This window comes from Bartonella sp. AP7XZML, from assembly GCF_042195745.1.
Classification (GTDB): domain Bacteria; phylum Pseudomonadota; class Alphaproteobacteria; order Rhizobiales; family Rhizobiaceae; genus Bartonella.
The window spans coordinates 8,867-49,564 of record NZ_JBHIOT010000003.1 but is presented as its reverse complement, the minus strand read 5'-3'; the positions used below and the strand labels follow the sequence as shown (position 1 = coordinate 49,564).

Genomic DNA, 40,698 nt, shown 5'->3' with positions numbered 1-40,698 from the left:
GGATTTTTGGTTTGCACTTCAAGCCCCCCTCCGGTTGCGAGCGCCCTCGCATTGGTATTCCGGGAGTCTAAAAGTACTGAACCCTAGTCAGCTTTTTTGCTTTTAGTGCGGAAACGCACCTGGACATAGCAAAAACTCCCGGAATTCCGGGATACCCACAAGAGTGGGTTCAATTGTACGCTAGGGTTTAGGGCTTTTAGTTCCCTGTTGATCGTTGCGTGGACGATCAAAATTACACTTTAAGTGATAAAGTAATTTCAGAAGATTGGCAAGAAAAATCAAAATAATCTCAAAGACTATAAGATTGGGTACTTTTTAAAAAAGTGCGAAATATGGATTATAAATCGCGCTTTTACCTATCAGAATGTCGATAAAATATGGATTTTTAGTTTGCACTTCAAGTCCCCCTCCGGTTGCGAGCGCCCTCGCATTGGTATTCCGGGAGTTTGAAAGCACTGAACTCGATCAGCCTTTTGCTTTTAGTATTTATAATACTTGGACATAGCAAAAGCCCCCGGAATTCCGGGGATACCATTAAAGTGGTATCGATTTTTGTTTAGCGAGTTTTCAGGCTTTCAAATTCCTATTGGTCGTTGCGTATACGACCAAAATCACATGCCAATTAATAAAACAATTTCAGGAGATTGGCAAATAAAAATAGTTTTTATTTATAAACTTTATTTTTTAATGAGAGGCTTTCCGCCTCTTAAACTCTCCGGAACGCTCACCAAAATCATGACATCAGATCCGCTTTTAATGAGAGGACTAACAAGTCTTGGTTCTTAGTGTCAAGGAGACCATTACATGGCGCCTAACGGCGTCCTTGACCCCCAGAACTTAACGGCTTGTTTTGTCCCTCTCACGCGGCTCCGAAATCATGATTAGAAGGGGAGCTTATAGGGGGAGTGATATCAGGCATATCAATTTATCAAGGTGTTTTTAGAGTGTATGATGAGTATTTTAGGCTGGATTTTTTTGTCGCGTTTGATGAAATAATCTCGTTTGAGGGGTGATCTGAAGTGCTTGGGGGAGATTGGCTAGGCAAGAAGCTGGGGTAATACTATTGTTTATAGAGTGGTGCGGTGTGGAAGTTTCATTTGGCTTTATTCTGTAAATATGTAAAAGCGTAAAAACGGAAATGTGTAAAAAAGGAAGCTGGGACTTTATGTGGGGTGTATGCTTTTGGCATGGCATGGAATGTGGTGAGATAAATGGGGGAAAGAGTTTTTGTGAATGGAGTGGTAAGCTGGGATGAAGCCTGCTGGAGATTGAAGGGAGAAGAGAATGTGGGGGCGGAATAGGAATGAACAGACTAGAGGGGGTAAGAGGCGGTGGTGCGAAGGGATGCGTGAAGGATGGTGTGAGGAGATAGCGCTTTGCTTTTATGGTACTTGATGAAGTGGTGTCATTTGAGGGGGGGCTGAAGTCCGTGGATGTGGGGTGATCTGAAGTGCTTGGGGGAGATTGGCTAGGCAAGAAGCTGGGGTAATACTATTGTTTATAGAGTGGTGCGGTGTGGAAGTTTCATTTGGCTTTATTCTGTAAATATGTAAAAGCGTAAAAACGGAAATGTGTAAAAAAGGAAAAGGCTTTATGTCGTTAGAGGCGTTGTGGTTAATGATACGCAATGTATAGGGATCGTGTTTTCAAAGGTAGGAAGAACAACATAAATGGAAGGAGTGGCTTAGAGGAAGCGTGTGAAGAGAGAGAAAATGGGGAAGGCTGTATGGGAAATGCATAGAGTATGAAGTGTGGGGCAGTGAAGCATGTTGTGAATGGTGAGTGAAGAATGGAGAAGGTTTTTGAGAAAAGGAAGGGCTTCTGGCGTGAGGGGGAGTGGTGTTTATCTGAAGGGCACATGTTTAAGGTGTGGAAGGTGAGGAAAAGTTGGAGGGAGGATGATTGTTCGTAAGTTGTGGAGGGATTAGTCAGAGGTGTTGGGAAAATGCTTTAGGGGAAAAAATTAGCGTAATTTCTTGTCACACTGAAACCAAAATCATCATAAAAATTGAAGGAAATTAGCGGGTAAAATTGGTGAAAAAAAAGTTTTGATTCTTAAGGTGTGGGATGACGTTTTTTGAGAGCATGGAAGAGTAAACTTGAAAAACCTTTCCCTTTTTGTGGAATTTTTATTCACAAACTTAAGAAAATAGGATATGAACGCTGGAAATAACGCGCAGCTTAACAAAATATGTGCACTGTAAAGGAAATGTTTGTTTATGTCAAAAGAAGAAGTTTTAGAATTTTCTGGTATCGTTACTGAACTCTTACCTAACGCGATGTTTCGTGTGAAACTGGAAAATGATCATGAAATTATTGCCCATACCGCTGGTAGAATGCGGAAAAATCGTATACGGGTGTTGGCCGGTGATAAAATCATGGTGGAAATGACACCTTATGATTTGACAAAAGGGCGTATTACATATCGCTATAAGTAGCCTCGTGGGTGGCTTGCACTTTTTTCTAAAAGCTATCATATTATTTCTATTATTTTTTAACAGTTTTTTAGTTTGCTTTTCATGAGTGAAAAAAGAGGAGTGTTTGAAGAGCCTTGAAAAACTGTAAAATCGATGCGGAAAAAGGATAAGGAGATCAATAGCGCTTAAAAGGAGGCGCTTAAAAGGAGGCGCTTAAGGGGGTGAGAGAGAAGTCGATTGTGAAGGGGTGGAAATGAGAAATATAAGAGAGTGGGGGGAAAAACGTTTGGCAGATACTCTTACAGAAGAAATTCATTTGGTGCTTGCCTCCGCTTCGCCAAGGCGTTTAGCGCTCTTGGCACAAATAGGGATTGATCCCCAGCAGGTTTATGCAAGCGATATCGATGAAACGCCAAAATTAAAAGAACATCCTGCAAACCTTGCCAAACGTTTGGCAAAAGAAAAAGCACTGAAAGCCCAAAAAATTTTGCGCTGGTACAGTCAGAATGGTCAAGACGAGTTGCAGAATAGTCAAGAAAAATTACCTGGACAGAAAATGATTATCTTGGCGGCTGATACGGTGGTGGCTGTTGGGCGGACCATTTTCCCCAAACCAGAAAGCGAGGATGAGGCTTATGAATGTTTACGATACCTTTCTGGGCGTTCGCATAAGGTCTATGGTGCCATTTGTGCGCTTAATGAACGTGGAAAAATAACCGTAAAATTGGTTGAAAGTCGTGTTCGCTTTAGACGCTTAACCTCTGCCATGATGAAGGCTTACCTTGCTTCAGGAGAATGGCGAGGGAAAGCGGGTGGCTACGCTATCCAAGGAAAAGCAGGGGCTTTTGTTGTCCATATCACGGGTTCTTATTCTAATGTTGTGGGATTGCCTTTGGCTGAAACAGCCGATCTCTTGACCGCTTATCACTATCCACTTTTCACTCACTGGGCTGAACAAACGCATTAGAAAAACTTTAAGGTAAGATCAATGCAAGGTGAAAAGCAACAAAAAGAGAAAAGCAAAAATGAAAAAAAAGCAATAGAAGAAAAGTTAATGAAGAAGCCAATGACAAAGGTGTGCCAAGAACAAAAAGAGCTAAATTTGCAAAAAGAGACCCGTCCTCCGCATCCTTGTCCTATTTGTGGTCAGATGTCACAAAAATCTTCTTATCCTTTTTGTTCCACACGGTGCCGAGCTATTGATCTTAATCGTTGGCTTTCAGGCTCTTATATTTTACCACCCCCACCACAAGTAAGTGATGAAGAAGAATAAAGGATAGAAGAGGGAGGTGAGGCTTTTATTAAAGGGTGTTGTGGTTTTGAAAGGGGGTGAGAATGGAGAAAATGCCCTGGAAAGTCTGGTGACGAGGGAAGTTAAAGGGGATGAGAGCAGGGCTCGAAAAAATAACTGGGAAAGGGAGCCGTGGTGGGGAAATGAAAAAAAACTTTCTCACCCCCAGTTGTTTTCAAAGGGGAGTGAGGGGCTTATCAAGAAGAAAAAAGCTAGTTTCTTTTCATAATCTTCCAAGTTTTTCCATCAGACATATACATAATCTTTTGACCTGTGGTTATCTTTTGTGTGCCGTGAGTGGTGTGAAGCGTAGAACTGAAAGCCGCTAGATGATCTATAAAGATTGATTTCCACTTAAATGAATCAGGAGATGGCAAAAAGATATTGGGTGCCCAAGAACGATTTTTTGAACGAATAACGACAAGCTCTTTTTGTTTCAAAACGTTAGAAATTGTTTCTGCAGACAGATCTTTCTCATTGGAAATGGGTATTTCTGGTTTAGTAGTAGGCGAGGCTAAACCTCCAAAGTCGCTTATACTTGTCATGCAAAAGTTGGATGTACATGATGTTTGGATGAAGTCAGAATCTCGACACTTTCCTTGATTAGAAACTCTCAGACTTCCTTCGTGTAGCTTGTTTTGTTTTATGCCTTGAGGCTCAAAAAAAATCGAACTTTGTGGACTTAAATCATAACAGGAGGAGAGATGTCTCTTCCAACGAGAATGGTCTTCAACAAAACTTGAAGATTTACGGAGTTGTCCAAATGTATTTGGTACTTCTATGGTCCCAATATTCACTTTTTTACCCGTTATAAAATCGACTACTGTCGCTGTAACTAGATTTTCATTTTTTTCAACATATAATCGATATCTGCGTCCCATCTCCCATGGAAAGTTAATTTCACATCGTACTCCTGAACCTTCCTGAGTAAAATGCTTACATGTATTACCCTTCCATCCCGTTGCATTCCAGATAGAAAAATGAATGGTACGGCTGCTCCTGTTGAAAAAACCAATTTGTCCACTTTTTCCATTTTGGAATTCAAATTTATTTCCCCAGAAATAGATGGAGTTAGGCCCACCATCGTAATTTACTTGCTGGGTGAAAACAAATAGATCAAATGATGCATTTTTAAGCCATTCATGCTCTATTGTAATAACTTTGCCGGCAAAAATGGCATAGCTTGGTTTACTTATCAGAAGGAATAAAAGTATTAAAATAACCTTTTTTACAGTATGGTACATACTCAAATCCTCTATCTTAATAAAAATAGTGTAACTTTATAAGTATTAAAGCATAAATGCAATGATTTGTTAAGTAAAATTAGAGAAAATACTTTAATGTTTACTCTAAACTATATGCTGTAAAGACTACTTTGTTTAAAGTGTTTTTGCATGCTCCTTTTCTGCTGTTCAAATTTAAGTTTAATGGTGGAATTTAGGGGTGATGGTTTAAAAAGGGGAGTGATGATGGGGGGTATAAGAAAAGTTGCGGTTTTTATTTAAAATGATAGCGTATTTTTTTCTCCCTCTTGCTATGAGGCTTGTAGAAACCCATATTCTTTTTAGCACTATGGTTCTTCTTCTTGCTGCTTTTTTCGCGGTGTTTTTTAGAGGCTGGAAAATCCTTTCTGGATGTTTCTTTTGTGGAATATTGGAGAGGTTAAAGTGTGGTGATGGCTTGAGATTTAAGGAAAAAAAATGAACTTGGAAAAATATAGCGAACGCGTGCAGGGTTTTTTACAATCAGCACAAAATAGCGCTCTTGCTTCTGATCATCAGCAGTTTATGCCGGAGCATTTCCTGAAAGTGTTGTTAGACGATTCTCAAGGATTGGCTGCATCGCTTATCCAAAACGCTGGTGGTGATCTTACTCTTATTCAAAAGGCGCTAAAAGAAGCACTTGATGCTTTGCCTAAAGTGCAGGGGGGAAATGGACAGCTCTATCTTTCGCAGCCATTGGCAAAAGTTTTCGCGCTGGCTGAGGATATTGCGAAAAAAGCCGGTGATCAGTTTGTGACCGTGGAGCGCATGTTGCAAGCGCTGATCATGGAAAAGACCGCAAAAACAGCCGATATTTTAACAAGTGGAGGATTGACCCCGCAAGCGCTTAATCGGGCAATTAATGCGCTGCGGAAAGGAAAAACAGCAACAAGCCCCCATGCTGAAGGACAATATGATGCCTTGCAAAAATATGCCCGGGATCTCACAAAAGATGCCCGTGAAGGAAAACTCGACCCTGTGATTGGGCGGGAAGAGGAAATCCGCCGCACTATTCAGGTGCTTTCACGGCGTACCAAAAATAATCCCGTGTTGATTGGTGAGCCTGGGGTGGGGAAAACAGCTATCGTGGAAGGGTTGGCATTGCGCATTATCAATGGCGATGTGCCTGAAACTTTGCGGGATAAACAGCTTCATGCGTTGGATATGGGAGCGCTTATCGCTGGTGCAAAGTATCGTGGGGAATTCGAAGAGCGCCTTAAAGCGGTGCTGGCAGAGGTGCAAGCTGAAAATGGTCAGATCATTTTGTTTATCGATGAATTGCATAATCTCGTTGGCGCTGGAAAATCTGATGGTCCTATGGATGCTTCTAACTTGTTAAAACCTGCTCTTGCACGCGGAGAACTCCATTGTGTGGGCGCTACTACGCTCGATGAATATCGAAAATATGTCGAAAAAGATGCTGCTTTGGCACGCCGCTTTCAACCTGTCTTTGTACCTGAACCCTCTTTGGAAGATACTATTTCTATTTTGCGCGGTATTAAGGAAAAATATGAACAACATCACAAAGTGCGCTTGGCTGATAGTGCTTTGATTGCGGCGGCGCGTTTGTCTAACCGCTATATTACGGATCGCTTCTTGCCGGATAAAGCTATTGACCTTATCGATGAAGCGGCGGCGCGGTTGCGCATGCAGGTCGATTCAAAGCCGGAAGAACTCGATGCTGTTGATCGGCGTATTTTACAGTTGAAGATCGAACGGGAAGCTTTGAAAACAGATGTCGAGCCAACAGCAAAAGAACGTTTGAAAAATGTGCAGGAGGAACTGAAAACATTGGAACAGCAGTCCGCTGAGATGACAAGTGCTTGGCAGGCTGAGAAACAAAAATTAGGGCATGCTGCTGATTTGAAAAAACAACTCGAAGAAGCCCGTAATGCTTTGGCTATTGCACAACGTGATGGACAATTCCAACGCGCTGGAGAGCTCGCTTATAGCGTTATCCCTGAACTCGAAAAACAATTGAGTATTGCGGAAAATGATGACCAACAAAATCATCTCGTTGAAGAGACGGTTACTGCTGAACATGTGGCGCGGATTGTTTCACGCTGGACCGGTATTCCTGTTGATCGAATGCTGGAGGCAGAACGGGAGGCGCTGTTGCGGATGGAAGATGAAATTAGCAAACGTGTGATTGGTCAGGGAGAGGCTGTTCAAGCTGTTTCTCGTGCTGTACGCCGCGCGCGTGCAGGGTTGCAAGATCCCAATCGTCCGCTTGGCTCTTTCATGTTTTTGGGTCCTACTGGTGTGGGGAAAACCGAATTAACCAAAGCTCTTGCCGCTTTTCTTTTCCAAGACTCCAATGCCATGTTGCGCATCGATATGTCGGAATATATGGAAAAGCATGCTGGGGCGCGGCTGATTGGGGCGCCACCTGGATATGTTGGATATGAAGAGGGTGGGGTGCTGACGGAGGCTGTACGTAGAAGACCTTACCAGGTCATTCTATTCGACGAAATTGAAAAAGCACACCCTGATATTTTTAATCTCTTGTTGCAAGTGTTGGATGAGGGACGTTTGACCGATAGTCAAGGACGTACCGTCGATTTTCGCAATACCTTGCTGATTATGACTTCTAATCTTGGTGCTGAATTTTTAACTGCTTTGCCTGAAGGGCAAACCGTTGAGCAGGCAAAAAATGATGTTATGAATGTCGTTAAAGCGGCTTTCCGTCCTGAATTTTTAAACCGTATTGATGAGATTATTCTCTTTCAAAGGCTGCAACGTCACGATATGGAAGCGATCGTCGATATTCAGATAGAACATTTGCAAAATTTGCTCAATGAACGCAAAATAACTTTGCAAATCGAGCCAGAGGTGAGAAAATTTCTTGCCGATAAAGGCTATGATCCCCTTTATGGTGCGCGTCCGCTTAAACGGATTATTCAAAAAGAAATTCAAGACCCACTGGCGGAAAATATCTTATTTGGAAAAATTCACGATGAGACAACGGTGAAAATTACAAAACAAGGAGATCGATTGGAATTTTTGCCTGAAGATTAAGTTTGGAAAAATTCATGGTATAAAGGGCGGTGATAATCCTATTATGTGATAAACACCGCTCTTTGAAGCGTGCTGATTTAGAAAAATTCACGATGAGACAGCGGTATTTTATTGCAAAGCAAAGGGAGTGGTCGGTGTTTTTGCATGTTAAATGAGTGTTCTCGAATATCGTAGGATTCTTTTACTTCTGGTTGTAGTGAAAGCTATTTTCTTGCAATGTTATAAGTGAAGTCACAAGCGGGATTGCTTTATTGCTTTGTGCGTAAAAGCGTTAAAGAGAAATGCCGTTTATCCGCCGTAAAACATTGCTCTTTGAAGGGGTGTGCTGGTTTGAATTCGACTTAAGGGAATATGAATGGAATGATGTTGATCGTTGCGCTTTTGCTTAATCAGAAATCAACCACAAGATTGCTTTTTGTTTTTTCGGCTGAAGTTCTCTAAAGTTTTTTAAAAGTGCCTGTTCTTTTTCGCTATAGGTTTCTTGATCGTGGTGTAAGAGAGTTTCTTTTGTTGAAAGATCTTATTTTGTGGCAAGGTCTGCATAAAAGAAGTGTATGGGGACATCTAGTTTTTTGGCTATTTCTAGTAAACATTTGGCACTTACACGGTTTGAGCCTTTTTCGTATTTTTGGATTTGTTGGAAACTGACACCTAAATGGCTTCCTAATTCTTTTTGGGAAAGCCCTATTGCAATGCGTCTATGACGGATTCTTTTGCCTATCAAAATGTCGATAAAATGTGGATTTTTAGTTGGCACTTCAAGCCCCCCTCCGGTTGCGAGCGCCCTCGCATTGGTATTCCGGGAGCCTGAAAGCACTGACCTCGAATCAGCATTTTGCTTTTAGTGCTCATCGCACCTGGACATAGCAAAATCTCCCGGAATCCCGGGACACCCACAAGAGTGGGTTCATTCTTATGTATCGAGGTTTCGGGCTTTCAGTTCCCTATTGATCGTCGCGTATACGACCAAACTCACCCTTTAAGTAATAAAGTAGTTTCAGAAAATTGGCAAGAAAAATCAAGAATTTTCTATTCTATTATGCCGTAAAACAGGGGGATGGTGTGTTGGTTTGAATTTGATTTAAGGATGTTTTGTTGTTTGATATATTATTGAATAATGTTGATCGTTGTGCTTTTGCCTAATCAGAAATCAACCACAAGATTGCTTTTTGTTTTTTCGGCTGGAGCTCTCTAAAGTTTCTCAACAGAGTGTATTCTTTTTCGCTATAGGTTTCTTGATTGTGGTGTAAGAGGGTTTCTTTTGTTGGAAGATCTTCTTTTGTGGCAATGTCTGCATAAAAAAAGTTCATAGGAACTTCTAGTTTTTGAGCAATTTCCAGTAAACATTTGGCACTTACACGATTGAAGCCTTTTTCGTATTTTTGGATTTGTTGGAAACTGACACCTAAATGGCTTCCTAATTCTTTTTGGGAAAGTCCCATGGAAATGCGTCTATGACGGATTCTTTTGCCTATCAAAATGTCGATAAAATGTGGATTTTTAGTTGGCACTTCAAGCCCCCCTCCGGTTGCGAGCGCCCTCGCATTGGTATTCCGGGAGTTAAAAACACTGACTTGACTCAGCTTTTTGCTTTTAGTGCCAAAGCACCTGGACATAGCAAAATCTCCCGGAATCCCGGGATACCCGCAAAGCGGGATAAATTTATGTGTCAAGTCTTCGGGTTTTTAATCCCTATTGATCGTTGCGTAGACGACCAAAATTACACTTTAAGTGATAAAGTAATTTCAGAAGATTGGCAAGAACAATCAAGAATTTTCTATTCTATTATGCCGTAAAACACTGCTCTTTTAGGGGGAGTGAAGAGCTAGAATATTTGAGGGCAGGGCTTGATTTGTTGAGCCTGATGAAGTGTTGTCGTTTGAGGGGGGGGTCTGAAGATTGTAAGGGGTACTAGGCAAAAAGCTGGGTTCGTTTATAGACTATTGTTTATAGAGCGGTGCGGGGTGGTGAACCTTTCGTTGGCTTCGTTCTGTAATGATGTAAAAACGTATATCCGTAAAAGTGAAGTGGGGGATTTGTGGATTATATATTGTGCGTGTTTTTGGTCACTTTGGGCTTTTGGGGGCGTGGAATGTGGTGCGAGGATTGGGGGGAAGTGTTTTCGTGAATGGAGGGGGAAGCTGGGAGGAAGAGGGGTGTTCAGTTGTTAAGTGTGTGATGGGAGAGAAAAGGGGGAATGGAGGATGAAGAGAGTGCGCATGGATAAGAGGAGAGTGTGGGTAAGGCGGGTGTTGCAAAGAGATGCGTGAAGGATGGCGGTTTTTAAGGAGATAGGGCTTGATTTGTCGAGCCTGATGACGTGCTGTCGTTTGAGAAGTGGTTGGGTGTAAGCTTTATTTTGTGGGGAAAGTTGCTTTTTATTATGGGATTGTAGACTAGTGCTGGTTGGGAATTTTCATTCTTTGAGACGTGGGGTGGAGGTCAATGTAATAATATGGAAGATTGTGATCTCATAATTTTTACATTCTTTCTTTTTTTTAAGCAAATAAGCAAGAAAAATTAATATATTACTTGATATTAGAGTAAATGCTTATATCAAGAGGAGTATTTCTTTAAAAATTTTTACTAAACTTATTAAGCGATTTATTAGAATAAAAGACTCTTCTGAAGTTCATATCACCAATTGTATCGAAGGAAGTGTAACTTTAAGTGTAGAAAAGTTTAATATCGGATGGTTGATATGAATTTGTTTTTAAAAAAGAGTCCATTAGCTCTTTTTTGCTCTCTCTTTATTTCCAAAGTTGGTGATTATGCTTATGAAGTTGTTTTTATTTTACTGGTCTTAGAATTAACAGATAACACCTTTTTTACAGGTCTTGTGTATTTTTTTCGATTTATCCCTTTTCTCTTTTTTGGCCCTATAGGAGGTTGGTTAGCGGATAATTTTTCTTTGAAGAAAAATATGATCTTAAGTGAAGTTGTTAGATTATTAGCTTCATTGTTTGTTTTTATAACTTATATAACAGGTACGGCACATATCATTGTTCTTATTTTTGCAGCAATATGTACAACGATAGGAAGAAGTATTTTCCAACCAAGTTTTCAAGCTGCTATTCCCAGAATGTTTTCAATAAAAGATCTTACAAAGGCCAATAGCATTGCTCAAATTATCATGGAAACGGCAGCCGTCATTGGCCCTTTGGTTTGTTCCATACTGCTTTTTTTAGCAAATAAATCGGCAGTACTCATTTTTGATTTTTTTACCTATTTTATATCTATTATCGTGTTATTTAATCTCATGAATTTAAATTCAAGCGAGAATAAATCATTCAATTTTATAAAAATTTATCGAGACACAGCTTCATATCTTAAATATATTTCTACAGAAAATAATAATTTATTTATTACGCTCGTTGGCTCGTCGTTTGCTATTCTCTTTACGGGTGCAATTTTAAGATTTTTAATTCCAGCTTTTGTTCTTTTTGTGGGGGGAGAGGAGAGTCTTGTGAGTTATATTTTTTCTCTCATGGCTGTTGGAACTATTGTTGGTGGTTTGTTATATAGTAAAATTATATTAAATATTACTTCGTTGAAGCTCATGATATTTTGGCTTCTTTATGGGGTTATTCTGTTTGTTATGCCCTTAGCTGCAGAAATTTATTTAAAATTCCTTCTCGTGTTAGCATTTGTTTTAGGATTTATTGGTGCCTTTGTGGATATTGGTTTAGTCTCAGCTATTCAATTATATTCTCGTCGTGAAGATTTTGGTAAGAGTTTTGGAACCTTTTCAACTTTAGCAAACTCTGCGGAAGCAATGTCTGGCTTTATTGCTGGACTTTTGGCTCTCGTGGGATTGTTAAGCTCTTTTTTAGCGATGTCCGCATTAATTATTTCCACGGGAATTATTGGCGTTGTAAAAATTAAGAAAAATAAAGAGTTAACACCTCTTAACACGACAGTCGATGACGACCATTGATATATTTGATATCTCCATGCCGTTTCTTTTTTCTAAAGACGGTTCGCTCATTATCTTATTCATGAGGTAAAAACACAGCTCTTTGAAGGGGGTGCTCTGAAACGAATGAGTGGTCAGTGGTGGAAACTTGCTAGGCAAGCATTTGAATTCTTTACAGACCGTTGTTTATAGAGTGGTACGGGGTGGTGAACCTTTCCTTGGCTTTGTTCTGTAAATGTGGAGAAGCGTAAAAATGTGAATCTGTAAAAGTGAAGTGGAGGATTTATGGGTTCATATATTGTGCGTGTTTTTTGTCATGATATGGAGGGGTGAGAAGGATTGGGGGGAAGTGTCTTCGTGAATGGAGGGGAAATGAAGGGTGCTGTGCGTTGGTTTATGTAATGCAATACACCATGAAAGTAAGTATACATATACTATATGCTTTACATGTGTTTTTTCGTACTTTTAACATATATATTTTGTGTCTTAAACATAAGCTTTGAGTACTATGAGAGATGGTGGTCGTTTTTTAAACAAGCGAGAAAGTGATTAACTAATGCTTGATAGTAAAGCAGTATGTTGTTAAGGCTATTCTTTGAAAGGATGCTCTTATTTCTGGTGTAGGAGCTTCTCAGAAGAGAATACAATTAATAGGGGAGTTAAGATGTCAAAATATTTATTTCCGTTACCGCTTGTATTGGTGGCTGGTTGTGCATCTATCAATAATTATTCATCAAGTTATGTCAGTCCAAATATTACGAAAGATGATGTAAAATTAATTGCTAACGATTTTGTTCGTAATCTTAAAAAACCTTTACCGCCCGCTACAACAACACTTATTGTGAAAAAAAATAAAACAGAAGACAACTTTACTCCTGTATTTATTGATCTCTTGCGACGGAATGGATATAACGTGATCTATACAGATCAACCAAACAAACAGCAAAATGGTGTAATCTTGACTTATCAAATAACGCCAATAAAGACAGGTATCATGTCTATGGTTTCTTATGATGAGGTTGGAGTAACCCGTTATTATTTCCGTACTTATAATAGATGAAACCCCTTTGCCGGTTTGTCTCAAAGAAGTAGATAATGAAGAAATGTGTTTCAGGGGAAGTGTTGGGATTGAATTAATCAATAAAAATTTGCAGATATGAAATTGCATATTCAGACGATAGTTATTCGTCGTCTCGTTTACAATTTCAGTGTTGTAACGAAGAAAGATGTCGTTTTATCTGTTTGCAATCCTTCATGTTCTGTCTCAGTTATATAGCGCTTTTATCGTTTCTGTCTTATAGAAAATTACTTTCTGTTCTACGGCTCTATATGCCAATCTAATAGTCAGATCTAAACAATCAAATTCATATGAACTCTTTACAGAAATCTGTTGTTTGAGATTATTAAAAAGGTGTTTTGTTTTTATCAAATTGTCGCGTGGTGGTTTGGGAGTTTCCTTTGGCTGCGTTCTGTAAATGTGTAAAAGCGTAAAAATGTGAATCTGTAAAATGAAGCGGAGGATTTGTGCTTTGTGAGAGCTTTTATTATGGCATGGAATGTGGTGCGAGGATTGGGGGATGTATTTGTGAATGGAGCGGGGAACGCTGGGATGAAGAGTGGCTGTTAAGTTGTGAGTGTGTGATGGGAGAGAAAAAGGGGGAATGGAGGATGAAGAGAGTGTGCGCATGGATAGGGGGGAGAGTGTGGGTAAGGCGTTGGTGCAAAGAGATGCGTGAAGGATGGCGAGGAGATAGGGCTTGATTTGTCAAGCCTGACGAAGTGCTGTCGTTTGAGGAGGGCGTCTGAAGACTGTAAGGGTACTAGGCAAAAAGCTGGGTTCGTTTATAGACTATTGTTTATAGAGCTGTGCGGGGTGGTGAACCTTTCCTTGGCTTCGTTCTGTAATGATGTAAAAGCGTAAAAATGTGAATCTGTAAAATGAAGCGGAGGATTTGTGCTTTGTGAGAGCTTTTATCATGGCATGGAATGTGGTGGGAGGATTGGGGGAAGTGTCTTCGTGAATGGAGGGGAAATGAAGGGTGCTGTGTGTTGGTTGGAGAAGGGTGTGTGGGGAATGGCTGTGAACAGATTGCAGAGCTGATGTGTTAAAGAGATGTGAAGAGAGAAAAATCTCGTGGTGGGCGTTTATATTCTATGCGGAGCTTAACAATTATAGTTGCATCTATATTTGTATGGGGATATCCGTGAAATGGGTGTGAGAAGCATTGAGAGGTGTTTTCTTAATAAGTGGGTGAATGAGCAATACAATGAAAGCCTATTTAGAGGGGAAATCCTATTTAGAGGGAATTCTATTTAGGCGGAAGCCCATTTAGAGGGATGCCTATTTAGGAAAAATCCTATTTTAGCTCTTGTTGTTTTAGACATTGTGTTTTGTATGAGGGGCATTTTGCAGAAAAGGTGTTTTGAGGGATGTGGATCCCTTAAAGAAAAACACAAAAATATCAAAAGAAAAATATAAAAACTTGACAAGGTAAATGTAAAAAGGTATCATAATGATACAATCGGAATTGTGCGTTTAAATCAGAAGAGATCTTTTGATAAGATTCTGTGAGAGAGGTGGGGATGTTTTTCCAAGGTTTTGGTGTTTTTATCCTATTTTGAAGTTTGTTATCCTATGATGTCGTAAACCGGTGCCTAAACCGTTTTTTGAGATGTGGTGGTATCAGGCGGCAAGGCTTTAGGCAGAGGGGGATATTGGCAACGGATGTCGATTGATGTGCTTTTGTCTAATCAGAAATCAACCACAAAACTGCTTTTTGTTTTTTCGGCTGGAGTTCTCTAAAGTTTTTCAAAAGGGCGTGTTCTTTTTCGCTGTATGTGTCTTGATCGTGGTGTAAGAGAGTTTCTTTTGTGGGAAGATCTTCTTCTGCAAAAATATCAGTATAAAAAAAGGTAATAGGAACTGCTAGTTTTTTAGCAATTTCGAGTAAACATCCTGCGCTTACACGATTGGAGCCTTTTTCGTATTTCTGGATTTGTTGGAAACTGACACCTAAATGGCTTCCTAATTCCTTTTGAGAAAGCCCCATTGAAATGCGTCTGTGACGGATTCTTTTACCTATCAAAATGTCGTAGAAATGTGGATTTTTAGTTGGCACTTCAAGCCCCCCTCCGGTTGCGAGCGCCCTCGCATTGGTATTCCGGGAGGTTGAAAATACTGAACTCGAATCAGCTTTTTTGCTTTTAGTGCTGACAAGCACTTGGACATAGCAAAAACTCCCGGAACTCCGGGATACCCGCAAAGCGGGATAAATTCATGTACGAGTTTTCGGGTCTTCAACTCCCTATTTGACCGTTGCGTGGACGATCAAAAACACAGATCAATTCATAAGGCAATTTCAGAAGATTGGCAAGAAAAATCAAAATAATTTCAAAGACTATAAGATTGGGTACTTTTTAAAAAAGTGCGAAATCTGGATTTTTTGTTTGCAATTCAAGCTCCCCTCCGGTTGCGAGCGCCCTCGCATGAGTATTCCGGGAGGTTGAAAGTACTGAGCCTAATCAGCCTTTTGCTTTTAGTGCTGACAAGCACTTGGACATAGCAAAAACTCCCAGAACTCCGGGATACCCACAAAGTGGGGTAAATTAACGTTTGAGTTTTCGGGCTTCAACTCCCTATTGATCGCTGCGTAGACGATCAAGGCACCTTTTGAGTGATAAAGTAATTTCAAGGGATTGGCAAGAACAATTAAAAGATTTGGAAAATGAGAGCATTTTTTTGTATCTTAAAAATTATCTCATTATCTTCTTATGCCTTATGCCTTATGCCTTATGCCTTATGCCTTATGCCTTATGCTGTAAAATATTGTCATTTGAGATAGGGTGAGATGGGGGCATTAGAGGCAAGGATATGCCGTCGAGGGACCTTCAAGCATATCAATTTATACGGTGCTTTTTGTGAGAGTGTCTGGATATTGGAGGGTAGGGGTTATCTGTCCGTGTCTGGTGAAACAGTATCCTTTGAGGGGTGGTGAGGGGTGTTTTCCAAGTGCAATATACGCGATAAAAGTTGAATTGTTTACAGACTCTTGTTTATTGAGTGGTGGGCTGGTTTGGAAATTTCATTTGGCTACTTTCTGTAAAGATGTAAAAGCGTAAAAACGCGAATCTGTAAAATTGAAGTGAAGAATTTATGCATTGTATGCTTTTGTCTTGGCATGGAATGTGGTCGGAGAACTAGGGGACGCATTTGTGAATGGAGCGGGGAAAGCTGGGATGAAGCATGTGAAAATTGGCACTGTGGGAGAAGCTTTTTGGTGTGTGTGTGTGAAGCTTTGTCTTTTGGGTGGGGTATTTGCTTCGAAGCGGAATTGATCGGTATTTGTAGGAGCTTTCGCTCTTTGTGTTGGAGAGGGACGGGTGTAAGAATATTCAGAAAAGCCTTGCTTGTTGAATCCGTTGTTTGAGGGGTATGGTATGCTGATCTGTCTGAGTGGTTGGTAGGAGGAAACTGCTACAAGATGTTGGATTCTTGACAGAGCAGTATAAGACGCTGGGAGAACAGTTTCATTTGCTGCCTTTTGTAAAGATGGAAAAGCGTAAAAATGTGAATCCGTAAAAGTGAAGTGAAAGATTTATGCGTTGTATGTTTTTGTCTTGGCATGGAATGTGGTCGGAGAACTAGGGGACGCATTTGTGAATGGAGTGGGGAAAGCTGGGATGAAGAGGGGTATAAATCGCGTTGACGGGAGATAAGTGTGTGAGGGAATATTTTAGGGTAGGGCTTATCTGTCTTGTCTGATAAAATTGCCTTCTTTGAAGTGTCGTGATCTGAAGCTTATATTTTAAGGATGTTGGATATATTGGTGAGGGATGTTGATGGGTGTGCTTTTGTCTAATCTGAAATTAACCACAAGATTGCTTTTTGTTTTTTCGGCTGGAGCTCTCTAAAGTTTTTCAAAAGGGCGTGTTCTTTTTCGCTGTATGTGTCTTGATCGTGGTGTGAGAGAGTTTCTTTTGTGGGAATATCTGCTGTTAAAAGGTCCGCATAAAAAAAGTTCATAGGAACCTCTAGTTTTTTAGCAATTTCGAGCAAACACCCCGCGCTTACACGATTTAAACCTTTTTCATATTTTTGGATTTGTTGAAAACTGACACCTAAATGGCTTCCTAACTCTTTTTGAGAAAGACCCATTGAAATTCTTCTATGACGGATTTTTTTACCTATTGAAATGTCGTTGAAATGTGAATTTTTAGTTTGCACTTCAAGCCCCCCTCCGGTTGCGAGCGCCCTCGCATTGGTATTCCGGGAGTAGTAAAGTACTGAGCTCTAGTCAGCATTTTTGCTTTTAGTGCTTATCACACCTGGACATAGCAAAAACTCCCGGAATCCCGGGACACCCACAAAGTGGGTTCATTCTTACGCTAGAGCTTAGGGCTTTACTATCCCTTATTGATCGTTGCGTGGACGATCAAAAACACAGAACTATCAATAAAGTAGTTTCAGAAGATTGGCAAGAAAAATTAAAATGTTTGCTATACGGTTATACTGTAAAATAGGGATGTTTGGGGGTGGTAATCTGATGTTAGTAGGGGAATTTATTGGGTAAAAGGTTGGATGATAGTTTAAAATCGGTGCGGGGTGGAAGCTTTATTCAGCAGAGGAAAATTTGCTTTTTGAAGTCGAATTGTAGATCAGAGCTTATCTGGCGTGTTTGATGAAACACCATTCTTTGAAGTGTGGGATAGCCATATGAAATAATCAGCAGGGAAATCTGATAGACGAGAAATCAGCTTGTTGACAGACCCGTGTTTACAGAGGGGCGTGGGGATGGTGGTTTTTGAGTTTCGTTTGGCTGCTTTCTGTAATGATGGAAAAGCGTAAAAATGTGAATCTGTAAAATTATGCGGAGGATTTGGGCTTTATGTGGGCTCTTATCTTTTTGGGTGTGTCCCATTTTTAATTGTTGAATGCTTGGCAAATTTTGTTGCTGATTTTTATGTCATTTTTTGTGTTTGAGGTTTTGGTTTCTCTTTAGTTGGAAGGAACATGATGATGGTAGATGAACATTGTCTTCCCTTACGTCGAAGAGGGCGGAAAAAAGGGGCTTTAAATAAAACAACAAAGCGATTTAATGAAGCTCTTTTGACAGCGGCGGAGCAGGCTGGATATCACTATGGTGAAGATGGGCTGGTGTCTTATCTTCAGTATCATGCGTTGAATAATCCTGTTCCTTTTTTTTCGCTGCTGGCAAAAGTCTTGCCTCTTCAGGGGGCTGGAGAAGGGCAGGTTAAAACAGTTTCGCGTATCGAGATTGTACCAGTGAATGCAAAAAATAGCGAACCGGAGAAGCATAATACCTCGATAACTGAGGCTTGAAGAAGGCGCTGTGATGTTTGGGCATTTACTGGAGAGCAGAATATTTTGGTGGGAGATATTTGGGCTTCCTATGTCGAGATGCCGGCTTTTATGGGCGATGACAGAGGGGTGTGTACTGAAGAGCTGATACCCGAGAGGTACAATGCTTAGGGGGCGTGGTTGTTATCTACTGTTTTGGATTTTTTGTAAAGGTTTGGTCTTTTCTCGTTATTGAAGGTGTGGAGATATCAAAAACAGTTTCGCGTATTGAGATTGTACCAGTGAATGCAAAAAATAGTGAACCGGAGAAGCTTGATCCTTTGGTCACTGAGGTTTGAAGCTACGAGAAAATATTGGGTTGGGCACATGATGTTTAAGGGATATTGTCTTTGAACGGGGATGCTAGATGTTTGTCTGAAAGCTTATGATTGAAATTGCGGTGAGGGGCGTGTGCTTTAGGCGTGTGAGCTGTGACGTTGTTAAGCTTTGGTGGGGGAAGCATGAGGACGTGGACTGGAGGAGACTTCGGTGCATATGGTGTTTTTTGGAGGTACATGGCGTCTGGGGTGGTCTGTTTGAAGGGGGGCCGGCAAGATGCTTTTATGGCGATGCGTGAGGGGCGTGTGCTGAAGAGGTGATACTCGAGAGGTACAATGCTTAGGGGGCGTGATGATATTTGCTGTTTTGGATCTCTGGTGAAGGTTTGGTCTTTTCTCGTTATTGAAGGTGTGGAGATATCAAAAACAGTTTCGCGTATTGAGATTGTACCAGTGAATGCAAAAAATAGTGAACCGGAGAAGTGTGATACCTCGATAACTGAGGCTTGTGATATTGAAAAATGTTAGGCTGAGGTGGGTGATGTGGGGTGATGTCTTGCAAGGGGGCTGCTTTGGTGATTGCCTATCTTGAGGGGATTGAAGCGGAGGCTATCGTGCTTGTGGGCGCTCGTGATATTGGGAAGGGGCTTTGGTGAATGATGCCGTAAGGGCCCCCGTGTGCTGGAGGGAATTTGGTGCAGGGTATTTGTGTGGTGGATATGGAACAGTGTTTTGATGGGTGAGGGGCATGAAACTTGAGAGAAGTGTTATACTTGCGGGATGCATGTGTTTTGGTGGGGGTATCTTGGGGGATAAAGTGTGAGGATTGGTGATGCTTGAGAGGCATGATATTGGAGGATGTTGGGCTTTGGATATGCCTGAGAGCCATGTGCTGAGGCTATGATTTGGTTGGGGGGATACCTTGCTTGTGGTTGGGGGATGACAGGCGCGGTGTTTGAGGGGGTGGGGCTTTTGTGCCTTGGGGGCTTGGGGCGCATAGGTGGGGTCAAGGGGATCTCATGCAAAAAAGTGAAATTTATTGAATATTAGGATGAAGAAAAGATAAAGCGCTGCTTTTGAGAAGGGCGTTTTTCGTTCTATTGCTCTTTTCGTTCAATTGCTCTGGGATCATTAAACTTGGGATAAGCAAAAGGGTGCAGCGCAATTATTGCTAAAGTATGAAAATTTATAATGACAACTGTTCAGAAAATTTCTCAAAAAATTGAGCAGAAAACGGCTCAAGTGGCTCTTATTCCAAAGCTTATTCCTGTCTTTACTGGAAATGCCGATGTGCGAGCCGCTTGGGGAGGACGCGGTTCTGGAAAAACACGTTCTTTTGCTTTGATGTCTGCCGTGGTGGGATATCGCCATGGAATGGCTGGAGAACGCGGGATTATTCTTTGTGCACGGCAATTTCAAAATTCTCTTAATGAAAGTTCTTTGGAAGAAATTAAACGCGCTATCGAAGCTTATCCTTTTTTACAAGATTATTATGAAATCGGCGATAAATATATTAAGTCAAAAGATGGACGGATTGTCTATGTGTTTGCTGGGCTTGATCGCAATATCGCAAGTATTAAATCAATGGGGCGCGTTTTCCTTTGTTGGGTCGATGAAGCTGAGCCCGTGACAGAAACTGCTTGGCAAACACTTATTCCAACTTTGCGCGAAGAAGGAAAAGATTGGAATGCAGAATTATGGGTCACATGGAACCCATGCCATGAAAATGCAGCCGTGGAAAAGCGTTTCCGAAATGTCGATAATCCTCATATCAAAGGGGTGGAAATCAATTGGCGTGATAATCCGCAATTTCCTGAAAAACTCAATCGTGATCGAATGGACGATTTGCAGCAAAGACCAGAGCAGTATAACCATATTTGGGAAGGCGAATATCTCCAAGCTGTCCAAGGGGCTTATTATCAGAAATGTCTTCTCGAAGCCGAAATGGAAGGGCGGATTACAACTGTTCCACGTGATCCTTTGATGCAGGTGAGAATCTTTTGGGATATCGGGGGAACAGGAGCAAAGGCCGATGCTACCGCATTGTGGGTGGCGCAATTTGTTGGACGGGAAATCCGAGTGCTCGATTATTATGAAGCCCAAGGACAACCTCTCTCAGAGCATGTGGGCTGGGTCTTTCAAAGGGGATATGAAAAGGCTCTTATGGTTTTGCCTCATGATGGCGCAACAAAAGATCGTGTCTATAATGTGAGTTTTGAAAGTGCCCTTCAACAAGCCGGTTTTCAAACCAAAATAATTCCTAATCAAGGAACAGGCGCTGTGAAAATGCGTATCGAAGCCGTAAGGCGGTTGTTTCCTGCACTATGGTTTAATCGTGAAACGACATGTGCGGGCAGAAAAGCGCTTGCTTGGTATCATGAAAAGCGCGACGAACAGCGCAATATCGGACTAGGGGCTGAACATGATTGGGCTAGCCATGGCGCCGATGCCTTTGGACTGATGTGTGTGGCTTATGAACAACCAAATGCTAAAGCGCGAAAAAAACCTTATCGCTCGTTTCACCATTCTCAAACTTCATGGATGGCTTTTTAATGAATAGTTCTACAGATTCTTCTTTTAATCAAATCGAAACGCTTGAAAATCAAGCTCTCTTTAAAAAACTCGTGGGTTGGTATCAGGATGATATTGATCATGTCGAAAAATGGCGAAAAAATGCCCAGGAAGATTACGATTTTTATAATGGACGGCAATGGAATGAGCAAGACTTGGCTGTCTTGCACGAACAAAACAGACCGGTGATGACTTTTAACCGTATTGCGCCTTTAATTAATGCCGTGATTGGGGCTGAGCGCAATAATAAAAGGCAAGTGCAATTTATTCCACGACAAGAAGGGGCTGCCTTTGCAAACCAGATTTTGACAGGGGCGGCTGAGTGGTTTCGTGATGAAGCTGACGGGGAATACGAAGATTCCGATGCTTTTCAAGATGCAATTATTTGCGGAATGGGCTGGACAGATACACGCCTTGATTATGAACAAGATCCGCAAGGAAAACCAATCATTGCACGTTTAGACCCGATGAAAATGGTGTGGGATGCAAGTGCTGTCAAGCCTAATCTCATTGATGCACAACGCTTATGGTATATTGATGAAAAACCCCTTGCTGTGGCGCAGGAAATGTTTTCCCATGTTCATTGGAGCGATCTTAATGCTGATTGGGTTAAACATCAGAGTTTTTTACATTCAACCAGCGATGGGATGACACAAAGTTATCAATCCGAGAGGGGGTATCAAGGAGAAGAGGGGAGCGGCTATCAACGTCCTAAAATGGTGACATTGGTAGAATGTCGCTGGTTTGAACGCGAGGTGGTTTATAAAGTTCTCGAGCCTCTAAGTGGAAAGTTTGTCGATTATTCAGAGCAGGATTTCCAAAATTTAAGCAAAACCTTTCCTCATGTCCAGGCAACAAGGTTGAACAGAAAAATTGTCAAACGGGCATTTTTAGGTAGAAAGCTTCTTGAAGCGCCTGATAAGCCCTTGGTTCCACCCAATCAATTGGGATGGGAGTGTATTACCGGTACTTTTGATAAGTTAAGCCGGCAATTTTATGGAATTGTTAAGCCAACAAAAGATCCGCAACGGTGGGCAAACAAATATTTTAGTCAAGTGATGCATTTGCTCAATAGCCAATCAAAAGGCGGAATTATGGCAGAACGCGATGCTTTTGATGATGATCGACAAGCCCTCGAGAGTTGGGCTAGAGCCGATAGTATTACTTGGTTGAAAAGTGGTGCTGTGTCTGGGGGAAGAATCCAACCTAAACCCGTGGCACAATTTCCGCAAGGGTTTTTCCAATTGTTTAATGAAGCAAAGAGCGCTCTCGAACAGGTGACGGGGTTGTCTTCTGAATTTATTGGGACGCGAGCTGTCAATCAGCCTGGCATTCTTGAACAACAACGGCGACAATCGTCACTTAATCTTTTAGCTTCCTTTTTTGATGGGTTGCGTCGATATCGGCAACGACAGGGAAAAATTATTCTCTATCTTATTCAAAATTATCTGTCCGATGGGCGGTTGGTGCGTATTGCCGGTGATGAAAATGCCCAGTATGTGCCGCTGACACGCGAAATGGTGACAAGCTTGGAATATGATATTGTCGTGGATGATGCACCAACAAGTCTTAATGAAAAAGAGCGTACTTTTGCACTGATCATGCAATTGCTGCCTTTGATGCAAAATTTTACAACGCCTGAGATTATGCTCGATCTCTTACGCTATTCGCCTTTACCAGCTTCACTTATTCATAAAATTGCGATAAAGGCGCAAAACTCTTTTCAAGAAGAGCAAAATGCCTCAGCGCAGATGGGGGATAATGTGGGGACAGAGCAGATAATGCAGATGTTGCAGACAGCAAAGGCTCAACAATAGGGTGCTTTGTCATGCGTGACTTCTGATAAACGCCATATATCATAAATTGCTTATCGATTTTCGTAGTGCATGGGCTCCCTTTTCTCAAAAGAACTGTTTTGTAGGGCAGGACTGTTGGGAAAAGCAGGGTGGAGAGGGAGTCTTGCCGTCATGTGGGGTGGAGAGCATTGGGGGGAATGCTGGTGCTAAATGATGAGAGAGCATTGAGGGGATAAATGCTTATGGGGCTGTTTTATCTGAAAAATTTGATTTTATTGTTTAAAAAAAGAGAAGGCTAATGTCATGGATCAAGAACACTTAACGCCGGCAGAACAAAACCAATTGAAACAAGATTTTCTGGTCTCAACACAAGAGGGAGAAAATGGTGAAATTGCAAGAGAAGAAAAAACTCTTGAAGATAATTTTCAAGGGCAAATGCTTCAACAACAGGACTCTTCGCAAAAGGCTGGAAAAGAGGTTCAAGGGGGAGAAGATGTTCCACCAGATCCACAAAAAGACTTCATGGGCTATATGCAATGGTTGGGAAAAACACTCCAAAAACAAGGGTTTGCACATGAAAAACCCCAAGATAAACCGACTGTTTGTGAAGCAGAACAGTTGCATGCATTTTATCAACAGTCTGTTGCCAGTGTTAAACAAAAGCATCATGATTTTGATCAAGCGGCTGATTTTATTTATGAAACGAGGGCTAAACAGTTGGCAGCTTGTGCTTCGCTCTATCCTGAGATGGCAGACCCCAAAAATATTGATGCGTTGATTGGTGATGAGTTGAAGCAGATCTTGCGCGATTGTGCGCAAAAAAATCAAAATCCGGCTGAAGTGATTTACACGATCGCACAAAAAATTGGCTACACAAATGTTCCGAATAACATGGGTGAAAATTTACAGGAAAGACACAATTCTGCACGTACTCTTGCTGCTTATAACGGTTTAACGCCAAATGGGCCGATTTCTTTGGATATGCTTGATAAAATGTCAGAAGCAGAGTTTAGCGCTTGGGTTGCTGATCCTAAAAATAAAGCCGCTTTTAATCGTTTAATGGGGGGAAGAGAATTTTAAAAACAAGAATGTGGCAGGTGTTTTTTGCGGGAATGTTAAGAGGCTTTTAGCGCAGGAGAATGCGGGGGAGTGTTTTTTGCGGGAATGTTAAGAGGCTTTTGGCGCAGGAGAATGCGGGGGAGTGTTTTTTGCGGGAATGTTAAGAGGCTTTTGGCGCAGGAGAATGCGAGGGGATTTCTCAAACACGGATGTGGAGAGGAGAGCTCTTATAAGGGGGAGGCAGACGCTAACAGAAATTAGATAAAACTCACAAACAACCTATTCACCATTTGAAATGAAATGTGGTGTTTTAACAACCGGCGCTTTGCCGGGTTTTTTATGTCAATAAAACTTTTAGAGGACAAAATGACTGTAACTTATATCGGACTTAATGACCCAATGGCAGTGCGCACATGGTCTAAATTACTAAACCAAGAAGTCTCAAAAGCACTTCCAATTGCACCGTTGATTGGAAATGATTCAAACAGTATCGTACAATTAAAAGATGAAACCACGAAAGCAAGTGGGGATGCTATTAGCTTTAATTTGCGTGTGCAGTTGCTAGGCGATGGGGTGAGCGAAGGGCAGACATTGGAAGGCAATGAAGAAGCTTTACAGTTTCTCAATGATCGCTTGGCAATTAATGAACTCGTTCATGCTGTGCGTGTCAAAAATGAGGGAACGATTGATCAACAACGAATTCTCCATGATTTGCGCACCGAGGCAAAAAATGGTTTGGTTGATTGGTATGCAGATCGTCTGAGTATGATGTTCTTCATTCAAGTTTGCGGGTATACCGCTAAAGCTATTAACTTTGAGGGACGTACGATTAATCTTAAACCTGTTCATTATGGTTTTAATGCGCCAACGGCACCAACCGATAAACGCATTTTGCGCCCTAATGGAAAAACAAAAGATGAAGATTTAAAAGAAAATGATACTTTTGATCTTGATCTGGTTGATAAAGCTGTTGAACGGGCTAAATTGGCAAATCCAAAAATTAGACCCGTGCGGATTGATGGGGAAAATGTCTATGTGCTTTATCTTCATCCAACCCAAGTGACGCAATTGCGAACCAATACAGATGCGGGGCAATGGCTCGACATTACTAAGGCAATCTATAGTGGAAGTCGTATCAAAAATCCGCTCTATGATGGATCTTTGGGCATGTATAATGGTGTGGTTTTGCGCGAAGCTGAACATATTACCGAAGGAGTCGAATCTGGGACGGCAAATAAAGCTGTACCAAATGTGCGTCGTGCTGTTCTGCTTGGTGCGCAGAGTGCTGTGATTGCTTTTGGTAAAGATCGAGGGGCGACACGCTATAAATTGGTGGAAGAACTCTTCGACTATGAAAGAGAATTCGGGGTCGCGGCAAAAACCATTATTGGTATGAAAAAAACTTGCTTTACCTTGCCAGGAAGTACGCAAGGGGCTCAGGATTTTGGCACTATCGTCATTCCAACTTATGGAGCACCCGCTTAAAGCGAACGCTTGCTCTCTTCCCCCAATAAGAGGGATCTGTTGGGGGAAAAATTTAAAATGCTTCCAGAAACAAGGACAGGCTTATGACCACTTTATCCACTGATCCCCAAAATCTAAACCTTACACATTCAGACCATTCTAAAACTTTTGCTTATATGGTCGCGCTTATTCAAGATGAAATTGACGATACAACAGCGGAATATTCCCTGCAAATTCAAGATTCAATTTTTACGGCTTTGCGTTTGTGTGAACGCGAACCCTTTTTCTTTAATGAAAAAAGAGAAAGGACGTTTAAAACACAAAGTGGTAAAACATGGTATGGGCAAGAAGAGGGAGTTTTTATTGAATCAGAAAAGAGTTTAGAGGGCGTCTTTTTAGCAACAAAGAATGTAACACCAACAAAGTTGTTCTTTAAGCCCTTGGAAGTGTTGCATCAACAATATGGTATGCATCCTGCGCTAGGAACGCCATTCTTTTATACGTGCCTTGATCAAAAAATAGGACTCTTTCCAACACCAGAACATGTGGAAGCTGTACAGCTTTCTTATGCTCCTGTTCATTTTGCCGATGAACAGCTGAAAGAGGATGATAACCCTTGGTTGATTTATGCTTTTGATCTTATTAAAGCACGAGCAAAATATGAACTTTATAAAAATATCCTTAAAGATCCTGAATATGCCGCCGTTTCTTTCAGAGATTTTCAAGAACAGCTTCAAGCTTTGCGCATTGAAACATCGCGCCGAAAAGGTTCTTCAAAGATTCGCCCAATGCGTTTTTAAAAAGGCTTTTTTCCAAATCGTTTATGGCTGGCGTTGAAGGTTGGTTTGGCACTGGTGGCTGGTTTGTCACTTATGGCTGGATTTGCGCGTTGGGTGTTGATGGTGAAGGGCTGGTGGATGGCGTTGGGGTGGCCATTATTGATGGTATCGTTTTTTTGGTGCGTTAAACAACCTAAGGTTGTTTATTTTGTTGAATTTTATGCCTTTAGAGTTTTAAGGGCTTTTGTGGTTTTTTATCCATAAGCCTTGGTATTTTGAATGGCACTGAGCTTTTCAAAGATTTTATGGGGGCTTTTGATGGCTCTTTCTCCCGTCATTGTGGGGGGTGATAGCGGGCAGTTGATTTTGGTTTGGCGCTGGTGGATGGCGTTGGGGTGGCCATTATTGATGGTATCGTTTTTTTTGGTGCGTTAAACAACCTAAGGTTGTTTATTTTGTTGAATTTTATGCCTTTAGAGTTTTAAGGGCTTTTGTGGTTTTTTATCAATAAGCCTTGGTGTTTTGAATGGCACTGGGCTCTTCAAAGATTTTATGGGGGTCTTGATGGCTTTTTTCCCAATCGCTGATTATCGACCCGATGTGGCGGATATCAATGGAATTTTTACCGATGAACTTGTTAATGTGCTCCCGGCTGATGGCTCCTATATCCCTATGCCAAGTTTTGAGCCTTTATCAGAGCCTTGTCCGGAGCCAATTTTAGGCACTCTTGCGGTTAAAACAAAAAATGGAGTTTCTATTATTGTCGGGACAAGAGAAAAAATCTACTTGCTTGATAATACAACAATGAACTGGAAAGATATTAGCCAAAAAGGAAAACCTTATCTGGCTAATGTTGATGCTCCGTGGTCTTTTGCTTTGTTTGGTGATTTTATCATTGCGGTGAATGCCAATGATAAACCACAAGTGATTGATATTAACCATGATAAAACATTTAGAAATTTAGGAGGAAATCCACCACAGGCAGGGATTGTTCGAATCTGGGGAGATTTCGTTTGTTTGATGAAGTTAACCGAGTATCCAAGAAGGGTTCATTGGTCTGGATTAAATGATGCTGAATTTTGGACCGTGGGGAAAAAAAGTTGTGATTATCAAGATTTTCCTGATGGCGGATTCGTCCAAGGGGCAACGGAGACAACAAATCCAATTATCTTTATGCGTTCTGCAATCTATGCCGGTTCTTTTATCCCTGGCTCTAAGATTATTTTTAGTTTCCAAAAAATCCACGATAAACGAGGCGCAAAAAATGCTGAATCAATTGTTTGTAGAGGCGATTTAGCATTCTTTGCCGATGAAGGCGGGTTTTATCAAATAACAAATGAGGGACAGATTATACCCATTGGGTTCGAAAAAGTCGATCGAACGATGACCGCAAAATCAAGGAAGGATAATCTGTACACTCTATCTGCTGCTATCGATGGGGTGTATAATCGTGTTTATTGGATGGTTGATTCTGATGAGAATCTTCATAAACGTATCTTGCTCATTTATGATTGGGGGTTGCAAAAATGGACAAAAGCTCTCGTCGATATCAAAATGATATTGCCTATTTTCTTAGCCGGAACAACCCTGGAAGGTCTTGATTTTGTGACTAAGAATATTGATGACTTGTCCTTTTCTCTTGATAGTAAAGCTTGGAAAAATGAATCGCCTATTCTGGGGGCATTTGATCAACAGGGGAGACTGGGTTCGTTTTCTGGGTGTCCTATGGCTTGTGTCGTGACATCACAAGAAATGGGACAGACAAATGGCATGATAACACGAGTGAAAAATATTATGCCTCAAGTCAATAGTGGAAAGTTTTATTTGTCTGTGGGAATGCGCTTTCGACAATCTCTTGAAGAGGAAACTGTTTGGTTGCCAGAAAAACAGCCCTCTTATAATACTGGACAAATTCATTGTCGTGCAAGGGCACGGTTTTATCGCTTTAAATTGCGCATTCCTGAAGGGGTGAATTGGACTCATGTCACTGGATTTGATGTGGAATTGACGCGGGCCGGCATGCGATAGGCATGCCCTTTTGTAATACCATGCGATAGGCTCAAACCTCTATTATTAAAGAACAAATGCCCCATAGGCTTCCCAAGCCTTTATAAACAAAGGCACAATGCGATAAGCTGTGTCTTTATAATATGAAGAACAAGGTGGTATAATATGAAGAACAAGGTGGTGCGTTATGTTTCATGCTTTTCTGCGATAAAGGAAAAATAGGCTGCACAATGGTTTATTTTTATAAAGAAAAAAGTTCCCCCTTTGTTGTGACAAAGGGATGATGGGGCTTTTTTTCTTTTATTGTGCGGGGGGCATGGAATGCGTGAAATGCGTAGGGATGCGTATTGCTCAAATGAGGGAAATGACAAAGCTAAAAAAGCTAAAATTATGATACAAGAGAGTCAAGATTTATATTCTGCTTATCTGACAGAGCAGTGGCCATGGGAAAAAATAGCTCCCTATCAAGAGGCTCTCAATGCTGCATTGAAAAAATATGTTCAGCGCTTTCCGGATGATGTTTGTCTGGAAAAAATTGCTGAAGAAATCGCTACAGGACAAGCACAATTGTGGCTGGTCTTAAAAAATAAAATCCAATTTAGTGCTTTTGCAATTACCAAAGTTGAAATAACCCATACGGGAAAAAAATGCGTCGTTCTTTCTGATCTTGCTGGAGAGGGAGGGCTGAAATTGGTCAAGTTGATTGATGAAGTCGAAAAATGGGCGCGAACAATTAATGCTGAAGAAATGCACATGTTTGGAAGAACTGGATGGGCGAAAAAGCTCGCTCATCACGGATATTCTCGTAATCTTATTCAATATAGAAAGGTTCTGAACCCATGAGTAGAAAAACCACACCTCAAGTGCAAACAACAACACAAACAAATGCTCCACCTGCTTGGGCGGCTGATATTCTTAAACAAGCCAGTGCTGATGCACTTGGACTTTATAATAAAGGAATTGGCGGAAACGTTTATCAGGGAGACAGAGTCGCTGGTCTTAGCAATATGACAAAAAATGCGCTGACCGGTTTACAACAAGCAGCAGGGCTTTATAACAATCCAACGGTAACGCAATGGTTGAATGCCCCAACCAACAGCGCTACAAATCTTTCCGGTATGGCTAAGGGAAGCTGGATTGGAAGCAATAGCAAATTTAATACCGCATTGCAAAATGCTCTGAATAAAACGTCCGATGCAATTAATCAATCGATGTCGGGAGCAGGACGTTATGGTTCTGGGGCTCATACTGGTGTGCTGGCCGATGAGTTAGGCGCCTTGGCAACAAATGCTGCAGCACAGCAATATAATCAAGATATTAACAATATGATGAATGCAAACCAGATGATTGATCGCTCTCAGAATGATCAAGTTAATGCGGCAAATAGCTATTATCAAGGACAGAGTAACGTGCAAAGCAATGCTTTGAAAGGGGGTATGATTCAAGATATAAACCGCCAAAATGTCTTAGATGCTGAACGCCAAAAATGGTCAGAAAAAGATAATCAAGATTGGAACCGATTGCAAAGTTTGTTACAGGTAGGAACACAGGCTGCTGGAAATTACGGAACGACTTCAGGAAAATCCACGACAATGCCTTCTGTGACAAAAGATCCATTGCGTGATGCGCAGCAAGTACTTGGATTGGTCGGAGGAATTTTAGGGCTTTGTGATGTGAGAGCAAAAGAAAATATTATCCCTGTGGGGCAGAAAAAGGGATATCCACTTTATACCTTTAATTATAAGGGAAATCCACAACGTTATCAGGGCGTTATGGCGCAAGACGTGTTGCGTGTGAACCCTGAAGCTGTTTATGTCAATGCGAAAACAAAGTTATTGCATGTTGATTATGACAAAATAGGACTGAAAATGGAAAAAATGAAAGGGGAGAAAATACCGGCGTCTAAAAATAAAATTGCGGCTTTCTTTTCTTCATTTTTTGCTCGCTTTCCCTTTTTGAAAAAAGAGTATCTTCTATGAGTTCGATTTATGATTGGTCAATTGTTGCATCAGAAAATGCTTATGTCGACGAGAATATAAACTGGGCAGAAGGGCAACCACCAAGCACAGTCAATGATAGTGCTCGCGCTATGATGCAACGCATCAAAGAATATTTGTTGGATAATGGGGGCGGGATTGAAACACAATTTACTGTCGATGTGAAAAATGAGAGAACGTCACTTCGTTTGGCAACAAAGTCTTTTTTTGAGACTTATATGGATGGCATTGTTGTGCGCTTTAAAGCACAAGGCGTCAACAGAGGAATAACAAATATTTCTTTAAATCAATTGCTACCACGACCAACTTATATGGCAACACCAGAGGGTATTATGCCTTTAAAGGGTGGAGAAATTCAAAAAGGGGGGCTTTATGAAGTCGTCTATACGCGTGATATTGCCGGAAAAAATGCTGATGGCTGGTTTTTAACCAATCCTACTATAAAACTTCCTGAAATTCCGCCCTTTCCTCCTTTGCCTGAAACTTTTTCTTCTGGATTTATCGGGACTTTTGCTACAGAAAAAATACCCTCTGGATGGTTACTGTGTGATGGTAAAGAATATTCGCGAAGGAACTATGCCAATCTTTTTGCTGTTTTGGGAGAAACATGGGGAAAAGGAGACGGGAGAACAACATTCAATGTTCCCGATTTGCGTGGAATGTTTTTACGGGGGCTCGATAGTGGAAAAGAAATTGATAAAGGACGTCGCTTGGGAAGCCGACAAGAAGAGTCTTTTCAATCCCATACCCATGAGGGAAAAACAGATTCAACAGGTAACCACCAGCATAGTTATCCAAAGATTGAAAAAAAGATTCTATACTACAATAGCGGGACTTATACAGAGGATGTCGCTATGGTGTCTTGGACTGGTTGTTTGACAGCTCCTGCGGGAGAGCATGAACATAAGGTCTTGTTGCAAAAAACAGGGGGAGATGAAACACGCCCCGTCAATATGGCGGTGGTTTATGCTGTCAAAGCCTGAGAATGAAAGCTGTGTGAGAGAAAGATAAAAATGCTAAAATGTTTGTTATGAAAAAAAGTCTTATTGAATATAAAGTCTTATAGAATATATTGTGTAGAAAGTTTTGAGGCGCTTTAGAAAAAACTTAACTCTCTTTATTTTTTGTGCTGCCTTTGTTGGATGTCTAAAGGTAAGTTTGCCTATTGTTCTTTAGAGGATCAAGACAGTGATTATTGAAGGTAGGGGGAGAACAAAAAAACTTTCTTTATTCATGGCGTTTTTTCTGAAGAATCAATATTTTAGCTCAAATGCCTCTCTTTTGTGATATCGTGATCCATTATTTCAAGTGCTGGGTTTAAACCGCTGCTGTGCGATGACAAAAAGCCCCTAAATAATTTTATCCTATTATACTGTAAAACACTGTCATTAAAACACTATTATTGAAGGTGGTGATATCAGTAAGATAGCTTAAAGTATTTAATACATTAGCAAATGTTCTGGGGAGGATTTGCTTGGTTAAGTATTATGCAAGTGAATCATATAAGTGAGCAGCAGACGGAATCCTTTCAGAGGAGTTGGATTGTTTACAAACCGATGTAGGGCTAAAATCTTCGTCCTTTGAGGTGGTGGGAAGAGGTCAACGGATATGTTTATTTAAAGCGAGAAAAGGCAAAATGGAGCGCTTTCTTTTTTTAGCGTGTAGGAAAAAAGCCACTCTTTGTTTTCAAAATGGACGCACTGTTGGCAAGAGCAGCAGGTTGGCGATGCGTTGTAACGTATGGTGAGGCATTGAACTCTCTGAGATGGCATTTTGTGCTTATCAGGCAACTTCTTGAAACAGGATGAGAGTGATACGAGAAAATCTATAAGACAATAGTTTATCCCGTTGTGTTGTAAAATACCATTGTTTGAGATGCGGTTAAAATTTTATGCATGGGGTGTTTTTCGTCTGTGCGTATTCCTAACGCAGCATTTTTTGTAGAGTAACTCTGGACAGGGGATACATTACAAGGATGCGTTTGAAGGGGGAAGCCAAGTCAAATCTGTTAGATAAGAAGCCAGATTGTTTACAAACCATTGTTTATTGATTGCCATTATTTAAAGACCGGTGTGGGCTTTGTCCTTGTGGGAAAGGTTGATACAGCATGCAAGGTGATATGCATTTCTCTTTGGTTTTAGGTGGTAAAATCATCATTTTAGGTGGAAAACAGAGTATAATCTAAAAAAATACCTTGTAAAAATTTTCGATGAGGAAATTTTTTTCAAAAGCTTTTCATATGGTTTTCTGAGAAATGCAAGAGCCGTACAACGAAAAAAGAGATGCAAATGCCTTAATAACGCGTTTAGCTTATCAAAAAGGGGGATATAATGGCACTTTTTCCATTTTCTATTGCTGATATTGATGATCCGGAATGTATTCGTGTGGTTCTTTATGCTAGCGGAAGAATGGGACATGCTCCTTTAAACGCATTGTTGAAGAAAGCATATGAAGATATTACAAAAATTGCAAAGCGCATGGATGCTTTAGAAAAAAAATTAAATGCTCTAGATCTTACCAATGTCGAACAGAAAAAAAATGAGAAAGAAGAGAAGCAAGACAGTATTAATAGTGTTGTGAGTGGTGGAATAACGACACCAAACAGTTTTGTGAGCGCACCAGAAATTAAAACAGAATCATCGTCCGCTGGAGACATATTTTTTTCTCCAATATACGAGGCGCCAAAAATAGACTACAGCTCTTTTATTTCAAAATTTACAGTACATAAACCGCTAGAAATACACAGTAGTGTTACTCAAAACATCAGTGTTGAGCATTCTAGAGGGATTTCTTCTTTGTTAGATAAGGAAAAATAGAATAGAGTGATCATAACAATATGTATGGGGTGAAGCTATAGATCAGATAAACCTAATTTATATCTTCGGTGGAGCCTGGAATTGCACTCTGTTTGAGATGTTAAAAAATGGTAAAAATTGATAGAGAAGCGTTGTTGCTGGATAAGTTGATCATGCGTTGTTGGGGAGAGTAGGGCGCATATTGAAATCTAAGGGTAAGTTTTTAAAGCCTACAGAGCAAGGAGCCATGCCCAAATAGAAACGCATGGCAAAAGAAGCTTTAAAAAGATAAAAAATCTTGCAATCATTTTAAAAAGCTTTTGGATAGAGCGTTTGATGATTTTAACTCTATAAATAATTTGCGGTTTTTACGCTTTTTTAAAAGAGAAAAAGTGCAGTTCCTCGCAATTTTAATTTGTTAAAAATCCCATAAAAAGAAAATGTTAATTGCCAAAAGGACAAAAGCAGAAAAATGCCTATAAAAAAATCATGCGTATCGTTGTGTCTTTTCTTATAAAGAAGAGAAATGCTGTACTGTTGGAGCAGGCTTGAAGGCTAACGTTTTACTTGTTTTCTTATCAGACAAGATTGTACAAGCGGTTGTTGATTTGTCTTATCCTGTTTATGCTGTAAAGACTGTCCTTTCAGGTGTGATGATATAAGGCAAGTCTCTTTGTAAGAGCTTCCATGATACAAAAAGTGTTTTTTAAAGGGCGTGACAAATATTTAAGGCAGGCTTATTTGTTGAGCTTTAAGTTTAAATCAATCACATGTGAGAAAGCCAAATGGACCCCACTGCAATCTGGGCTGTTGATAAATCAGATTGGGTGAAGAATCTTCATCTTTTGAAGTGGTGGATGCAAGTCAAGAAAAACCCGCTTTTACAAGCGTAAAAGAACGGGTCTTATTATAATTATGGACTTAAATCATGTGTGTTTTTTCATGGATTATATTGAGATAAAGCTACAAAGTATTTTGATTTATTTGATACGTTTTTATTTTAGAAAGTGTATTGTTATAAACAGCTCTCCTCAATACGAATGTATCATTATTTATACTCTTTTTGGATATTTTTATAAATATAATTAAAAAGCTTGCAATACTATACGTTTTGTGTATAAGTATTTATTATTGATTTCTTTTGTATTTTATTTAGTTATATCTCTATTCATAAGCCGCGCCTTTAAATGGTGCGGCTTTTTTTACTTTCTAATAACAGGGGCGCTATATATTTGTTATTGAGATGGCTTTGGATATTTTTCTCATTATTGTATTTTGTGATTTCATTTTGCAGTGAAATCTTTAAATTCTTGTGTGTTTTATCCCAATAGGGAAGATTCAAATAAAAATGCAGGCGTCTGGTTTCGGTTTCTTTGCTTTGGTTGGGGGGGCGTTGAATAGTTAAAGAATCTTTGTGATTGTTTGACGGAGAATGATATGAGGTGAAGCATAAAATGGTGGCGCATTTGAAGGGCCATTATCATACATGCCAGCATGGTCAAAAATGCAAATGTGTCTTTAACAGTGTTTGTTGATCTCGATTAGAAAGTCCATTCTTTTTTTGTTAGGAGTTTTACATCTATAATCTCTTATCTTGTTTTAGCGACTGCTTTTTGAGGGGGCGGTAATAGAAGGCGTATAAGATTTTATATATGAAGTGTTTGTGTGGTGAATAACGGTAAATCCATTGAGCACTCCCATCTTTACGCTTATGTAGAGGCAAGCCCGCACCATCATTGTATTTGCTCGCTCCCAATATTACGACAGCCTTGGTTCGTGAGATGCTTCATAAGAGCCATATGCCTTTCTTATACAGTTTTTAATCCACATGCCAGTTCCGCTTGTAACTTGTAAGCGACATGGTTTTGGTTGATTTAACATAAACAGGTTTGGAATGAGAGAATCCTATGGTGTTCGGGTTTCTCATTCAACGTGCAAAACAATAAATACTCTTTATAAATCAATATGACATGTCTTAAAGAAGACGAATTGTTTATAGATCCGCATGGATGAAGAATCTTCGTCTTTAAAGGTGGTGAGAGAAAATCATCAGCCCTATTTTTTCATAAAGGGCATGAGAAAAGTGTTTTACAAGAATTTTATACGATAAGAATTATACGGTAAAAAAGAGCGTCTTTTGACATAAGAGTCTTGATCGTTTGCGGCTATAACCTGTATTGTGTACACAGATACTTCTATCATTTTTTGCTGTAAAAGCTTCTCTTGGGATATTAAAGGGTACAATCTTTATGGAAAAAAGAATCCGAGCAAGACAAAAGGCTTATTTCAAAAGATTATATCGCAAGATTGCTTTTGTTTGCATAATACTTTTTTGTATAGTGTTTTTGTGTTTTGTTGTTGCAAAGGTGGTTAGTTATTTTTCTTCTCATAAAAAAGTAACACAACAAGCACCCGTTGAATTGGTTATTCCTGTTTTTGATCTACGCGTATATTGCAAGGAAATTTCTGCCTCCGTTATGCCCGATATGAAAAGAGAGGTTTATCAGCATTGTCTTAATTTGGAAAGTGAGGCCTATTTTGCTATTCGTGAAATGTGGGATAAGCTTTCTGATAGTGCTAAAAAACAATGTTTGACGAGGGTCCGTCCTGGGGATGGAAATTATTTTCTCTTACGAGACTGTTTTCTGAATGAAAGAGAAAATAAAACAGGCAAAAGGCGCAATTACTTTTAAGTTTTTATATGGAAAGTTAAAAGGATGCGAATTTTGATAAAAAGATAAAAGCCTCTTAAATGACTATCTGCCTCATGACCAATAGCAGCTTGATTTATTTATCTTGTTATATCGCACTTCTTATTTAAGGTGTGGCGACATAAGGTATGGATGGCCTCCTTGAAATGTTTAAGGGGGCGTGGTGGAGTTTCAGGAGGATTTGTTGCGCTTTTTTAAGGGAAATAACGAGTGTGGGAAATCCATTTCGTGATGGTTTTGGTGAATGGTATAATCATCATGAAATGTATAAAATTTATAAAGCAAGTTCATCTTTATGGTTTAAACAAAGAATAAGCCGGTACTATCTCACACTTTGCTCGCTCCCAATGGTGCTCTCGACAACCCTTTAGCCTTAGAGACGGTTCATAAGAGGCACTTTTAGTCTTTTTATCGTTTTTACTCCACGCAGGTTTTCCCACATGTAACATGCAAGAAAAAGAGATTGATTCAACAGCAAACAGATTGAGGATGAAAAATCCTACGGTATTAATTTTCTTACTCAACACAAAAAATATAAATTATCATTACAAATCAATTTAGTGTATGAATTTTATAAGTATTTTCATTGTTAACAGACCAGTGTGATTTGAGAACCTTCATTCTTTGAGGGTGTAAGTCAATAGACATGACAAAAATGAGTAAAAAAACATTCCTTTTATAAACATTTACGGCTTCTTTATGCGTAAAGCGCTGTGCTGGGTTTAAAAATGTGCTTGTTTTATAATTCTAGTGTTCTTTATCAGAAAATTCCTTATCAGAAAAGATAAGTAAGGAAATACGTTAGGCCATTCTTATTGATAGGCTTTGAGGAGGGTATTTTTTTGAGAAGAAGCTGATTTTTAAAAAAGTGTGACATATTGGTCGTTTTTTTCATAATTTGATATTTTTTTGTATTTAAATATTTTGTTTTTAAGCTCAATTTGTTATAAATAAAAACTGTGATTAACTTAAAAACTCTATGGGTTAAAATAAAAATTGATAGTATCATTGACTTGTTTGGGAAAGAAGATTGATCTCTTGGTGATTATAGGGCTTGAATAATACTTCGTGTTAATCTATCTATAAAAGTTAAGAGGTTTTGTGAGGCGATCGTGGATTATCGCTCGCAAGGGGTTGCTTTAGCGATGAAGAGAGGCTATATTTATAAAATAAAGAGGTTCGCGCAGTGACTCGTTGGGATGGAAGTGCTTGTGAGTTAAATGCACGAGGGGGTAGAGAATATCGGCGTTTTTAGGAGCGGTGGTTTTAGAGCAAAAAAGGAAGCTTCTACTATTCTCTGGCAGGAATTTTTTCTTTGTCAGGTGTGTTATATGTGTGTTTTCCTTTTTGTTTTCCACAAGATAATTATTTTTTTAGTGAAATATGGTTTATTTTAAAAAAAACACTTGGCATTTTACGTGAACATCATTAGGTTTCTGCTGTTTGACAGAGAAAAAGGGAATTTTTGATTTACGATTTCCCTGCTGTTTTGTGATTTTCAAGAAAATATATGCTTTTATCAATATCAGTAGGGTTCGTTTGAGTGAAATAAACGCGGATAGCTTGATAATCGTATGTTAAACATGATCAGCATTATCAAAAGATAATGTAATGAGGAAGCGTCAATTAAGACACACATAAGACAAACACTCCAAAAAGGGATAAAGATGAGGCCACAACAAAATAGACGGGTACGCGGTCGCAATAATAACAATAATGGTAATAACAATAATAATCGTCGCGGTCCTAATCCGTTGTCTCGCAATTATGAAAGTAGCGGTCCGGATGTTAAAATTCGCGGGAATGCTCAGCAAATTGCCGATAAATACATAAGCCTTGCGCGTGATGCACAAGGTGCAGGCGATCGTGTTATGTCGGAAAATTATTTACAACATGCCGAGCACTATTTGCGTATTATTTTAGCAGCAGCTGGGCAAATGTCTCAATCGGTTCGGCGTGATGAAAATCGTGGTGATGAAAACGAAAATCGTGATGAAAACAATGGGCAAGAATGCGGTGAAATAAATCTTGATGGTGAAAAAAAGGATGCTGTCGAGGGTGATACAGATGTATTACAAATGTCGTCGCAAAAAAATGGCAATGGCCAATATGATAAAGCGCAAAATGGGGATGCGCGTGAAAACGCTTTAGAGGCTCTATCGGATGAAAAAACAGATCAAGAGCACTGCCTCTCTGAGAAAAATGTTGAACCTGTCAAAAAAATACGTCGTTCTCCTCGTCGACGTACTGTACGGACTCAAGATGAATCATCTCTTGAGCTTTCACTTACAACAGCAGAAAGCTCTAGCAATGGAGATGCATCAACAGCAACAAAAACAGCAACAAAAGAGGATTCTTCTTTGCCTGGATTAGGTGAGGGGATACAGAGAAAACCACGCCGTCGCCGAGTGGTCAATCTTGAGGCAGAGGAAAATGTTTAAACCTGAAGGGTGCTGTGTAAGCGCGCTTATGTGGTGATGTTATTGGTATCATGATAATAAATTATAATATGCTCAAGAAGCTTCTTGCGCTTTCCTTGAGTTTTCACGGGGCTGTATTGAGACTTAACGAAGGCTGTTGACAGAAAAGATTGCCTCTTTGCTGAGATTTAAGTAAGGGGATACAGGGGAAGATGCGTCGTCGCTCAAGTGGTCAATCTTGAAGCAGAGGGAAATGTTTAAACCTGAAGGGGGCTGTATAAGCGCTTGTGGTGATGTTATTGGTATCATGATAGTAAATTATAATATGCTCAAGAAGCTTCTTGCGCTTTCCTTGAATGTTCACGCGCAGTATCAGGAACTTAACCAAAGGGTGTTGACAGAAAAGATTGCCTCTTTGCTGAGATTTAAGTAAGGGGATACAGGGAAAGATGCGTCGTCGCTCAAGTGGTCAATCTTGAGGCAGAGGGAAATGTTTAAACCTGAAGGGTGCTGTATAAGCGCTTGTGGTGATGTTATTGGTATCATGATAGTAAATTGTATATACTCAAGAAGCTTCTTGCGCTTTCTTTGGATTTTCACCGGCAGTATTGAGACTTAACAAAGGGTGTTGACAGAAAAGATTGCTTCTTTGCTGGGATTTAAGTGAGGGAATACAGAGAAAACCACATCCGTGTATTTTAAGAGGCAGTTCTTTTATGAAGAACGCAATGTCGTTGTTTTATTTAATTCACACTTATATTCAATGTATTCATGCCCATTTCGCACTGGTGTTCATGAATTCTATCATGTGAAATCCATCGGTTATCTTTGCTTAATAAAAGATGTAAACTGGGCGTTATTGCTTTAATTTTCAATGTTGCAACAGTTCTTCTTTTGATACCTGATCATTCATAAGAGGTATTTTATTCATCCATTTCCTTGCTGGGATATGTAAAGAAATGATTTTGATTCAGTTTCTTACGAACAGATTTGAAAGGGAGAATCTTACAGTATTTGAGATTCTCGTTTGACATGCAAAATAAATCATCACTATAAATTAATATGTTGAATTTTTGCACTCAAGAAGAGGTATTTCTTGCACGTTTATTAGCTTTTCCCAAGTGATGTCATTTTCTTAAAATGGGAATGCGTTGACAGAAAGGTTTCTTCTTTTCCAAGATTTAAGTGAGGGGATACAGTAAAAAACGCGCCGTCGCCCGTGTGGTGAATATTTAATGCTTATCACATTGATTTAGAATAATAATTCATTGTTTTGAATGTTAGGTGAGAGCCCCTAAGCCCCTAGAATTCTCTCATTTCCAAATTTGTTCCATGTTGAATCAACAAAAAACATTCGCTTGCACGTTGCAAACGGGGAGAGCCCGTGTGGATAAATTTGTATAAGAAAGGAATAAAAATGGCTCTTATGAACTCTCTCTCTAGCGCCAAGGGCTGTGGGCAACATCCACGAGTTGGCAAAGCGTGTGATAGTGTCGGCTTGCAGAAAATGTTTAAACCTTCAGAATGCTATGTTAAGCGCTTATTGATGTTAGTTTTCTTAATGGGGCATTATCTTCGAACTCTCTTTTGTTGTTTCAACAGAAAGAACGGCGATTAGAGCACCGGTATGATAATTGTAAATCATAAATTTTGTTTGTCCATCAGGGGTTAAAACTTTCAGTACAATATTGTGTTCTGAGAGGCTTTGCGACAAAATCTGTGTTTTTTCCGGTAGAGAGAGCGTATGATGGATAACGTGTGGGTTTTTGCTGGGAGAGGAAGATAACTCGGTTTGTTTTGGCGCTGATCCGGTTGTTATCACTTTATAAACAATTAAAAACAGTACGGTTAGAATAAGGAAAAGCGTTATTAAAACGGAAATAATCATTAAACCCATAAGTTTTTTTCTCACTCGTTCTACGGCAGGGTCTAAAGGGAGATCTTGAGGCAGAGAATTTTGCTCTGTGTGATGGTCTTTTGAAGGGTGCATTCGCTTATTATCCATCATGTCTTTCATTGATTATTTTTTTGAGATCTGATGGGTTTATGCTTTTAAAGTTTTTTGTGCAAGAGGTTTGTGGAAGAAGAATGTAAAAGAGGAAGCGATGTTGGTAAAATATCTTCTTTGTGTACTGTAGACAGCTTGTCCTTTACGTTTTGGCTTTTAAGCAGGAAATTTCCATGGTTTGTTACAGACCAGATCAAGTTTACTTCTTGTTGATGTAAATTGGGGTGTACGTTTATACATTGAGCAAAAATTTGTTGTCCATAAAGTGCAAACTTTTTTGTGGACGGTACCATGGCCTGTTCACAAGCTTGAGCCGTTGGATAGATTTTAACCATTGTATTGTTCGAATAGCAACTATTAAAATCATCTGTACATGAAACTAATAAGAGGATAAAAACAAGGGGATTCATCAATTATTTTCCAAATGAGAGGTTGACAGAGCGGACTGCAATTTGTCAGCCTAGGGGCTTCTTCACTGTTAAACGCTTTCAAAGTTTTTTAGTTCCCCTTTGAGATGCGTTTTCCCCTTTGAGATGCGTTTTCCCCTTTGA

Annotated in this window: 32 protein-coding genes and 1 pseudogene; 26 read left to right on the top strand and 7 right to left on the bottom strand. The window is 40.0% G+C overall.

All coding sequences use genetic code 11. The annotated features are described in order from the left end of the window. Positions 1 to 2,219 precede the first annotated feature (2,219 nt). The 4 genes from infA to ACFILT_RS00455 all read left to right on the top strand — a co-directional run bounded on the left by infA (position 2,220) and on the right by ACFILT_RS00455 (position 3,937). Positions 2,220 to 2,438, top strand: a complete 219-nt coding sequence (infA, locus tag ACFILT_RS00470) for a translation initiation factor IF-1 (protein ID WP_004857577.1) — start codon at positions 2,220 to 2,222, stop codon at positions 2,436 to 2,438. A 232-nt stretch (positions 2,439 to 2,670) separates the two neighbouring features. Further along, on the top strand, positions 2,671 to 3,384 hold the full coding sequence (locus ACFILT_RS00465) for a Maf family nucleotide pyrophosphatase (protein ID WP_375678438.1): 714 nt from the start codon (positions 2,671 to 2,673) through the stop codon (positions 3,382 to 3,384). A 21-nt stretch (positions 3,385 to 3,405) separates the two neighbouring features. Beyond that, complete coding sequence (gene yacG / locus ACFILT_RS00460; protein ID WP_375629124.1) at positions 3,406 to 3,690, top strand: DNA gyrase inhibitor YacG; 285 nt, start codon at positions 3,406 to 3,408, stop codon at positions 3,688 to 3,690. A 16-nt stretch (positions 3,691 to 3,706) separates the two neighbouring features. After that, complete coding sequence (locus ACFILT_RS00455) at positions 3,707 to 3,937, top strand: hypothetical protein (RefSeq protein ID WP_375678439.1); 231 nt, start codon at positions 3,707 to 3,709, stop codon at positions 3,935 to 3,937. On the opposite strand, the gene ACFILT_RS00450 is transcribed toward ACFILT_RS00455, so the two are convergent. Next, entirely contained in the window at positions 3,921 to 4,952 is a 1,032-nt protein-coding gene (locus ACFILT_RS00450; protein WP_375678440.1) for a DUF3472 domain-containing protein, read from the bottom strand. The genes ACFILT_RS00455 and ACFILT_RS00450 overlap by 17 nt on opposite strands. Before the next feature lie 456 nt (positions 4,953 to 5,408). Here ACFILT_RS00450 and clpB point away from each other — a divergent pair, with 456 nt between their 5' ends. Next, entirely contained in the window at positions 5,409 to 7,988 is a 2,580-nt protein-coding gene (gene clpB, locus ACFILT_RS00445; protein WP_375679408.1) for an ATP-dependent chaperone ClpB, read from the top strand. 385 nt (positions 7,989 to 8,373) lie between these two features. Here clpB and ACFILT_RS00440 read toward each other — a convergent pair. Both ACFILT_RS00440 and ACFILT_RS00435 read right to left on the bottom strand, forming a co-directional pair. Then, positions 8,374 to 8,745: pseudogene (locus ACFILT_RS00440) on the bottom strand (helix-turn-helix domain-containing protein). Between the two features lie 382 nt (positions 8,746 to 9,127). Further along, positions 9,128 to 9,499: a helix-turn-helix domain-containing protein gene (locus ACFILT_RS00435; protein ID WP_375678443.1), complete on the bottom strand. Its 372-nt coding sequence runs from the start codon at positions 9,497 to 9,499 to the stop codon at positions 9,128 to 9,130. A 541-nt stretch (positions 9,500 to 10,040) separates the two neighbouring features. Here ACFILT_RS00435 and ACFILT_RS00430 point away from each other — a divergent pair. The 3 genes from ACFILT_RS00430 (at position 10,041) to ACFILT_RS00420 (ending at position 12,964) form a co-directional block, all read left to right on the top strand. Beyond that, complete coding sequence (locus tag ACFILT_RS00430; RefSeq protein ID WP_273791293.1) at positions 10,041 to 10,196, top strand: hypothetical protein; 156 nt, start codon at positions 10,041 to 10,043, stop codon at positions 10,194 to 10,196. 493 nt (positions 10,197 to 10,689) lie between these two features. Continuing rightward, positions 10,690 to 11,925, top strand: coding sequence for an MFS transporter (locus ACFILT_RS00425; RefSeq protein WP_375678573.1), 1,236 nt, complete (start codon positions 10,690 to 10,692; stop codon positions 11,923 to 11,925). A gap of 643 nt (positions 11,926 to 12,568) precedes the next feature. Then, positions 12,569 to 12,964 carry a hypothetical protein gene (locus ACFILT_RS00420; protein ID WP_375678571.1) on the top strand — a complete coding sequence of 132 codons (396 nt, stop codon included), beginning with the start codon at positions 12,569 to 12,571 and terminating at the stop codon, positions 12,962 to 12,964. 1,687 nt (positions 12,965 to 14,651) lie between these two features. On the opposite strand, the gene ACFILT_RS00415 is transcribed toward ACFILT_RS00420, so the two are convergent. Continuing rightward, on the bottom strand, positions 14,652 to 15,023 hold the full coding sequence (locus tag ACFILT_RS00415) for a helix-turn-helix domain-containing protein (protein ID WP_375678572.1): 372 nt from the start codon (positions 15,021 to 15,023) through the stop codon (positions 14,652 to 14,654). 1,736 nt (positions 15,024 to 16,759) lie between these two features. Continuing rightward, a complete protein-coding gene (locus ACFILT_RS00410) occupies positions 16,760 to 17,128 on the bottom strand; it encodes a helix-turn-helix domain-containing protein (RefSeq protein ID WP_375678570.1) in 369 nt (122 codons plus the stop codon). A gap of 789 nt (positions 17,129 to 17,917) precedes the next feature. Between ACFILT_RS00410 and ACFILT_RS00405 the strand changes: the two genes are divergently transcribed. From ACFILT_RS00405 to ACFILT_RS00320, 18 genes are all read left to right on the top strand, one after another. Continuing rightward, positions 17,918 to 18,244: a hypothetical protein gene (locus tag ACFILT_RS00405; protein WP_375671982.1), complete on the top strand. Its 327-nt coding sequence runs from the start codon at positions 17,918 to 17,920 to the stop codon at positions 18,242 to 18,244. 155 nt (positions 18,245 to 18,399) lie between these two features. Then, positions 18,400 to 18,561: a hypothetical protein gene (locus ACFILT_RS00400; protein WP_375678569.1), complete on the top strand. Its 162-nt coding sequence runs from the start codon at positions 18,400 to 18,402 to the stop codon at positions 18,559 to 18,561. 315 nt (positions 18,562 to 18,876) lie between these two features. Next, the gene (locus tag ACFILT_RS00395) at positions 18,877 to 19,068 is read left to right on the top strand and encodes a hypothetical protein (protein WP_375678566.1); all 192 of its coding nucleotides are present in this window, start codon (positions 18,877 to 18,879) and stop codon (positions 19,066 to 19,068) included. Positions 19,069 to 19,731: 663 nt separating this feature from the next. Further along, positions 19,732 to 21,093, top strand: coding sequence for a PBSX family phage terminase large subunit (locus ACFILT_RS00390; protein ID WP_375678565.1), 1,362 nt, complete (start codon positions 19,732 to 19,734; stop codon positions 21,091 to 21,093). Further along, positions 21,078 to 22,928, top strand: coding sequence for a portal protein (locus tag ACFILT_RS00385; RefSeq protein WP_375678564.1), 1,851 nt, complete (start codon positions 21,078 to 21,080; stop codon positions 22,926 to 22,928). The genes ACFILT_RS00390 and ACFILT_RS00385 overlap by 16 nt, the downstream gene beginning before the upstream one ends. A gap of 282 nt (positions 22,929 to 23,210) precedes the next feature. Then, positions 23,211 to 23,987 (top strand): hypothetical protein, encoded by a 777-nt coding sequence (locus ACFILT_RS00380; RefSeq protein WP_375678563.1) that lies wholly within the window; start codon positions 23,211 to 23,213, stop codon positions 23,985 to 23,987. Between the two features lie 345 nt (positions 23,988 to 24,332). After that, positions 24,333 to 25,451: a N4-gp56 family major capsid protein gene (locus ACFILT_RS00375; protein WP_375678562.1), complete on the top strand. Its 1,119-nt coding sequence runs from the start codon at positions 24,333 to 24,335 to the stop codon at positions 25,449 to 25,451. Positions 25,452 to 25,534: 83 nt separating this feature from the next. Beyond that, a complete protein-coding gene (locus tag ACFILT_RS00370; protein WP_375678561.1) occupies positions 25,535 to 26,230 on the top strand; it encodes a hypothetical protein in 696 nt (231 codons plus the stop codon). Between the two features lie 23 nt (positions 26,231 to 26,253). Then, positions 26,254 to 26,397: a hypothetical protein gene (locus tag ACFILT_RS00365; protein ID WP_375678560.1), complete on the top strand. Its 144-nt coding sequence runs from the start codon at positions 26,254 to 26,256 to the stop codon at positions 26,395 to 26,397. Positions 26,398 to 26,488: 91 nt separating this feature from the next. Further along, on the top strand, positions 26,489 to 26,644 hold the full coding sequence (locus ACFILT_RS00360; RefSeq protein WP_375678559.1) for a hypothetical protein: 156 nt from the start codon (positions 26,489 to 26,491) through the stop codon (positions 26,642 to 26,644). 129 nt (positions 26,645 to 26,773) lie between these two features. Continuing rightward, positions 26,774 to 28,237 (top strand): hypothetical protein, encoded by a 1,464-nt coding sequence (locus ACFILT_RS00355; protein WP_375678558.1) that lies wholly within the window; start codon positions 26,774 to 26,776, stop codon positions 28,235 to 28,237. A gap of 369 nt (positions 28,238 to 28,606) precedes the next feature. Then, a complete protein-coding gene (locus ACFILT_RS00350; protein ID WP_375629193.1) occupies positions 28,607 to 29,059 on the top strand; it encodes a hypothetical protein in 453 nt (150 codons plus the stop codon). Further along, entirely contained in the window at positions 29,056 to 30,195 is a 1,140-nt protein-coding gene (locus ACFILT_RS00345; RefSeq protein WP_375678557.1) for a tail fiber domain-containing protein, read from the top strand. Before ACFILT_RS00350 ends, ACFILT_RS00345 begins: the two co-directional genes overlap by 4 nt. Further along, a complete protein-coding gene (locus ACFILT_RS00340; protein WP_375678556.1) occupies positions 30,192 to 31,196 on the top strand; it encodes a phage tail protein in 1,005 nt (334 codons plus the stop codon). The genes ACFILT_RS00345 and ACFILT_RS00340 overlap by 4 nt, the downstream gene beginning before the upstream one ends. A 1,347-nt stretch (positions 31,197 to 32,543) precedes the next feature. Next, positions 32,544 to 33,029, top strand: a complete 486-nt coding sequence (locus ACFILT_RS00335; protein ID WP_375678555.1) for a hypothetical protein — start codon at positions 32,544 to 32,546, stop codon at positions 33,027 to 33,029. 2,228 nt (positions 33,030 to 35,257) lie between these two features. Then, positions 35,258 to 35,701: a hypothetical protein gene (locus ACFILT_RS00330; RefSeq protein WP_375610680.1), complete on the top strand. Its 444-nt coding sequence runs from the start codon at positions 35,258 to 35,260 to the stop codon at positions 35,699 to 35,701. 1,685 nt (positions 35,702 to 37,386) lie between these two features. Then, positions 37,387 to 38,160, top strand: a complete 774-nt coding sequence (locus ACFILT_RS00325) for a DUF4167 domain-containing protein (RefSeq protein WP_375611688.1) — start codon at positions 37,387 to 37,389, stop codon at positions 38,158 to 38,160. A 232-nt stretch (positions 38,161 to 38,392) separates the two neighbouring features. After that, positions 38,393 to 38,572 carry a hypothetical protein gene (locus tag ACFILT_RS00320; protein ID WP_375678554.1) on the top strand — a complete coding sequence of 60 codons (180 nt, stop codon included), beginning with the start codon at positions 38,393 to 38,395 and terminating at the stop codon, positions 38,570 to 38,572. Positions 38,573 to 39,697: 1,125 nt separating this feature from the next. Here the strand turns inward: ACFILT_RS00320 and ACFILT_RS00315 are convergent. Both ACFILT_RS00315 and ACFILT_RS00310 read right to left on the bottom strand, forming a co-directional pair. Next, entirely contained in the window at positions 39,698 to 40,147 is a 450-nt protein-coding gene (locus ACFILT_RS00315; protein ID WP_375678553.1) for a hypothetical protein, read from the bottom strand. Positions 40,148 to 40,191: 44 nt separating this feature from the next. Beyond that, the gene (locus tag ACFILT_RS00310; RefSeq protein WP_375678552.1) at positions 40,192 to 40,557 is read right to left on the bottom strand and encodes a hypothetical protein; all 366 of its coding nucleotides are present in this window, start codon (positions 40,555 to 40,557) and stop codon (positions 40,192 to 40,194) included. Positions 40,558 to 40,698: the final 141 nt, after the last annotated feature.

Excerpts from the sequence above, each read along its gene's own strand:
- infA (WP_004857577.1), top strand. The coding sequence starts at position 2,220 with ATGTCAAAAGAAGAAGTTTTAGAATTTTCTGGTATCGTTACTGAACTC.
- ACFILT_RS00465 (WP_375678438.1), top strand. The coding sequence starts at position 2,671 with ATGAGAAATATAAGAGAGTGGGGGGAAAAACGTTTGGCAGATACTCTT.
- yacG (WP_375629124.1), top strand. The coding sequence starts at position 3,406 with ATGCAAGGTGAAAAGCAACAAAAAGAGAAAAGCAAAAATGAAAAAAAA.
- ACFILT_RS00450 (WP_375678440.1), bottom strand. The coding sequence starts at position 4,952 with ATGTACCATACTGTAAAAAAGGTTATTTTAATACTTTTATTCCTTCTG.
- clpB (WP_375679408.1), top strand. The coding sequence starts at position 5,409 with ATGAACTTGGAAAAATATAGCGAACGCGTGCAGGGTTTTTTACAATCA.
- ACFILT_RS00425 (WP_375678573.1), top strand. The coding sequence starts at position 10,690 with ATGAATTTGTTTTTAAAAAAGAGTCCATTAGCTCTTTTTTGCTCTCTC.
- ACFILT_RS00420 (WP_375678571.1), top strand. The coding sequence starts at position 12,569 with ATGTCAAAATATTTATTTCCGTTACCGCTTGTATTGGTGGCTGGTTGT.
- ACFILT_RS00405 (WP_375671982.1), top strand. The coding sequence starts at position 17,918 with ATGATGGTAGATGAACATTGTCTTCCCTTACGTCGAAGAGGGCGGAAA.
- ACFILT_RS00395 (WP_375678566.1), top strand. The coding sequence starts at position 18,877 with ATGCTTAGGGGGCGTGATGATATTTGCTGTTTTGGATCTCTGGTGAAG.
- ACFILT_RS00390 (WP_375678565.1), top strand. The coding sequence starts at position 19,732 with ATGACAACTGTTCAGAAAATTTCTCAAAAAATTGAGCAGAAAACGGCT.
- ACFILT_RS00385 (WP_375678564.1), top strand. The coding sequence starts at position 21,078 with ATGGATGGCTTTTTAATGAATAGTTCTACAGATTCTTCTTTTAATCAA.
- ACFILT_RS00380 (WP_375678563.1), top strand. The coding sequence starts at position 23,211 with ATGGATCAAGAACACTTAACGCCGGCAGAACAAAACCAATTGAAACAA.
- ACFILT_RS00375 (WP_375678562.1), top strand. The coding sequence starts at position 24,333 with ATGACTGTAACTTATATCGGACTTAATGACCCAATGGCAGTGCGCACA.
- ACFILT_RS00370 (WP_375678561.1), top strand. The coding sequence starts at position 25,535 with ATGACCACTTTATCCACTGATCCCCAAAATCTAAACCTTACACATTCA.
- ACFILT_RS00365 (WP_375678560.1), top strand. The coding sequence starts at position 26,254 with ATGGCTGGCGTTGAAGGTTGGTTTGGCACTGGTGGCTGGTTTGTCACT.
- ACFILT_RS00360 (WP_375678559.1), top strand. The coding sequence starts at position 26,489 with ATGGCACTGAGCTTTTCAAAGATTTTATGGGGGCTTTTGATGGCTCTT.
- ACFILT_RS00355 (WP_375678558.1), top strand. The coding sequence starts at position 26,774 with ATGGCTTTTTTCCCAATCGCTGATTATCGACCCGATGTGGCGGATATC.
- ACFILT_RS00350 (WP_375629193.1), top strand. The coding sequence starts at position 28,607 with ATGATACAAGAGAGTCAAGATTTATATTCTGCTTATCTGACAGAGCAG.
- ACFILT_RS00345 (WP_375678557.1), top strand. The coding sequence starts at position 29,056 with ATGAGTAGAAAAACCACACCTCAAGTGCAAACAACAACACAAACAAAT.
- ACFILT_RS00340 (WP_375678556.1), top strand. The coding sequence starts at position 30,192 with ATGAGTTCGATTTATGATTGGTCAATTGTTGCATCAGAAAATGCTTAT.
- ACFILT_RS00335 (WP_375678555.1), top strand. The coding sequence starts at position 32,544 with ATGGCACTTTTTCCATTTTCTATTGCTGATATTGATGATCCGGAATGT.
- ACFILT_RS00330 (WP_375610680.1), top strand. The coding sequence starts at position 35,258 with ATGGAAAAAAGAATCCGAGCAAGACAAAAGGCTTATTTCAAAAGATTA.
- ACFILT_RS00325 (WP_375611688.1), top strand. The coding sequence starts at position 37,387 with ATGAGGCCACAACAAAATAGACGGGTACGCGGTCGCAATAATAACAAT.
- ACFILT_RS00320 (WP_375678554.1), top strand. The coding sequence starts at position 38,393 with ATGTTTAAACCTGAAGGGGGCTGTATAAGCGCTTGTGGTGATGTTATT.
- ACFILT_RS00315 (WP_375678553.1), bottom strand. The coding sequence starts at position 40,147 with ATGATGGATAATAAGCGAATGCACCCTTCAAAAGACCATCACACAGAG.
- ACFILT_RS00310 (WP_375678552.1), bottom strand. The coding sequence starts at position 40,557 with ATGAATCCCCTTGTTTTTATCCTCTTATTAGTTTCATGTACAGATGAT.